Source organism: Arthrobacter sp. W4I7 (assembly GCF_030816215.1).
Classification (GTDB): Bacteria; Actinomycetota; Actinomycetes; order Actinomycetales; family Micrococcaceae; genus Arthrobacter; species Arthrobacter siccitolerans_A.
The window spans coordinates 2,348,668-2,406,338 of record NZ_JAUSXU010000001.1 but is presented as its reverse complement, the minus strand read 5'-3'; the positions used below and the strand labels follow the sequence as shown (position 1 = coordinate 2,406,338).

The window sequence follows — 57,671 nt, the reverse complement described above, 5'->3', positions numbered from 1 at the left end:
AAGGAACATATCAACAAACTCCTGTGTCGGTAGGGCAAAATTGTGGCTGGTTCAGTTAGGCGGCGGTGCCGGTTTGCGGTCGGCCCGAAATGATAGCCATGATGGCATCAAGATCGTCGACAAGACGCTTCAAGGGCGTTCGGTAGGCGAGAGCGCTGATACTGATGGCACCGCTTGGCTTCGTCGGTGACGAAAAATGCGCCGCGAGTGCTATGCAGTTCAGCCCAGGCTCGTTTTCCTGATCATCTACGGCGTAACCCTGGTCACGAATCTGCTTGAAGGCTGCATGCAGTTCCGCCGGCATCGCCAGAGTTTTACGCGTCGGCTTAGTCAGGGGACGGTCACCGATCCAATGTGCAATGGACTCTACGTCAGGAAGGGCATAAGCCAGGAGCAACTTCCCGACCCCGGTAGCATGGGCCGGGTTGCGGCCCCCTACGACTGAAGTCAGTTTCATGGCGCCGCTGGGAGGATCCACCTTCGAGCGGTATACAACGTCCCGTCCTTCCAGAACCGCGTAATGAACCGTCTCGCCGAAGCGGTCCGACAGTTGCTGCAGAATGGGCTGGGCCCGGACATGATCAGGGCGGGCCTCCTGATGAGTGAACGCAATCCGCAGAAACTCGTCGCCCAACAGATAATGGCCGTGGAAGTCCTGCGTGGCCAGGCCACTTCGACGCAGGGACGCGAGGGCCCTGTGAATGGTCGGCTTAGGGCTGTCGATGAGACGCGACAGGTTTTCGAGGCTTATCCCGTTAGGGTGGTTCCCCAGCTCAAGGAGCACAGCTAACACCCTATCGGACCCTACAAGCCGCTTCTCTTCTGCCAAGGCCGCCCTCTCTGCTTTCAGAGACAGGCCGACCCTGGCTCCTATTTCAAAATAGTAGACTGATGATCCATCAATTGGAAAGCTGCGTTATGCGGCTTGCCGTCACGCACGCTAGTCTCTACTATTCAGAATAGTTGAACGCGAATCCATCAAGTGGAAAGTAGGCTCATGGGCGAGCTCCGCAGCTCACAGTGGTACTCCGGCAATGACCGGAATGCCTATATCCACCGCGCCTGGATGCGTAGAGGAACCCCTGAAGACTCGTTTGAGGGCAAGCCTCAAATTGCCATCGCCAACAGCGCGTCGGATCTTACCCCTTGCAATGCACATCTGGATGAAGTGGCAGAGCACGTAAAGATGGGCATATGGGAAGCTGGCGGCGTTCCCCTGAACATGCCCGTCGTGTCCCTGGGCGAAACCCAGGTCCGGCCAACTGCCATGTTATGGCGGAATATGTCAGCCATGGCCACCGAAGAGATGCTTCGGGCCAACCCCGTTGATGGCGTTGTTCTCCTGGGCGGCTGTGACAAGACAATTCCTGCGCTGCTTATGGCAGCCGCCTCAGTAGGCATCCCCGCTGTGGTCGTACCCGGAGGGCCGATGGCCACGGGTACGTTTCGGGGCCAGGCCTTGGGTTGTGGCACGGACGTGTGGCGTCTCAGCGAGGAAGTCCGTGGCGGCGAACTTTCCAACAGGGACTTCATGAAGTCGGAGTCTTCGATGATCAGGAGCCGCGGACACTGCAACACCATGGGTACTGCCTCCACGATGGCGTTAGTGGCTGAGGCGCTGGGAATGGTACTTCCCGGCCTGGCCGGAACCCCGGCCGTGGACAGTAATCTCCTGTCCGGATCTCACGAAACCGGCCGATTGATCGTGGAGATGGTCGCCCAGGGACGCACTCCGCAGGAACTGCTGACGAGGGAGTCATTCCTGAACTCAATCGTGGCACTTGCCGCCATCGGTGGTTCTACTAACGCGGTCGTGCATCTATTGGCGATTGCCGGAAGGCTGGGAGTTGAATTGTCCATTGATGATTTCGACCGCGTCGGCTCCTCGGTTCCTTTGCTGGTTAACCTGCAGCCGTCTGGACGTTATCTGATGGATGACCTGCACCGCGCCGGTGGATTCCTCTCCGTGCTGCGGGAGGTCAAGGACCTGCTGCATCCTGAAGCGCTGACTGTTACTGGAGAACCGCTGGTGAATTACCTTGATGGTGCCAGGATTTGGGACGAAGAGGTTATTCGCCCAAGAGAGAACCCACTGTTGCCGGAGGCCGGCATCGCGATCCTACGCGGCAACCTCGCTCCCGGCGGTGCCCTTATCAAGCCAGCTGCCGCCTCGCCCCATCTGCTTGAGCACCAGGGGCCGGCAGTTGTCTTCGACAGCATAGAAGACATGCACGCCCGCATCGATGACCCGGATCTCGACGTTGACGAAAATTCCGTATTGATCTTGCGCGGTTGCGGTCCTAAGGGTTATCCAGGAATGCCTGAAGTTTCCAACATGCCGCTGCCCAAGAAACTGCTGGCGAAGGGTATCCGGGACATGGTTCGCATCTGTGATGGCCGGATGAGTGGAACCGCCTACGGGACCGTGGTGCTGCACGTGACACCGGAGGCCGCTGCCGGGGGCCCGCTGGCCATCGTGCGGACCGGTGACATAATCCGTCTCGACGTCGTGAACCGGACTTTGGACATTGTAGCCGAGCCGGAAGAACTGGCAGCCCGCCGCCCTAGCGATGCCGCAGCGGCGGGTTACGCCAAACCCGACCGCGGCTGGGAACGGCTCTATGTAGACCACGTTCTCCAGGCTGACACCGGGGTCGACCTTGATTTCCTGACTGGCGCATCTGGCCCTGAGGTGTCCCGTGAATCCCACTAAGTCTGTGCTGGAGCCCCCGTCCAAGGCGGAAAGAGCGCTACTGAAATCATTAGATCGTGCGGTTCAGGGGAAGGTGCGTGCACGGATATCGGACCGGCTCGCGTATGCCCATGATGCGTCGCATTACCTCCTGACACCGCTGGCCGTGGTCACACCTGCATCAGCCCACGAAGTTGGAGACCTGTTCAAGGCCTCGTCGCTCCACGCTGTACCACTGACTTTCAGGTCAGGCGGCACCAGTCTCAGCGGCCAGTCGTCAACCGATGGCGTCCTTGTCGACACCCGGAGTAACTTCCGCGGTCTCACGGTCCTCGAAAGCGGGGCGCGGATAAGGTGCGAACCCGGTGCGACCGTGCGGCAGGTGAATGCCAGGCTAGCCGTCCATGGGCGGAAGCTGGGACCGGACCCCGCCAGCGAGTCTGCCTGCACAGTTGGCGGTATAGTGGCGAACAATTCGAGCGGCATGGCCTGCGGAACCGAGAACAACGCATACCACACGCTGGACTCCGCAATCCTGGTGCTGGCAAGCGGGACCGTAGTCGATACGGCGGCTCCTGACGCCGATAGGGCCCTCCGGAATGCAGAACCTGAACTATACTCCGGCCTTTTGCGCCTCCGGGACCAGATCAGAAGCGACCCTGGCCACGTCAGTCGGATTAAAGAGCTATACGCCATCAAAAACACCATGGGATATGGGATGAACTCATTCCTGGACTTTGATGACCCGGTGGACATCCTCTTGCATCTCGCCGTGGGAAGTGAAGGAACCCTTGCCTTCATCGCACAAGCGACATTTCGCACCATTGCCCTGAAGCCGCACGCAGCCACCGGCCTGCTGTATTTCCGAAGTTTGGCAGACGCTACCGTCTCGCTCCCGGCATTGGTCGAGGCTGGTTTCGCCACCATAGAGTTGCTGGACTCCACATCACTGCTGGTAGCCCAGCAGGACCCGGGAGCAGATGAAGAGCTCCAACAACTCCGGGTACAAGGTCATGCCGCGTTGCTGGTCGAGTTTCAAGAGGAAAGCCAAGCGAATCTCCAAGAGGCAATAGCCGGTAGCGAAGCTTTACTTGCGGCCCTTCCCTTGGAAATCCCGGCCCGGCTGACAACTGACACCCAGCGCCGCGCCGCTCTCTGGAATATCCGAAAAGGCCTGTACGCGAGCGTGGCTGGAAATCGGCCATCAGGAACGACAGCACTGTTGGAGGACATCGCCGTCCCAGTCGCCAAACTTTTGCCCACCTGTCAAGGGCTGGTCGCGCTCTTCGAGAAGTACGGGTATGACAGCGCCGTGATCTTCGGGCACGCAAAGGACGGCAACATTCACTTCCTGCTCAATGAAAGGCTCGAAGAGCACGGCGAAGGTTCAACCCTTCAGCGATACGCCGATTTCACTGAAGAAATGGTTGACCTGGTGCTGTCGAACGGGGGAACCCTAAAGGCCGAACATGGAACGGGCCGGATCATGGCTCCTTTCGTCCGCCGTCAATATGGGGAACAGCTGTATCAATTCATGCGGGACATCAAAACCCTCTTCGACCCAGAAGGCATCCTCAACCCGGGCATCGTTCTTAACGATGACCCAACGTTTCACCTCTCGCATCTCAAGACCTCCCCGCCGGTGGAAAAAGAAGTTGACCGCTGTGTCGAGTGTGGCTACTGCGAGCCCGTCTGTCCCAGCAAAGACATAACCCTCACACCACGACAACGAATAGTTCTACGCCGCGAAATTGCCCGCGCAGAACTACAAGGCCAGAGCCAGCTGAAAGCACAGCTGGAAAAGGAATATCAATACGGCGGGATTGATACCTGCGCTGTGGACGGCATGTGCCAGACCGCCTGCCCCGTCCTGATTGACACGGGCGAGCTGGTTAAACGCCTGCGCTCGGAAGGCCGTTCTCGCGTTGAGCAGACGGCTTGGAAAGCAGCTGCCGGGAATTGGGGAGCTGTTTCCAAACTTGGCGGTTTGGCCCTGACAGCAGTCAAACATCTCCCGCCGCCGCTGGTAACCGGGGCCTCCGAAGCAGCAAGGATTGCCATCGGCCGCGAGCAGATACCGAGATGGGACGCGGACCTGCCCGCCGGGGGGTCTGTTCGCCGCCCTCTGGCTGCAACGGAACCGAAAGCGGTTTACCTTGCCGCATGCATCAGCACGATGTTCGGTCCAGCATCCGGGAGCCAAGGAGTGACACCTGCATTCCTGGAGCTCTGCAGCCGTGCAGGGGTCGAAGTCGCGGTTCCGGTCGCTATCACCGATCTGTGCTGCGGCACGCCCTGGAAGTCGAAGGGCATGACGGACGGATACGACGTAATGCGCGAAAAGGTGGTGCCGGTGCTGCTCGAGGCGACCCGCAACGGTGAGTTGCCTATAGTGTGTGACGCGGCATCCTGTACCGAGGGGCTCGAAAGGCTCCTCGCCGCAATGGGAGAAGAACCCCGCCTCCGCACCCTGGACGCGGTGGCCTTCGTCGATGAACACGTGCTCCCGCATCTGCCGAAGGGCAGCCCATTGTCCAGCCTGTCATTACACCCGACGTGCTCATCGACACGCATGGGCCTTAACCCTGCGTTGGCCCGTGTGGCAGCAGCGGTGGCTGACGAAGTAGTCATTTCAGACGACTGGGGCTGCTGCGCCTTTGCCGGGGACAGGGGCATGCTCCGCCCTGAACTCACCGCCTCCGCTACCGCAAGGCAAGCGCGCTCCATCAATGCGCGCCCTTTCGATGCCTATGCATCTGTCAACAGAACGTGCGAGATCGGCATGACCCGGGCAACCGGGCACGAATACCGCCACATACTCGAACTCTTGGCATCAACAACCTCAAAAACAACAACAAAGTGACCCCTGCCCGGGCAGAGGTTCCAGACAAAGGACGAATCATGGCGCGCAAAGCAGTCATTACAGGAGGCATCAGCGGCCTCGGCGCAGCCTGCGCAGAACGCCTGGCGGCCGACGGCATCGAGATCATCACTGTCGACATCAATAAGGGAGCCGACGTCGTTCTGGACATCGCCGATTCCGCAGCGGTTGGACGTGCCACTGATGCTATCGGACCTGTCGACATACTCATCAACAGCGCCGGCATCGTGGGTCCGAACATGCCCTTCTGGGAAGTGAGCGATGAGGACTGGAAACGCACCTTCGCCGTCAATGTTGATGGCACCTTCAACCTCTGCCGGGCTTTTGCCCCCGCCATGGCCGAGAAGCGATGGGGACGTATCATCAACTTCGCCAGCATGGCAGGAAAGGACGGAAACCCTAATATGGTCGCCTACTCAGCGACCAAGGCCGCGGTCATTGGGCTAACCAAGACTATGGGAAAAGATCTGGCAAGATGCGGAGTACTGGTCAATGCCATCGCTCCGGCTGTTGTGGCCACGCCCATGAACACCTCCACGGACCCTGCAGTTCTGGAGCACATCACCAGTTTGATCCCGATGAGGCGGGTGGGCCGTCCCGAGGAGGTTGCCGAGCTTGTGGCGTGGCTGGCATCAGACAAATGCAGCTTCTCAACAGGTGCCGTTTACGACATCTCTGGTGGTCGCGCCACCTACTAGCCGATAGAGGGACGGCCACTTATCCGCCAGGCCCAGCGGGGGCGGCTGTTAGGCACCTGGATGATCATTTGTAGGCTGCACATCCATCGCTTGAGTTGTGGTTCTGGCGGCGATCAGTCTCCGGCAAAACTGGGGCGTCAGCACGCTCATATCTGGAATAAGTCCTCCAGGGGAGGCGGGGCAGTAGCAACAAAGACGATCTGCGCAAGACGGCAGTGTCGCCGCATTGGAGCCCTGTCCTGGTGATCCAAAACTTCAGGCATTCTGCTTGAAAAACTCGCTTTGCGGGGTAGCCATTTTCAGCTGGTTGGAACTATACTCCAATAAGCGGAATGAACACGATCAGCAGATCGCCTCACAAGCGGCGGTACGGATGACCCGTGGAGCACCGCAGGGCAACACCTGGCAACTGAATAAAACCGACAAGTCCTGTACCAGACGGGATTTACGCCCACTTGAATCCATTTTTTATTTGGACAAAAGATTATTTCATTTATTGATACGTTTCAGCCATTTTTTAGATAACGCAAAACAGAGCTTTTTACGCGATTCGCCTTAGCCAGGCCGAAGCATCCAGTCTCGGCAGCTGCGAAATCACACAGGAGCACGAAGGAGTGTCATGTCGTCCAGTGGTGTCGAGGTTCCCACGCGTAGCGGGGTGCCGCCGGTGGGTAAGGAGCTAGCGAATTCTCCTCGCAAACGCCGCCGTATTCGTTCTGTAGGACGCCAGCTTTGGTGGTTGGTTCTGCCGGGCGCTGCTGTTTACCTCTACGTGGTTGTTGTACCTACCGTTCAGGGTTTGCACGGCGCTTTCACTGATTGGTCGTTCGCTACCGTGGGCGCTCCAAATTTTACGGGACTTGAGAACTTCACCCGCATTTTCACCTCGGACGCCGGCCCCGCAGTGTTCCGTACGCTGCAGTTGGCCTTCGTTGTCGTGGTTCTACAGAACGTCATCGGTTTAGCCCTCGCGCTTTTGTTCAACGGACGAGTGTTCGGACGCAACGTGCTGCGCACTATTGTTTTCGCCCCGATGGTCGTCTCGTCGCTCGTTGTGGGCTACCTGTTCAAGTACATTTTCGGTCCACCCGGTGTAGGTGGAGTCAACCAGGTCCTGGACGCTCTCGGTCAGAAGCCCGTCGATTTTCTAGGCAACCCAACCACGGCGATGGTTATCATCATCGTCACCGTTCTTTGGCAGTCCATCGGTGGAAACATGGTGATCTACCTCGCCGGACTCCAAGGGGTTCCGGTTGAACTCGAGGAGGCAGCTGCCCTTGACGGTGCAGGGTATTGGAAGAGGTTTTGGTTTGTAGTGCGTCCGCTGCTCGCCCCGGCGATCACCATCAACCTCATGCTCGGACTCATCGGCGGACTGAAGATTTTCGACCAGATTTTCTCGCTTACCAACGGCGGGCCGGGCAATCAGACGCAGACTATCGCAACGCTCATTTACGCCTATTTCTCCCAGTACGCCGACTACGGACGTTCGGCCGCTCTCGCACTTCTTCTCGCAGTCGGCATCGCGATCCTCTCTGTCATTCAGTTCTCGGTCCTCCGCCGCCAGGAGCGTAATTCATGAAAACAACAGGCCTCTGGAACCGTTTCGGTGCCAACTTCACCGCCTACGGGGCGACTCTCATTTTCCTTCTCCCGGTCTACATCCTCATCAACCTGTCGATCCGACCCGCTGACGACCTAACATCGCCAATCATCCCGAGTTCACGCCCGACGTTGGATAACTTCGTCACTGCCTGGAACACTTCGTCCCTGCCGGGATCAGTCGTTACCAGCCTGATCGTGACCACGATCTCGTGCCTGGTGGTGCTCGTAATTGGAACAATGGCCTCGTACCCGCTGGCCAGGTCGACCTCGCGTTTGTCCTCCGGCACTTTCTACTTCTTCATGATCGGCTTGCTGCTACCGTTCCAGCTGGCACTCATACCTCTCTATATCCAGATGCGGGACTTGGGTCTTCTTGGCACGGTGTGGGCGCTCGTTATTGTCTACAGCGGCGTGCAGTTGCCGTTTACAGTCTTCCTGATAACCACCTTCTTGAGAGCAAGCATCCCACTCGAATATGAGGAAGCCGCCCAGATCGACGGGTGCGGTCCACTCATGGCCTTCTGGCATGTGGTCGTCCCGCTGCTTCGCCCGGCTCTTGGCACCTGTATCATCCTCAATAGCGTCGGGGTGTGGAACGACTTCTTCACGCCCCTGATCTACCTTGCGGGCAGCGGTCAGGTGACCATCCCCATGGCGATTTTTCAGTTCGTCGGGCAATACACCACGAACTGGCCACTCATTTTCGCGTCCTTGCTGATCTCGATGGTCCCAGTCCTGACGCTCTACCTGCTATTCCAGCGGTACGTAATCCAGGGATTCGCCGGCGGACTGAAGGGATGATCGATGATCCCCACGCCGCCCGCGCATAAGGCCCGGTGCCATCACCGGATAGTTCCACCAATCACTGCACCACTTTTCATTGCACCCACTCCACAGAAAGAGAACGATCGATGAAGATCCACAACCGCGTTACCACGGCCGCCATCGCTACCCTCACGGCAATCGCCCTTGCAGGATGCGCCGGCGGCTCCGGTAACACCGCACCAAATAGCCAGGCCAGCGGCGGCGAGCCCAGCGGCACCCTGACCGGTCTGTTCTTCTCGACCTTCAAGGACACCTATGAGCAGATCGCGGCGGACTTCGAAAAGAAGTACCCGAACGTCGATGTGCAGTTCGACTACCAAGGTGGCGACATCGGCGCTCTGACCATGACGCAGCTGCAGGGCGGCACGGCCCCTGACATCCTGACCTCATTCCCCGGCGGCACGAAAACGGACGCCGGTGACACCGTCGTCTCGCTGGCCGCCTCCGGCCGCATCGCTCCGCTCGACGCGCCCTGGACGAAGGATGTCCCGGAAGCCTGGCAGCCATCGGCGAACTACGAAGACAAAACGTTTGCCTACCCCGGAGCTCTTCAGCCCCTCTCCGGGATCTACAACAAGACCAAACTTGATGAGCTCGGCTTGAAGATTCCGACGACCCTGGACGAGGTCTATCAGCTCTGCACCGCCGCGAAGGACAAGGGCATCTACGCCTATTCACTCGGCCTCGGAGATCCTGCCGGGCCGCAGATGTTGACCTATAGCCAGCTTGGAACTCTGGAACCCGACCCGGCGCAGTTTGACGCCGACCTCGCCGCCGGTAAAAAGACGTACGCTGATTCCAAGTGGGTCGACCAGTTCGAAATTTACAAAAAGATGGGCGACCTCGGCTGCTTCGGTGAGGGCGCGCTCGGCCGATCCCGCGACCAGGCCGGCCAGGAAGTGGCAAAGGGCAGCGCGCTTGGCACCGTAGACGTCGGCGCAGCGCTCGCTCCGATAAAGACAGCCGCACCTGGCACCAGCTTCGAAGTAGCGCCCGTACCGGCGACGAACAATGCGGCAGACACGAAAGTCGTCGCGCTGCCCGGCTTTGTCAATACGATCAACGCGAAGGCGAAAAACCCTACGGCCGCGCAGGCGTTCCTCGCATTCATGGGCGAGGCTGACCCATCAGCAACCTACGCCAAGGGCTTCTCCTCTGTTCCCGTGCTCCCGAACGATGCCTACACGGCTCCGGCGGAACTCGCCACGTTCGCTGATCTTGTTGAACGCGGCGCCTACGCACCGCTCGGCGCCGTACAGGCCGAGGTCCAGGCCCAACTCAATCAGACCATCCAGTCGCTGATCCTCGGAGACACCACGCCTCGCCAAGTCGCCGAAAAGCTGGACTCGGTCTACAAGAAATAAGCGCACACCGCCGATCGGGCCCCGCATATGCGTGGCCCGATCGGTGCTTTCCCAAATCTTACAAGCTCTAATCCCCCGCTTTTAGCGGCATGCAGAAAGTTCCAGCGTGACGCCGAATGGCCCGCACCTGATCGTGGACCAGGAGGATGGCACCGTTCATTCGCGGGTTGGATCTGGTCAGGAAGGGTGATCACGACGGGGAACGGCCAGTGAAAGGATATTCATGACGAAGCGAGCGGGTATTGTGGCTTTGGGCTACGAGGCGGTAGCCGACGCTTTTTTCGCCACGGTACCGGACGACCAGCGAAGCGGTGCCGGACTCTCCGGTTTGGAAAGACGGCCTGCAAGTGATTGAACTTTCGGGTGGAGTTGCTGATTATCGCACCGGTCGCGAATTTGCTCCTGACACACTGTCGGTAGTTTTCTCTTGTACCAAGGGCCTTGCCTCCATCCTCGTCGGAATGCTGACTGAGCGCGGGCAAATTCCTTCGCTTGAGACCCCCGTGGCACAGCTGTGGCCTGAGTTTGCAGTTCATGGCAAAGAGCAAGTAAGCATTGGAGATGCACTGGGGCACCGCGCTGGACTTTCCGCCACGCGCGAGGATGTTCCGCCACATGTGGCCTGGAACAGTCTGGCTCTTGCGGACATCCTGGCAGCCCAGAAGCCGCTTTGGAGCCCGGGCGCAAATCATCAATACCACACCGTGAGCCACGGTGCACTTACCGCGAAGATGGTGCTACTCGGAGCTGGCCGGTCTATAGGAAAGACCTTTGCTGAACTTATCGCCCGGCCATTGCACGCTGATGCCTGGATAGGTCTTCCAGAATCTGAAGAGGCGCGGGTAAGCCATCTCGTTGAAGATCCACAGGAGGAGCCGGACACGTCCACCCTCAGCGATCAACAGCGCCATGACAGGTACTGGATAGAACGCGCGGCGAATCTCAACGGCCCAATAGGCCCGAACGTATACAACCGGCCAGAGGTCCATAAGCTTGAACTGCCGGGAGCCGGCGGCATCTCCACTGTCCGCGGCCTAGCAAAAATCTGGTCCGCGACCGTAACGGAAACAGACGGAGTCCGCCTGATCAGCGACGAAACGGTAAGTCATCTCAGCGCCCCGAGGAGCGGAGGTCCCTCATACTTCTTCGGTGACCCGCCTTATCAGGCGTGGGGGGCAGGCGTCATGATTCCCTCGGATTGGGAAAGATACCTCTCTCCCAAATCATTCGGTCACGACGGAGCAGGCGGTCAAATAGCCTTTGCCGACCCCACGGCAAAAATCGGCTTCGCCTATGTGACAAACCGCATGGGCGACTTCGAACGCGGGCAGTCCGTCATACGGGCCTTGGCAAGGACCCTGGCATAGCCAACCTCCACATGCAATGCTACGAACTAGACAGGGGCGGAATTATGCCACTTGATCCTTACTTCAATTCAGGGGTCGAATTCTTGCGTGGGCTGGCACCTGAGGAATTGACCGATCCCGCCCTGCACTCACGCTTGGCGCAACACTTCGTGGCAGCCGAGCAATGGGCAGTTCCGGACATCGAGGTGGAGGACACCTCTGTGGCTGGCAAGGCAGGGCAAATACCGGTCCGCATCTACCGTCCACTAAGGCCAATTCGTTCTTGTGTGATGTGGTTGCACGGAGGTGGATTCGCTTATGGGGATCTGGACATGCCCGAAGCCCACATGGTCTCTGCCGAAATCTCATATAGAGCCGATGCGTTAGTCGTTTCCGTTGACTACCGCCTGGCCACTAACGGCATCCGCTACCCGGCGCCAGTGGACGACGCTGAAGCGGTATGGTCCTGGCTGACGGCACTACCCGAGGCGGGCCTCGGTCCCATGGCATTGGGCGGTGCGAGCGCTGGAGCGGCCATCGCTCTGTCAACTGCCTTGAGGCTCCGTCGATTCGGTTCGGTGCAGCCGTCTGAGTTGCTGCTCGCATATCCCTGCCTTCATTTCCCCGTCCCCGCTCTCGACATTGTGACAGCCTTGGAAATGCAGAGGCTGCCTGCCTTGATGCGCTTCACTCCTGAATCCATCGCAGGTGTGGTCCGGAACTATGTGGGCCGGATTTCGAATCTGCCGATCGAAGCGATGCCGGGTGCGGCCGATCTCTCTGGTTTGCCTCTGACACGGGTGTTGATTTCAGAACTCGACGATCTGCGGCCGTCCGCCGAGCTCATCGTCACGCAGCTCTCTGAAGTGGGTGTACCGGTTGAAACCTACATGGCGGCAGGAATGCCGCACGGTCATCTCAACCACGGCCCTACCATAAACGAAGTCAGCCGCTCGCTCGATTTTTTCGTGGAAACTCTTAAGGAGGGAAGCCCCGTGGGATGTGCCGAAAAGAGCCATCCTGACCAAGGCGGGAGGGATACGGAATGAAAGTCGAAGCCAGGATGTCCGATGTGGCCTGGGCCGCTGGGGTAGGGATCACGACCGTTTCCAACGTACTGAATCATCCCTACCGAGTTGCCCCCACTACCCGGGAGAGGGTCGAGCAGGCTATCGCTGATTTGAACTTCCAACGTTCTGAAGCAGCGGTTAAGCTCAGGCGTGGAAAGCGCGCAAAATTAAGCAGTTCAGTCCCGGATGGCGTCACGCCGGCTACGGTGCCTGACACTACCGCGACGCGTGTCGAGGCTCCAAGGACGGGGCGCCGTATTGGCCCGTACCTGCCGGGAGATCTGAGCCCTGGAACGCGGGCCGAAATCATGGAGGACGGCTTGGTAGTAGGCAGCGGCGTTGTCGATATGAGCATGCCGGATGGATCCGCTGTTTGGCTTTGGATGGACTGCGGAGGCGGAAGACGACTGATCCACGGTCACGATGGTCTTGAATTACGGGCATTACAAACTCCAGGCAAGTGTGTACCGGAACTTTTTCAGCAGGACCCGCCGCCGGGTCTTTCACCCCCCCTGACCGGTCCCGGATCGTTAGTGGAGCACACCCGTTAATAAGTGCAGACGGCGTCCAGAGTTGAATCGACCTCCTGCACAGGCGGTGGTCAGCTGCAGGCGTACCAAGGCCTAGTCAATCTGTTAGCCACGTGTACTCAGACATTAGGTTGGCTGCACGTGCTGATGGCAGTTTCCCTGTCAGGCTGCAGCGAAGACGGGTGGTTGTTGTAGCAGTCCAACCATGACCTCAGGGCATTTGTTCGGTCTTGGTCCAAGGTGAAGGGTCGCCGGTACGCCAGCCTTCCTAAAGATGCGGTTGCAGCGCTCTGCCTTGCCGTCTTGCCACCGAAGCCGAACGCGTTGTTTGCCATGACCCCGCGTGCGCCATGGGTTGCAGCAGCCGCTGCCGCCCAGGTGAGGAAACCGGCACACAGATCCCCCCTTCTCGTCCGGCGTGACCTCGGCTTAGGCAAAACGGGGGTAACAATCAACTGCTACCTGCACGTTTTGGAAACCGACCCGAAGCAAGCCGTCTGCAACCCCGCCACGGGCCACGCCCGAGACTCTATATGGATTACGTCTCCAAGAGTGTCGTGTTGGTGCCGGTGGACTGTAACCCTGCAAGCAGGGTTCCGTTTTCCCGGTCACTGGATGCAGATTACATAGTCGCGGCATCGCGGCCCCGGCCAGGATCCTGGGCCCCGTTCGGGCGCTCACCCCACCCCTGCGCCAAATCCAGTCGATCTTGCCGATGCTCAACCGGCTGGGCAAGAACATTTTTCTCCCGAGTGCCGGGCCGGCTGCCATGCCGTTGGTCAGGCCGGAGATTTTTAACCGGGACTGTAAGAAAAACGGTGGGAACGGCGTGGCCTGACCGAAAGGCAAGGCTATGACCGAGACCGCAGAGATGATCGATCCCATGACGGGAGAGATCATTGATCAGAAGGAGCTCGCAGAGGCGCTGCTGGAGCAGGCGCGCGAGCAGGGCGTGAGCCTGCTGGGCCCGGGTGGGCTGCTGGCAGGGCTGACGAAGAACGTGCTCGAGACCGCGCTGGAGGCGGAGATTGCCGAGCACCTCGGCCACGAGAGGCACGGGACGGCCGAGAACGGGAATGTGCGCAACGGGACCCGGTCCAAGACCATGTTCACAGAGGTCGGCCCCGTTGAGATCGATGTTCCCAGGGACCGTGAGGGCAGCTTCGAGCCGCAGATCGTAAAGAAGCGCCAGCGCCGCCTGGACGGGATCGACGAGGTCGTCCTGTCCCTGACCGCCCGTGGCCTCACGACCGGAGAGATCGCAGCGCACTTCGATGACGTCTACGGCGCCACCGTCTCCAAGGACACCATCAGCCGGATCACCGAGAAGGTCTCGGAGGAGATGGCCGAATGGACCAACCGGCCCCTGGACCGCGTCTACCCGGTGGTCTTCATCGACGCCATCCACGTCAAGGTCCGAGACGGGCAGGTGCGTAATAAGCCCTTCTACGTCGTCCTGGGCGTCACCGTGAACGGCGAACGCGAGATTCTCGGAATCTGGGCAGGAGACGGCGGTGAAGGCGCGAAGTACTGGCTCGGGGTTCTGACCGAAATCAAGAACCGCGGCGTGGAGGACGTATGCATCGCGGTCTGCGACGGGCTTAAGGGCCTGCCCGAGGCGATCACGACGGTGTGGGAGCAGGCCACCGTCCAGACGTGCGTGATCCATCTGATCCGCAACACTTTCCGCTACGCGCCCCGCCAGCACTGGGACGAGCTCTCCCGGGACCTCAAGCCCGTCTACACCGCCCCGACCGAGGCGGCAGCCCGTGAACGGTTCGGGGAATTCGAGGTCAAATGGGGCACGAAGTACCCGGCGATCGGGCGGCTCTGGCGCAACGCCTGGTCAGAGTTCGCCCCGTTCCTTGACTGGGACGCCGAGATCCGCCGGGTGATCTGCTCGACAAACGCGATCGAATCCCTCAACGCCCGTTACCGCCGCGCGGTACGGGCGAGGGGCCATTTCCCGAACGATGCCGCGGCGCTGAAATGCCTCTACCTCGTGACCCGGTCCCTTGACCCCACAGGGCAGGGCCGGGCACGATGGGCCACGAGGTGGAAGCCGGCATTGAACGCGTTCGCGATCGCATTCGAGGGAAGAATCAACTAACCACAAGCCAGGCCAGACCCACCGTTAATCTGACAGACCCTTTTAACCTCACGAACCAATACTGAAGACCTCTTAGGTTGGCGTGTGTGATAAACACCGACCTAAGAGTAAGAGGTCTTCTTTGAGTCGCTATGCACTAACGCACTGACTCAGTTGAGCTATGAGCCCATATTTAGGGCGTGAAGGCGAACGGTTTTGGCGGGCGTTCGGTCGACCGAACGCCCGCCTCCGGTCAGCGCACGACTACGCGGACGCGGTCGAGGTTTTGCATTGGTGTACTAGTTCCCGAGGTTCCGTTGCGGTCACCTGTGGTGTTCAGGCTGACGACGTATTCTCCCGGCACGGAGAAAACCATTGGCCGGCTAACGGTAACTTTTTCATTGGGAGTGGCTAGGACGGTTGCCGGTTCGTTGATGGCCGGAATGCCTTGGCGCTCAATGGTCCAGTTGTACTGGAGAATTTTTCCTGTCGTCGGCGGCATTTCGATTGTGGCTGAGAGGTTGACCGGTTGGAGGAGACCCGCCTCAGCACGGTCTCCGCCGTTTGCAGAAAGGTTGATCACCGGTTGGAGGCCCTTGCGGTCGACGGCACTGACCGGTTGGACAATCTGATTCATTGGATCGATGGTGTAGTTCGAGGAGGGCTTTGGGGTTATGCCCTTTTCGGCCCAGTCGACAAGGTCGAGGACCATCTGATTGAAGATGCCCTGAACGATGCCGGTGTTCGAATGTCCGCCGTGCTCCTGGTAGTAGACCCGGAACATCTCGTCAGCCTTGCGCTTACCGAGAGTCTTTTGGACCTGCTGGTTGTAGAACCCGGCGACGTAGGGGTAGGAATTGGCGTCCGCCAGGTTCTCCATGACCATGACCTTGGTCTTGATGTTGCCGGTTTCCGTGATCCCGCCCATGGCCCCGGCACTGCTGATGGGTGCGAATTGGACGTCGCGTTGGGGATATATCGGTTTTCCGTTGGTGTCTTTGTACTGGTTGTAGGCTGGGTTGCCGTTGTTCAGTACGGAGTGTCGCGGGTAGTAGACCTGGGAGAGGAAGAACCGGTTGTTTACCCTGATCTTGTCTCCCACATCCAGGGCGTCAAGGAGAACCTTGCTGTTGGGGGTGGTGGCGGTGAAGGCATTGGTGTTCGCCGGAAGCGTCAGGGTGCTGGTAGTGGTGTCCAGGATGCCCGTCAGGTTGAACCTCGGGTTGGCAGGATCGGTGGTGTCGATGGTGCGTGTGGTGCCGTCGGCGTCGTAGACGTAGTACTGCAGGTTGGAAGCGCCGATCGAGCCTAGGGCAGGAACGGTCGCGGGATCAAATTTCAGCGCCGTGGGCACCCCCTGTGCATCACGGATGATTCCGGTGATCGTGGAGTATCCGTCCACTTTTGCGGCTTTGAGGTAGTTCGGCGGGTTGGCGCCTGCGTAGCCGGGCTTTGACCAGAAATCGTCCTCGTAGGTAGGATCGAGGGCTCGGATGTTCTCCGCGCCCGGGCCGAACACCAGGCTGGGGCCAGCCACGCCCGGGAAGGGCCCCACGGCTGAGCCGACGGTGGCGTCACCGACGGGAACTTGATCGCCGGTCACCAGATCAGCGGTCAGCGCGGTTCCCAAACCTGCGCGGGGAAAGCCTCCCTTGAGAAGCTCATCAAGTACCGAGCGCTGCTCGGTGTCGAGTCCGTCGTAGATGCTGCGGCCACTTCCCACTTCAGCGGCTTGACGAACCTCCGAGCGCTTGTCCAAGGGGACTGCCAGCGCATAGAGGGCCTGCCACTGGAAGGAGTGCATGATCAGACCAGTGGTAGCGATAACGCACGGTATCACCCCGGCCCACACCCCGGTTGTGCCCTCAGCGGCGCCCATTGCCTGCACAGATCCGCCGCTTTGCCCCCAAAGGTAGCTATTGATGGGATTGCTGTTTCCGTAGAGCTGGTTGGCATAATTTTTGGCCAGCTTCGTCGCGGCCGCGTTGACGCGATAGCCCCCGTTTGGGTTCCCCGGATTGACTTTCACTGTGAAGGCCCCATGGGTAAAAGCGAAGCCGAGGTCGACTTCGTTAAGGTCAAGGGAAGCGGTGCCTGGAATGGGATAGGTCTGCTGGAAGGAACGGTTCTGCCAAAATTCCTTGGCCGGGAATCTCCATGTGATGTCGTGCTGGTTCAGGGTTGCGCTCTGGTACACACCGGGGGGCAGGGTTTCGCGGGTGTTCGTCGCGGGGAAGTGTCCCTTGACCTCAAGGTACGGAATTGTCTTTCCGCTGGCATCCGTGTGAACAAGTTGCAGCTGGCTATCAATCACCAACGTGTCCACGTTGTAGTCCGGATCCGTACATGTCCCGTCCACCGCCATAGGCGGCTCGACATCGCCCACTGGAGCCGTGCTCAGATACTGGCAATTGTTCGCTGCCGCTGCAACGGGTGCAGCGGTAATCAAACCGCCGCCCAAAGCGATAGCGCCGAGAGCAGCTACAGAGCGCAGCACCTTGGACTTCACCGCCAACTGCCTGCTTGATGAAGCAGGCGGTCCTACCCGTTCAGCCCTAAAAAATAACGACATGGCACCCCTTTGTCCCCTATACGTGGTCGCGTCCCAAGCGCTTATTCTGTCTATTGGAATTCACTTCCAATAATTAACAATAAGTGAGCGGTGGCGCGTGCACAATGCTTTGGGCCTTCTGGGCATAGCGCCGAGGCGGCACACAAAAGAATGGTGCGGGGTCGGAGAGGGCGCGCCATCCATCACATTGGAAGCCACATGAGCGTATCCCCGCGCCGACTCCTCCTGTGTCCGGGGCTATGACATTCCCCGTGGTGCGCAATCCCCACTGCGTGATCATGCTCCCCAGAGTTGGACCTCAGCATGATCAGGTGCCCGTTGTCCAAGCGGAAAAATGACGGTCCATCGGGGACGTAAGCGGGATATATGAAGGTGGGGGAGAGGCCCTCCAAAGCGTGGACCAGTTAGCGTCGTCCGATGCGTTGAACAGGAACACAGGAATACGATCCGCAACGAAGGACACGGCTGAAACGCTGGCGTACATCGCGGCGAAGTTGAATTCGCGGACGGCCGAGAGCCAAACCTAGATAGATGCAGGTCTTCAAGCCCATGCTGTGCCAGCAGTCCAACGAACAAAGGGGCGCCCACCGGATGCACAAGCCATTCGCCCATTGTCAGTAGATACAGCCGCGGTAACTGCCCTGGCCATCGCTGGGGACAGCAGTTACCCTACGGGCCGGCCCACTGTTGGGCGCAGGATTGCCTTACGGACTAGGCAAACTGATTTTTGGGACGCTCAGATAGTTGAGGAGAGGACAGGTGGGGCGTCCTCAAATTCCAATCGGTGGAAGCCCCCGGAGAGTTTGGTCCCCGCGGCTGCCCCGACGCCGATCGTGGCGGTGGCGCCCCATGGAACCGTGACGTCCAGGAGCCAGGTGCCGGCCTCCCGAGTCCAGCTGATAGCTGCTTGCCCGCGTGGTGTGAGGTGCGAAAGTGCCCCCCTCGTTAGCCGGGGATCCGCGACCGGTGCGACATCGAACTCTTCCCACCCCGGCCTTGTGGACCGAAGCCCTCCAACTTTTTGCTGCACCCAGGCCGCAGCACTGCCCAGGAAGTAGTGGTTGTGAGACCTTGCAGAAATGTCCCACGATTCAAGCAGCGTAGTCTCGCCGGCTTCGCGCCAGACTCCCCAGCCTGGCCTGGTGTTTTGAGTGGCGACGCTGAGCGCAAGATCATCCCGTCCCCCACCCGAAAGCACGGGAAGCAGGTACTTCGCCCCAACGGCACCGCAGTCCAGGTGCCCGTCCGTCCGCTCGAGGATATCGGTGACGAGTGAGCGAAAAACGGTATCCCGGAGTTGCTGCGGCACGGCACCGAAGGCCAGCGGTAACACGTTCATGGTCTGGCGGTAGCCAAAGGACTCAGTGCCGTAAGATCCAAGGTTTTTGTTGAAGAAGGATTGATGATACGCCGTTCCGACGAGCGAGGCTCGAGCGCTGAAACTCTCCGCAATCCCATGTTCACCAAGCGCCGTCGAAATATCCGCTGCTGTCGACAAGACTTTCAACAGCATCATTGTGGCAGTTGGCGCTGATCCCTCTGGGGCACGTTCATAACCGGGGGCGAGCCAGTCGCCATAGCTGGGACGCCGCCAAATGCCCTCCTCGGACAGGGCGTACATGGCGTCCGCGTAGCGGATTACCATCTCGTGGTGTCGTTCCAAGAACTTGATGTCGCCGTATTCCCAGTAGAGGTTCCAAGGAATCAAAACAGCGGATGCGCTCCATGCCGGATCCGGGTTCCGCCCCCAGCCTGGAGTGGGAATGATATTTGGCACGACCCCGGCGTCGTCCTGAGCATCGGCGTGGTCATCCAGCCACTTATTGAAGGTCGACTTCAGGTCGAAGTGGTGGATCAGAGCTTCGGCTGCCAGGTGGGCGTCTGCTGTCCAACCGTTTTTTTCGTAAACGGGAGTGTCCGTAGGGATACCGTGCAGGTTATTCAGGAAGGTGTTGGCCAACGCGCGACCAAGCCAACTGAGAGTTTCTTCATTACATTCGAAGGTACCCACGGGTTGAACATCAGTGTGCATGGGAACCGAAACAATGTCGTGCACTGTCACTGATTCAGCAGCTTCGATCGACACGTATCGGTAGCCCTTGTAGCTGAACTTCGGTTCCCAACAGATACGGTCGGCGGAGGAATCAAAAAGCAGGCGGTCCATCTGGATAGGGCCGGCCGCAAGTTGGTTCTCGCAAAATACTGCACCACCGTCATCAAGGGTTTCGCCGTACTTCACCCAGACTTCGGTGGCGCCCGGAACGCTGAGCGTGCATCGGACCCGCCCAGCCACCATTTCGGCGAAATCGTAAACTCTCGCCGTCCCTGCATAGTGCATTGATGCGGGTGGCTTTGCTGATCCTAACGTGACAGGCGGGAGCCCTGCCGGGCGCAGGGTGCCGGTTGGAGGATCAACCAGGACAACGGGTTCCCAAGCAGGTTCCTCTTCAGCCTGCATCTGCCAGACCTCACCTGAATACAGGAGCTCGCTCTTGATCTTCCCTGTTGAGGCTTTCCAGTGTGAATCCGAGGAAATGATGTGCCTCTTCCCTGCCTGATCCACGTACTCCAGCTGAGCGACTGCCATTGGTTCTCGAGACCACGGTGCTACATGCCATCCCCAGATGCTTGCTCCCCTCGCGGAGAAGAACCCACGCCCAAGCTCCACCTCGAGGGTGTTATCGCCACTATGGAGAGCGTCGGTTACGTCATAGGTTCTGTACAGCACCGTCTTTGAAAAGTCTGTCGTAGCGGGTTCCAGTTCGTTCCCGAGGGAGCGGCCATTGATGCTGAACGCGCCGTAGCCAAGTCCTACGGCATAGAGGCGGGCTTTAGTCACCCTTGCAGGGATGCTGAAGCTCGTTCTTAGTACGGGGTTAGGCGCGGGGAGCGTTTCCACGGCCAAGGTGCGGACTCCGGGTGCTAAAACGCCGTTCTCCATTGCTTCGCCCAGAACCGGGAGAGGTGCCACTCCATCATCGTCATAAGGGCTCACTGCTGCTGTTGCTCTACGCCAGCCAAGCCGTCCTTGATCGCATGTGATCGACAACGTGTACGTGCCAGGAGGCGAGGGCGGGCTTACTTCGAGGTAACACATGAACCGCGCCCAGATGTTCCAGCTTCCATCCAGCTCTCGCTGGGCAACTACATTACCTGCGCTGTCCCGCAGTTGCATGCGGGCAATGACATCTGAGGGGATTTCACCGTCAAGATCGACGCGCTTACTGCTGCGACAGGACCGGTGGCGTGAAATGACTGACCCAGGGTGCTCCCCGGTCCCATCCAGTCGACCGTGTCAGAGTGAATCGACGTGATGACACGCGTTTCCCCCGGCGTCCAACGCGAAACCCACTTCGCCTGCCAGTCCGAATCGTCAAGCAGCGGCGTTTCCCAGAATGCCCACAAGCTCCACGGAGACCAGTGGCCATCCGCATCGGCAATGCGGACCCTCCATTTGTAGCTGGCCCGGCTCCGCAGCAGCAGGTCAACGCGCAGGTGCGGCGTTCTTGAAACCACGGTTCCCGAATCGCTGACGACTGTTTCCGTTTCGTCCATCACGACGATTCTGACTTGTTCCTGACCAGAAACTGGAGCCCATGAAAGCAACGGAACTTCCCCAATACCCAGGGGAAAGAATTCCCCGTCGGTTCGGAGGTCCTGCGGGCTGGAAAGAGGCGGCAAGAAAATCTCCGGAATCCTGAGACTATGTAGGGAGACGGCGCCACCTATGACGCCGACGGTACCGCCCTTGGGCATCTATTCGTTCAATCTATTGAAATGCCATTGCAATAGTTGTTGCATCGAGCCTAGGATTGATGGACCCGGTTCGTCAACAAGGCTCAAGAAGGTCGTTGACGGCCGACGTGGTGCACGAAGTTGAACAGACAGCGTGCAGTGCGACACTCGAAGTCCGGCGCCCTGTCGTCCGGCGCGGCGGTACGCCCGCCGTTCCAGCCCGCGGCGCAAGCGTTCTCCGCAGGGCATGACCACTGGTAAACGGAGGACCTAGGCATGAGCATGAGCACGTACGCAACGAAGCCATGGATGGACGAGCGGTTGACCGCAGGCGACCGGGCTGACCTGCTGCTGAGAAAGCTCAGCCTTGACGAGAAGATGGCACAGGTCTCCTGCTACTTCCCGATGGACATCACGCAGACAGAAGAGTTCCCTGAACGATTCCCCAATGGCATCGGCGAGGTGTCGTGCCTGGAGGCAAGATCCGCGCTCACCCTGGATGAGGTCACCGCGTTCCAGCGAAGCGTCCAGACGAAAGCCATGGAGGGCTCGGGGCACGGGATCCCGGCGATTTTTCACATGGAAGGGCTCTGCGGTGCGTATCTTCCGGGAGCAACCAGCTTCCCCTCCGGCCTCGGACGGGCCGCTGGCTGGAATATTGGCCTGGAGCGGGAGATTGGTAACATTGTCGGCCGGCAGGAACGGGCAGTTGGCATCACGCATACCTTGGCGCCTGTCCTGGACGTCTCCCGGGATCCGAGGATGGGGAGACAGGGTGAAACATATGGTGAGGACCCTACCCTTGCAGCCGCTCTGGGCGTAGCTCACACCAAAGGGCTCCAGGGAGAAGACGCGTCAGGTCGTCGTACTGACGCGGTGGCCAAGCACTTTGTTGGATCGCACCACACTGAGGGTGGCATCCACGGGGCGCACTGCAACGTCCCCGACCGTCTCCTCATGGAGCTGTACGGCAAACCCTTCCAGGCAGCGATTACCCTCGCCGGACTCCGGGGTGTCATGCCTTCCTACAATTCTGTCAGCGGTGAGCCGGTGTCTGCCTCCGCCCGGCTTCTCAAGACGGTGCTGCGGGAACAGATGGGTTTTGACGGCTTGCTGGTCTCTGACTACGGCGCCGTTGGAAACCTTCACACGGTTCAGCGTGTTGCGCAATCCCCGGCACATGCCGGTCTGGCTGCCCTGCGCGCGGGGATGGACGTTGAGCTCCACGTGCCCCAGGGCTTCGGTCCCGAACTGCGGGAGTGGTTCGAGGACGGACGCGCCGACGTTGCGCTCCTCGACCGGGCAGTTCACCGCGTTCTCTCCGCGAAGTTTCGAATGGGGCTCTTTGAGCAACCCTTCGCTCCGTACCCCGCCGAGCGGGACGCTTCATTCCAGTTGCCCGCGGACAAGGCTGTGGCTGTCCAGTCTGCACGGGAATCTCTGGTCCTCTTGCAGAATGATGGCACACTGCCGTTGCGGCGGGACGTGCGGACTCTTGCCGTCATCGGCTGCCATGCGGCAACTGCCCGATACTTTTTCGGTGGCTACACCCACTACTCCATGGCTGAGGGAAAACTCGCCGTCAACTCCTCGATGGCCGGTCTCACCACCAGCAGCGAAGATTATCAGACCGTTACCAACGCCGTTCCAGGCACCACCATCGAGGCGTCCGAGGGCCCGGCGTTCGAGGAACTGCTGCTGCAGCAGCAACCCGGCATCCGCAGCCTCCTCGACGAGCTTCGCGTCCGGCTACCCGAGACGGAAGTGAGTTGGGCGTACGGGTACCCAATTGCCGGCGGCGACGACTCCGGACACGACGAAGCCATCGCCCTTGCCGAGGGGGCCGACGTCGTGCTCGTAACACTCGGAGGCAAACACGGCACGGCCTCCATCGCGTCGACGGGTGAAGGCATTGATGCAACGGACATCAATCTGCCGCGCTGTCAGGACGACCTGATCGTCAAGCTCGCCAAGCTCGGCAAGCCGATAATCGGCGTCCACCTCGACGGTCGGCCGGTGTCCAGCGACGCGGCAGACACTCATTTGGCTGCCCTCCTCGAAGCCTGGAGTCCGGCCGAAGGCGGCGCCGAGGCGATAGTGGATGTCCTCACCGGCGCTTATAATCCCAGCGGGCGGCTCCCGGTCAGCATCGCACGCAACGCCGGCCAGGTCCCGGTCTACTACAACCACCCTCACGGGTCGGCTTGGAACCAAGGAGAGAGCGTTGGGTTTCCTGGTTACGTCGATGCGCCCCATGAGCCGCGATTCTTCTTTGGCCACGGGCTCTCCTACACCACCTTTGACTACTCGTCCCTGACCCTGTCGAAGCATGAGGTCGAAAGCGGCGATACGGTTAACATCTCTCTTACAGTGACGAACAGCGGCGACCGGTCCGGGACCGAGGTCGTACAGCTGTACGTCAGTGACCGGTTCGCCACGGTTTCGAGGCCCGTCCTGGAACTCGCCGGCTTCCGCCGCCTCCACCTCGAGCCGGGGCAGACTGCCCAGGTTGAATTCCATCTCGATATCAGCCAACTGGCCTTTCTCGACGTCGACATGCAGTGGCGGGTGGAAGCCGGAGAAGTAGACATCATGGTGGGAAGCTCCTCTGACGACATACGGGTAACCGACACACTGGCCATTATGTCCGACGCTCTCATTGACGGACGCAGCCGCGGGTTTTTTGCATAGTCCTACAGGACCGCCATCGGTACTGCCACGTGCCGCTTCGATTTTGACCTCTGATCACATCAACAACGAAAAGACTGATGACCGCGACATATAACAGCATTAGGCCGGGTCAGGCTTGGCTGGACACGAACGGGAACCGGATCCAGGCACACGGCGGGTCGATGCACATTGAGGACGGGGTCTTCTATTGGTACGGCGAAAACAAAGAGCGCACACTGCCAGGAAGCGGCATCTGGCATTGGGGCGTTCGTGCCTACTCCTCAACGGATCTTTATAACTGGGAAGACAGGGGCCTGATCATCCCGCCCGTCGAGGACGATAAGGAGTCGCCCCTGCATCCCGCCCGCTACATGGACCGCCCGCACATCATCTTCAACCGGCAATCCCAGAAGTACGTCTGCTGGCTGAAAATTATGGGAGACGACGCCCAGCGGTCCACCATCCTGACCGCCGATTCCTTCATGGGACCATACAAAATTGTGGAAAGCGGTGTCCGGCCCCTCGGGATGAACGCCGGCGACTTCGACCTGGTCATTGGGCCAAGCGATGGGAAAGGCTACTACTACTTTGAGCGCGTACACAGCGAGATGATATGTGCCGACCTCACCGAGGATTACACCGGAGTCACGGGGTATTACTCGACGCATTTCCACCACCCGGCGCCACCGTCTGTTCGGGAAGCGCCGGCGCACTTCAAGCGTGGGAGCACGCACTATCTGGTCACCTCAGGAACAACGGGGTATTTCCCAAACCCCTCGGAGCTCGCTTCCGCGCCCTCTTATCACGGCCCCTGGACGGTTCTTGGCAACCCCCACGTTGAGGATACGAGCGAAACGTCCTTCCGGAGCCAGATCAGCTGTGTCTTCAAGCACCCCACCAAGTCGGACCTTTACATTGCCATGGCCGACAGGTGGCGTCCGGATCTCAGTCCCGAAGATTCTGATGCGCGCGGCATGTTTGAACGTCGATTTGCCGGTACTCCACTTCCTGATGACGTACCTGAAGATTTCAATGCCATCGACACTTCCCAAGCCGACTACGTGTGGCTGCCCTTTACGTTCGACGGAGATTTTCCTGAGCTGAGATGGCAGGACGAGTGGCGGACAGAGGATTTCGACTCTGTTGACCAATGACGGTGACGGCGGGATAGAATTTAAACATTCTAATTATTGACAGCCTCTTCAAATTAATGAAATTACTGCAAGGAAGTCATGGCAATCGATACGAACTACGTAGCGCCCGGTTTCGAGGGCGTTGCTTCAGCGTTTTTTGCGACTATTCCGGACGGGCGACGTGCGGGCGCGGCCCTCTCAGTCTGGAAGGAGGGAGCCCCGGTCGTCTCCCTGGCGTCCGGCACGGCCGACGAAAGCATGCGTCCGTTCTCAAGCGAAACGCTTATTCCTGTTGCCTCGGTTACTAAAGGCCTGGCTTCTCTAGTGATTGCTCGACTGGTAGAGCTCGGGATCATGCCTGGGTACGATACGGAGATCGGCGAATTCTGGCCGGAGTTCGCCGCCCACGGCAAGGGAAAACTATCTATCGGCAACGTTTTAGCTCACAGGGCAGGCCTTTCTGCCCCACGGGAGACCTTGCCGAAGGCTGTCTACCTGGACTCAATTGCAACCGCGGATGTTCTTGCCGCGCAGGAACCACTATGGACACCCGGCCAAGGCTATCAATACCACAACATCACCCACGGCGCCCTGACCGCAAAGCTCGCGTTCCTTGCAACGGGACGATCTCTTGGCAGCCTATTCGCCCAAGACATGGCGCGGCCTCTATCCGCCGACGCCTGGATCGGGCTTCCTGAAGAATATGACGACAGGGTCGCTTCAATTGTGCCGGAGGCATGCCCCGCTGCCCCCGTTACTTCCAACCCCAATACCTATTGGTTGGAGCGGGCTGTGAATCTTGGCTCGGGAGTTGGTTTTCCTGAACTGGTGGAGTCCGCCGAGAGCCGGCGCGCGGAGATGCCTGGCGTCAATGGTTTCGCTTCCGCTGATGCTGTGGCGAAGATCTATTCTGCCTCCGTTGTGGAAACCGAGGGGGTTCGCTTACTTTCGGATGCGTCCGTAGACGAGTTGCGCAAGCCGCGTAGCATGGGCGCGCCAGTCTTCGGAGGACCGCCGCCGTATCAGAGCTTTGGCGCCGGAGTCATGATCCCCTCGCATTGGGCCCCTTATCTGACGGAGTACTCCTTTGGCCACGACGGCGCCCTGGGACAGGTGGCGTTCGCGGACCCATACTTCAAGGTCGGCTTCGCTTACTTCACCAATCAGGCTGGGGACTGGGAGCGAGGTCGGTCCGTGACGCAAGCGTTGTCGCGCGCGCTGAGCTGAGTGCCCGGGGCAGTGCTTCCTGCTTCTTACGCGTTTACGGGCGATGCGCAGTCAAGGGCGGGCCTAAAACTGAGGGCAACCAGATTGGTTTGCACTAAAACAACCAAGCACGACACCGACTTGAGCATCGAAAGAGGTACTGATGGCCAACGAAGCCTTAGCCCAGCCCCCAATCAGCAGTGTTGCGGTGATCGGTGCGGGGACCATGGGCCTCGCCATCGCCCGGCTCTTCGCGGGCATGGGGCGCTCCGTACGGATCTACGATGAGCGGGTTTCCAATCTGCCAGAACTTCCGGGCATTGAAGTCTGCTTAGACCTGTCTTCCTGTCTCATGGGTGCAGAAATCGTTTTCGAGGCCATTTCTGAGCAATTGAGCGCCAAGCAGGCGCTTCTCCGTCAAATTCAGGATTTGGCGGGTGCAGTTCCCGTGGCATCCAACACTTCCACCTTCCGTCCCGGTCAGCTGGCCGAGGGATTGGTTCACCCGGAGGCCATACTCGTAGCGCATTTCTTCCACCCGGCAGACGTCGTTCCGCTCGTGGAGTTGGTGCCACACGCAACGACTGCTGCATCTGCAGTGACAATAACCAGGGCGCTTCTTGAAGAGGCAGGCAAGGTAGTCGTGCCCCTGAGCCGGGAAGTTGACGGTTTTATCGCTAATCGGTTGCAGGCGGCACTTGTTCGTGAAGCTGTGTGGCTACTTCGAAACGGCATAGCGTCCGCTGAAGAGATTGATGCAGCAGTTGTCCATGGCATCGGACCCCGGTGGGCGCTTGCCGGTCCCTTTGAGGTCATGGACCGCGGAGGACTCGACATATGGCAGGCGGTAACAGGGCGTCTCTTTCCGCTGCTCAGCGTGGAGGCGTCCGCTCCGGAGGAAATTTCGTCCCGGGTTGTGCAAGGGGAGTTGGGTGCGAAATCCGGTCAGGGCTTTTACTCATATGACACGCACTCGACATCGCCGATGAACCGTTTGGATGCCGTTCTGCGCGCTGCCTCAACACCTGCCGCTTCTTGAGGCTCCCGATCAAAGAATCAACCGGCGGCCGGCACTTAGCCACTTGAGCAACTTATAGAGAGAATCAGATGTACAAGTACCCCGAAAGGGAATGGAGCCGACTCATTGGTGCTCCGGTGGAGATAAGAATCAACGGCACGACTGTCCGCTCTGGAACCGTCGAAGAAGCCATGCCAGACTCAAGCCTGCTCTGGATAGCGTCCGACGGAGCGCATGAGCGGGAATTGTATTCGTCAGCAGAAAATTACGAAGTCTGGATTGAGCCCAAGCTCCTGGACGCAGGTATGCGCTACCGGATGGCCAACAGCCAATTACATCCGGATAACTCCTCGGTTCCGCCCAGCTTTTAGTTCCAGGCTATCAATGTGGAACCTTTGACACAGAAGGTCCGCAACCAAAAACAACCCCTAATGGAGACTTCATGGCAATGGCTGCCGCTCCCGAGGCCCCCCGCTTTGAGCACCGCACCGACACGGGTCCCGTACTCGGAATTGGAACGGGGACTCCCCGACTCTCATGGTCGGTGCCGGACGCCGACGCCAACTATTCACAGACTGCCTATGAGGTTGAGATCAGCCGTGAAGGCAAGGCGGAGGTCTACCGAATCGTAAGCCACGATCAGGTTCTGGTTCCGTGGCCGGCGCCGGCGCTGGTATCGCGTGAAGAAGCGCGCGTGCGTGTTCGGGTTGCGCACGGCCAAGACTGGAGCGCATGGAGCGGGCCGTCTGTTGTCGAAGCCGGACTCCTCGATGCCGGGGACTGGACGGCGAGTTTCGTCAGCCCCGTTGGCATAGGAGGGGAGGATATGCCCGCGCCCATTTTGTCGGGTTCAATGGAGGTGCCCGCCGACATCAGCAAGGCCCGCCTCTATGCAACCGCCCACGGAATTTACACCGCAACCCTAAATGGTCACCGGATCGACGACAGCGTCCTGGCTCCCGGCTGGACCTCCTACGAACACCGCCTTCGCTACCACGCCTACGACGTCACGGCGTTGATGCGGACTGGTACCAATACTTTGGAAATGCTGCTCGGGAACGGCTGGTATCGCGGGCGGCTCGGCTTTGAAAACAAGCGCGCCCTCTACGGGAACCGGCTTGCAGTACTGGCCCAACTGGAGGTCACCACAGCCGACGGCGGCATCTATGTCCTGCTGTCCGACGGCTCCTGGACCGCCCGGGAGAGCAACATCCTGGCCGACGACCTGTATGACGGACAGCGCACCGACCTCCGAACCACCAACGATAAAGCCTCAGCAGTCCGATCGGTCGAGGTGATCAAAGCCGACCTTTCGCGGCTCGTAGCCCAAGAAGGGCCCGCTGTGCGGCCCACGGAAGTGTTGCCGGCGCTATCAGTCTTCATCTCTCCCTCCGGGCGAACGCTGGTGGACTTTGGCCAGAACCTTGTCGGCTGGATCCGGCTTCGGGTACACAGCCTTCCGGCAGGAAGTGAAGTTGTTATCCGCCATGCGGAGATACTGGAAAACGGCGAACTATGCACCGAACCACTGCGTTCAGCCAAAGCAACAGACTCCTACATCGTTTCCGGCGCGTCCCAGGAAACACTCGAGCCTTCTCTCACCTTTCACGGCTTCCGATATGCGGAGGTCACGGGCGTACCCGGCCTCAACGCAGAAGACATCGAGGCCGTTGTTATTGGATCGGATCTGAGACGCGCCGGGTGGTTCTCCTCGTCCAATGAACTGCTTAACAGGCTCCACGAGAATGTCGTGTGGAGCATCCGGGGCAACTTTCTCGATGTGCCCACTGACTGCCCCCAGCGTGACGAGCGCCTCGGCTGGACGGGAGATATCCAGATCTTCGCTCCCACAGCCTCGTTCCTTTTCGATACCGCAGGTTTCCTGAACTCCTGGCTCGCCGATCTTGCCGCTGAGCAGTTGCCTGACGGATCAGTTCCACATGTCATCCCCGACGTCGTCCATTCGGATTTCACCAATGCCCCCACTGCGGCATGGGGTGACGCGGCGGTACTTATTCCCTGGACGCTTTACCAGCGGAAGGGGGACCCGCAGATCCTTGAACAGCAGTTTGCGAGCATGTGCGGATGGGTGGAGAAGGTTGCCACGTTGGCAGGCCCCAGCCGGTTGTGGGCCGGGGGATACCAGTACGGGGACTGGCTGGACCCCAGCGCGCCGCCGGAAGATGCCGCTCGCGCCCAAACAGATCCCGACGTTGTTGCAACGGCTCACTTTGCGCGCTCCGCGGAAGTGCTGAGTAAGGCAGCGGCAGTGCTCGGACGAGACCAAGAAGCGGCAAGGTACGCCAAACTGGCCGACGAAGTGCGTGCCACCTTTGCCCGGAATTTCGTGACCCCCGCCGGCAGGATCCTCTCGGACACTCAGACCGCTTACGCCATGGCTTTGGAGTGGGCGCTACTGCCGAATGAAGACCAACGGGAGGAGGCGGGCCGGCAGCTGGCTGACCTGGTGCGCATGAGCGGATTCCGTATCAGCACAGGGTTCGTCGGCACCCCCCTCGTATGCGACGCCCTGACGTCGACGGGACACGTGGAGACTGCGTACAGGCTTTTGTTGCAGACGGGCTGCCCATCATGGCTCTACCCGGTCACCATGGGGGCGACCACCATCTGGGAACGCTGGGACAGCATGCGGCCTGATGGCAGCGTCAACCCGGGGGGAATGACATCTTTCAACCACTATGCCTTAGGCGCGGTCGCCGACTGGATGCACCGCAGCCTGGCCGGACTGGCACCTGCCGCACCCGGCTACCGTGAACTGGTCGTTCGTCCGTACCCCACGGCTGCCCTTACCTCGGCGTCCGCCCGCCACCTGACCCCTTATGGGGAAGCCGCTGTTCGGTGGGAGCGCGCCGGCGGCCGACTGAAGCTGGACGTGAAGGTCCCGGTGGGCGGGACAGCGCAGGTTCATGTCCCAGGCACTACGGAGCCGCAGACGGTTGGACACGGCGGGCACACCTGGGACGTAGCTGATCCCACGCCAAGCCCGGAGAGCCAGGCAGTCGAGACCATCCGCGACGTGCTTGACTACATGCCAGCCGCGTGGTCGGCTGTGGTCGATGCAGCCGTCGAAACTGGCGTTACCCCCGAAGGTGAAGCCCAGGTTGCAGACAAAATCAGCCGGTACCTCAATCAACCGGCCAATACACTCGGGACCGCGCTGGTCCCGGAACCGTGGGTCAACGCAAGGGTGCCCTTGCGGAAGCGTGTAGCCGAAATCCTCGCTGAGCCGCGTTCATGACGGCGCAGCACGGGGCCGGAAACTGCGCGCTGCAGCCGGTCCTTCCCGGCCTCCACACCCTGTCGGCTGGGCGAAGATCGGCAATATCGCGATACCCTCGCGACGGGAAATGTCTGCAGCTCACCACTTCCGATCCACTGCCGTGGCATCAATGCCACTGATCCGCAGTCATCGCGGCAGGTTGCTTCAATCTTGTGAGGAAACAGGATGACGTCTTCCGCGAAGCCGGACCAGGCAAAGCAACCCGCCGCCCGAGGGTCCCAGGAAAAGTTCCCCCTTTATGGGCTGCTTGCACTTTCGGCGGCGATTTTCATCTCGATGGCCACGGAGTTCCTTCCAGGCGGCCTTATCCCGCTGATTGCTGAAGAGTTTGGCCGTCCCCCCTCCGAACTTGGAAGTCTGATCACCGTCTTCGCGCTGACGGTGATGCTCAGCACGGTTCCCTTGGCCATACTCACCCGACGGGTCCCACGCAAAACAATGGTTCTGATCGCCTTCGCCTTCATCGGGATCGGCAATCTAGCAACCTTCCTCTCGCCAACCTTTGAATTTCTTCTTGCCGCCCGCGTTTTGGGAGCGTTGGCGCACGGCGCCTTCTGGTCGGTGGTCGCAGCTTACCCAGCGCATTTGGTCGGTCATTTACAGCTTGGAAAGGCTACCGCCATCACTGCAGCGGGCGGCTCTGTTTCCGGTGTGCTGGGCATTCCGTTGGGAAACGCGTTGGGCCAGGCCTTCGGGTGGCGGACCTCCTTCGCAGTGTTAGCCGCGTTCGTCCTGGTGGTCTGTCTGCTGATGGCCTGGAAGTTGCCGGCTATAGCAAAACCAGCAGCAAGATCCGAAAGGGAGGCCCTACCTCCGGTACGTCAGGATCCCACTCTGCTGGCTGTGCTGGTTGTGTGCCTCCTTATCCTCCTGGTAGTCGCTGCACAGGTTAGTTTTGGCACATTCAGCGTCGTATGGCTGCTGGACGTAGTCCATATCCCCCCTGCCGTTGTCCCGGTCATGCTCTTCTGCGGGGGTGTGGCGAGCGCCCTTGGAGTCGCGCTGACCGGTGCCCTATATAGCAGGTTCCCCGTACGCCTGTTCCTCGGTGCCCTCGTGGTGCTGGTCGGCCTGCTATGTGCCATGCCGGTGGCCGCCGGATTCCAGCCAGCCGTTTGGATTCTTTCGGCCGCGATGGGGGCGGTATTTGGCGGGGTACCTGTCATGCTGCAGACACGGATGATGTGGACGGCTTCGCCGCGCGCCCGGAACGTTGCCGCCGCCTTGCAGACAACGGCTTTTAACGTTGGCATTGCAGGTGGGGCCTTCATGGGCGGAATCGCAATCGAACAATCAAGCATTGAAGCGCTGCCGTTTTGGGGCGCAACCGCGATGTTCGTTGCCCTGGCCGTAGCAGTTCTCTGGGAACTTCGGACCAGGCAGACACGTGACACGAAGCGGTCGACCGCGGTTCAGTAGCTACCCCAGTTCAGTGATAATGGCAGGCCGCACGCGAGCCCGTAAAGCGATCAGCACCAGGTGCCGTCTGCTCAGTCTGGCGCAACCGGTTCCATTAGATTGAAAAGCTCGTTAGTATTTGGAAGAGTCGCCGGAGCTTCCAAAGCAAGCCTTCATCGCCGCAGCAGAGATTACTGCCCACGTCGTTGCTCCGGCTGCTACGAAACTGTCATCTATCGTCGACATTAATTGCCGTGGAGCGTAACTCAACGGACGAAGAACGCTGCCCATATATGGACCATCAATGCATAGGAGTTTCAGTGCTGAAACGCAGATTGATCATCAACACCGACGCCAAGAATGAGGCGGACGATCAGTTCGCGATCGTCCAAGGACTGCTTTCTCCAAGTCTGGACATCCGGGGAGTGATTCCAGCGCATTTTGGAACGTCCCGAACACACACGAGCCGGGCTCAATCGCGCGAAGAAGTAGACCTGCTCCTGGACTACCTCCGCCTAAGAGATACGATCGTAGTCGCCGACGGCGCAGATACTGCGCTCCCGGACGAGTTCACCGCCGTACCCTCCGCGGGCTCCCGATTGATCATCGACGAGGCGTTTGAGAGCGACGAACGCTTATTTGTGGCCTTTCTGGGTCCGCTGACGGACATGGCATCGGCAATCCTCGAAGAACCATCCATTCAGGATCGTGACGTCGTCGTCGTGTGGATCGGCGGTCCCCCCTATGGTGGGACAGTCCACGAGTACTCCAACGAGTTCAACCTCAGCAATGACGTCAATGCAGCGAACGTGGTCTTCAGTTCCAGGCTCACGATCTGGCAGATTCCCATGAGCGTGTACACCATGGTTAGTGTCGGCTACGCGGAGCTCGAAGGCAGAGTACGGCCCTGCGGGCCGCTCGGAGATTACCTCGCGCAGCAACTTATCGATTTCAACGCGGCGCATGGGCTCAACATGGAATACCGCACGCTTGGCGACAGCCCGGCGATCGGCGTCGTGATGAACCCCTCAGGTGCGATGTGGAGGGACTGGCCGCGTCGTCGTTTCACGGCAGATTGCCAGATGATTCCGTCGGACGGCACCTCTGTCTTGGAAGGCCCGCTTAAGCCCTACCGCACTGTTGACGCTGATTTTGTCAATAGAACGGTGCGGGTGGCTGAGTCCATTGATTCGCGGTGGCTCCTCGAAGACTTCTTTCACAAGCTGGATCAGTTCGCCAAGAAGGTTTGATAATGCTTGCCGAGAACAAGTCCCGGCTTTTCGAACGGAACCGGTCATTTGGCCACGGACCCTGGCAGCTTCAACTACGTGGGGACGAAATTGCTGATATTGAATACCTGGGGCATCCAGTCCTGAGAGGCATCCGGGCAGTGGTCCGGGACTATGACTGGAGAACTTTAACCCCCTGTATTGAATCTGCCACCGGCTCCCATGACGGAGCAACTTCCACCCAAACACTCCGCATACGGTTCGCCAGCTTCGGCTGCGAATACGCCGCCGCACTGACTCTTCAGGCTTCCGACGATGATCTGCTTGTGACCTTCGTCGGCACTGCGACCCAACATTTCAGCAGTAACCGCGTGGGTCTTGTCGTCCTGCACAGGTCCGATGACGCTGGCCGTGACATCATCGTCACGTCACCGGACGGCACTCTGACCAAGGGCGCCTTTCCCACGGACATCAGCCCGCATCAACCGCTAACCGATATCGCCGCCATGAGCTGGGAACGGGACGGCACAGCGTTCCGGTTGGAGTTCACCGGCGACGTGTTCGAAACTGAAGACCAGAGAAACTGGACGGATGCTTCCTTCAAGACCTACAGTCCTCCCTTGTCCCGGCCCTTCCCGGTCAGCGTGCACACCGGCGACCAAACCCACCAGGCCATCCGCCTCAGCGCTAAACCCCGCACGGGAATAACTACCTGCCCTGCCCCACGGTACGTAACGGGCATACCGACAGTGCGAAGGGAAGCGCGGGCGCGCGTGCCGGCTCTCGGTACGTCCGCTTCCACAGCGGCGATTGAACTAGCCCCCGTGCCCGGCCTTGCAGCCCTGATCGTTGAAGTGCCTGGCGGCGATTTCGCCGTAGCTGCAGAGCTGCTGGTTCAGGCCAGACATCAGGCCATGATGCTTGGGACCGCGCTGGACGTGCGGATCATCGCGGACGGCCCCGGGGACATACCCCCGCTCGTGGACCTGCTGCCCCTGGATAGCGCAGCACGGATCAGCGTGTTCAGCTCCCATGGGCACGTCACGGAACCAGATCTTTGGGAGCAGTTGCTTGTTGCAGTGAAAAGACGCGGACTTTCCAGTGCAGTGCTGTCCGGCACCCGCGCCCACTTTACCGAGCTCAACCGTAGCCGGTACTCCATCCGGCCGGACGCCGAAGCAATCACGTACAGCCTCACACCCCAGATGCACGCCACCGAAGTACCGCACATCATTGAAAGCCTCCCCATGCAGCGCGAGACGGCATTGAACGCCCTCCGGCTCGGGTCCGGCCAACCGCTGCACATCGGCCCCGTAACGCTGAAAGCACGCTTCAACGCAGTCTCCACCCGCGGCGCCTACGATCCCGCTACCTTGGAGGCCATGACCGCCGACCCGCTTCAAGCAGAGGAGTTCACCGCCGCCTGGCTCCTGGGCAGCATCAATGCCCTGACGCTGCCCGGCGTTGAATCCATTAGTTACTTCGAAGCCAGTGGACCGAGAGGTCTCGTCACCGAAGGAGGAGCCGCAACCCCTGCGTTCGCAATCCTGTCGCAACTGGCCACCCTCCGTGGTGCGGACGTGCTGCACGTCGAAGGAGACGTTGCCGGCCTTGTGCTTTACCCAGTGGTATCGGGAAGCAAGGTGCTGCTCTTCGCGGCCAACCTGACTCCGCGACCACTCAGTACAGCCGTAAAACTTGAAGACGGGTACCCACACGGCCTTCATCTCCCAGCTTGGTCTGCCCTTACCCGGCCGCTCAGCTGACCCAACACGAAAAGAGGAACACGATGTCCAACAGGCTCGAAGGCAAGACCGCTCTCGTTACCGGTGCCGGATCCGGTATCGGCTTGGCAGTGGCGCAGCGCTTTACCGCTGAAGGTGCCCGCGTCTACTTCGCTGACATCAATGTCGATGCCGCAAAGAAGGCAGCCTCAGCCAGCGGCAGCGACCGGGCGACCGCTCTGGCCGTTGATATCTCCGATGAGCAGAGTGTCGAAGCTGCCTACGCAGCCATTACAGCCGACGGTGAGTTGCACATAGTTGTGGCTAATGCTGGCGTCCAGCTTTTCGGGCAGGATGCCAAGGTGGGCGAGCTGGCCTTGGAAGTCTGGGAAAAGACCGTAGCCATCAACCATCGCGGAACGTTCCTTACCCTAAAGCACGCAGTACGGGCCCTTCAGGGCAGGGGAGGATCGATCATCTGCACGGGCAGCCCGACCGCCGTCGTGGCCTGCGGTCAAACCTTCACCGCTTATTCGAGCTCAAAGGCCGGCGTTCACGGCCTGGCACGGGTCGTCGCGGCCGACTACGCCCAAGAAGGAATCCGGGTAAACACGGTCGTCCCTGGATACACCGAAACCCCCCTCGTGCAAACCATCGCCGACGACCCTACCCTCCGTGCCGGGCTCGTTAACTCGACCATGCTCGGCCGGGCAGGGACCGCTGCCGACGTCGAAGGCATCATGGTCTACCTCGCCAGCGACGAATCAGCATATGCCACAGGGGGTCTCTTCACTGTTGACGGCGGCCTCACGGCGCTGTGACAGCACCAGCAGCGCCCTTAACTGCGCAAGATGAACTCGAAGTACCGCGGACAGACGCGCCTGTAGTTTAGAAGGAGCCCGGAGTTCAGGACCACGATCAAGCACGGACGGAAGAACTATCAAAGTCTGAAAAACTGCGCGCGAATCTGGCTGGGAAGCAGGTCCGCTGGTGCGGGCGGGACTATCGGCAGGAGTACTTCGCCCCATCCTCGCAGGTAGCTCCGACGGTCGAGTTAACAGGGATTGAACGGCGCAGTGTGGCCGCTCACCCGCCGGTCAAGTCGATGGTGGTCACTGTCGAAGCATCGATCAGCCGACGGCCCATTCCGTTGTCTGCCCGGACCCAGAAGTACGAGTTGTCTGGCATTACTGCATCCACCAGGCCCGAAAGTACTTCGGGTCCCACTTGTACGGTGACATGTTCGCCGGGCCTAACGTCGACCGGTAGGCGGATTTTCTCCTGGCCAGGTATAACTCTGCCCTCCGGCGCGCCTTCTTGCTGGCATGTTCCCTCGTTGTAGCTCAGCTGTCCTTCTAACTTTTTCCAGTTGGGCCTGCGCCGAGCGCGCGGCTGACGGGCGTACTCATCCGGCTGGAAGTTCACTTCGCGGATGGCTCGTTCAATGCGAAATCTCGTCGTCGCCGCCACCACATGGGGTTTGTTGAGGAAATTTGAAACGGTGGCACGGGACACACCGGCGGCCATGGCGACGTCCCGCATCTTCGCAGCCGGGTTCGGCAGTTCCCTGCCCGAGGGCGAACTGTCAGCTGACAGGACGACCTCATTACGTCCACTGCTCATGGTTAGACTTCTCCCCTAGGTCCTAGTTGTCGGCACATTCGATGAGTTGGGGTCTGTTGAAATTGGGATTGCAGGGCCGGTGCTGTGGATTCAGCAATTCCCTCCCGGCTCGGCCCACTTGCCGGCACTTGACCGGCGACCTTTGCTGGACTGCCAGGCTACTTTGCAGGAAACTGGTCGGCTTGAGAGGTCACTTTCGAGCCTACGAAGGCTGCCAGCTGGTAAAGGTTGGCAGCCTTCCATGGGCATGGAGGGGGCAAAGGGGTGAAGGAGTTCAATTGCACACGCCGGGGCTACTGCTCGTTCCCGTTTCACGGCCTCGAGCTTGGGCAGTATTCCGCTACTTGAGTCCCGTCGTCGCAACGCCCTGCAGGATCTGGCGTTGGAACACGATGAAGGCAACGACGGGCGGCAGCACGTACAGCAGCACTGCGGCAAGAGTTGGACCGGTGAGAACGGCGTTGCCCTGAGTGTTGAGCACCCCGGTCGCCAGCCGGACAGAGAGTGTTTGCGCAGGTTGGCTGTAGAGCAGAATGCTCTGTACGAGCACCTCGCCCCAAATATAGGTAATTGCAAGGATCGTCACAGTGGCGATGGCCGTCCGGGAATTTGGCACCACGATCTTCGTAATGATTCCCCATCGGCCCAAACCATCGATCATCGCAGCCTCCTCGAGTTCTAGAGGGAATGAGTCGAAGAACTGCCTAAAGAGGAAAATGTAGAAGGCGTTTCCCGCCACTCCCCAAAGCAGCCAGGGAACGACCGTATTGGTCAAGCCTAGGCGGGAGTACAGCACAAACAACGGGATGAGGTACACAAAGATTGGTACGAGCATCGTTGCCACGATGACCCCGAAGAGCGTCCTGGAGCCGCGGGCCTTCAACCGAGCGAACGCGTAACCTGCGCAGAAGCTGGACGCTACCACGGGGACCGTATACACCACAGCAACCACTACAGAGTTCCACGCGTACCGGAGCAGGTCCATCCGTGCGAACGCGGTCGCGAAGTTGTCGATCGATACCAGGGTCGAACGAATTGACCCGTCAGGCGAGAAACTGATGAACGCGAGCACCGCAATCGGAGCCACGAGAACGACGCCGATCACCACCAGGGGTAGGATCAACGACCGCCGACGTGCCCCCGGCATGTATCGGGCACGGCCAATTCGAAGTCCGCTCATCACAGGTTCCCACTTTCGCTGTGAACCCAAAATCGTCGAGTCGCGAAAAGCAGAAGGGTGATGGCGACGGACCCCGCGAAAGTGATCCAGAGCAAAGCAGACGCGTACCCGAAGCGCTGCTCGGTGAACATCTGTTGGTACGTGTATACCGGAAGCAGCAGATTGTCGTTCGGCACGCTGGCTGGAGCGATTGGCGACGACGTAGCTAGCAGGATAGGCTCCACCACCACGCCGAGGGCGTAGATCAACGCCAACAAGATCTGGAAGAACGCGACTGGCGAGATGAGCGGAAATACGATGTGCCGCAGCCTCGAGAAGTAGCCTGCTCCGTCCACCAGCGCGGCCTGCTCGAGCTCAACCGGCACGTTCTGCAACGCAGCAAGGTACATGACGGTGCCGAGCCCGAGCCCCAGCCACAAGGACATGGAGACGAGGGACGAGGTTGCGAAATCGCTGAACCAAGCCACGCCCCAGGAAGGGTTAATTGCACGGAGCGCGGTGTTGATCACTCCCGTGTCCTGGTTGAACAGCGCACGCCAAATGTAGGCGGCTCCTACCACCGGAATCACGCTCGGCAGGTAGTAAAGGGACCTGAACAAGCCGCGAACGTGGGGTCCTGCGTTGATGAGCAAGGCCAGTGAGAGTGCTACGAGGAAATTCAGTGGAACGTAGCTGAGCACAAAAACTGCGGTGCGCGCCGCAGCCTCACCGACATTCGGGTCGCTGAAAGCCCGGATGTAGTTGTTGAACCCGACAAAACGTGCAAGGTCGGGGCTGATGCCGTTGTAGTTCGTCAACGAGATCACGAGACCGACGACCAGCGGCGCTACCCCCAGCAATACGAACCCCGCCAGCCAAGGAAGAGTAAGGATACGGAACCACTTGGCGTCATCACGTCGCCGGTAATCCGTCAGCGCGTGCGGCGCGCGGGTTCTAAGTGGCCTCCGAGGCCGCTCAAGTGGTGGACGAGGCCTAAGTAACGTCATTTTAATCGTGTCCTGTCGTGTGGGTTGCCGGATGGAGGGGCGGACACGGCCTCGCGTGTCCGCCCCGCCGATGCTCATTCGACCGCTGATACGCCGTCGGCGATCGTCGTGTTCACGTCCTTTTCGATCTGGCTCGCGAACTCGTTGATGTCGATCTGCCCCTTGATGTAGTCCTGCAGGTGCTTGCTGTAGCTGTTGGTGAATGCTCCGTCGTCGTAGTAACGGTTGAAGCTGAGCGACGGAGACACCTTGGCCTCGGAATTGGCCACCTCTAGCACCTTCTTGTCGATGGGGGTGTCTTGTGGAAGGTGCTCGCTATAAGCTTTCAGGGCTGGGAATCCCCAGCCGGCCTGTGCTCGCTCGACCGCCTGCGGGCCGGCTATGTACCACTTCAGGAGTTCCAGTGCCGCTTGCGCGTTCTTTGACTTGGAGGAAATTACCCACCCGGTGGCGCTGACGGTGGGGTTGATTCGTGCGTTCGCATCGCTCCAGTAAGGCGCAGGCAGCAGGGTGTAGTCGGTTCCCACGGCTGTCTTGCCGGAGTTGATTTGCGCGTTGAACCAGTAGCCGAAGTTGACCATGGCTACCTTGCCCTTCATGAACTCATCGCCGCCCCACGTCGCCGAAGGATTGAGTGGGCTGTGTGTTGCGCCGTCCTTTGCCAGATCGGCTATGAATTTCAAAGCATTTACGGCACGCGGGTTTGAAGTTAGGACGATCGACTTGTCGTCGTCCGAGTAGAGCGACTCACCCCCCTCTGCCAGCGCGACCTGGATGGTTCGCGCCGGGCCAAGCAACTCCCAGGACCCGGTGAGCCCCAATTGCGACGTCGCTTCGCCGGCCTTGACGGTGAGCTTGCGGGCAAGCTCACCGATCTGTGTCCATGACAGCGGCACCTTTGGGTCAGGAATCGGTATCCCGGCTTCCTGAAAGAGCTTGTTGTTGACGAAGATTGTGAAATCGGGGGACCAGTCCTTGGGCGCCCCGTACTGCCTATCGTTCACGGTGTAGAGCTGTGCGGCAGGGTAGGTGGATGCGTCGTCCATCCCGGAGGCGCGGAGCGCGTCGGTCAGGTCGAGCAACTGCCCCTGCGCGACCAAGGCAGGGATTTGCGGGCCCGTGGGGCGCCAGATGTCCGGCGGGTCCCCGGCGGCCTGCAAAGCCTTCAGTTTGACCGGGTCCTCATCGACCTGCTCGACCTTGATGTTGGGATATTGCTCGTTAAAATCGGCGATGTTCTGCGCCGTGAGTTCGTCCGGAGGAACCATGACGGTGACGGTGCCGGTGACCGACTTCGGGTCGGCGTTCAGGTCAAGGTTTGATCCAGTCTCCGGTTGCGCGGAGCAGGATGACAGGGCGAGAACAGTGGCGCCCAGCAGCGCGGTAATCGCGAGACGAGTTCGCCGCCCCTCAAAGTTACGGCGAGTGAGATTTAGCATCCGATACCTCTCTGTAAGGACGCACATTATTTCCAATATTTGGAATGTGTTGTCAATAATTGCAACGCTAGTCCGATGGTAGCGAAAGGGTTACCGCAAAAACAAGACCCGGCACTCAGAGGCAACTCGAGCTTGACCTCCTTCGGCCCTCGCTTGGTCGCTCAGTATGGGCTAGGCCGGATCGTAGGCCATCCTGCGCTTCGGGCGCCTCGTCATCCCGGGGGGGGTGCCTCTATGGTTTTCGTCAAGCCGCTGATGGCAGATTTCGTGGTTCCGGTTCCTGGTAGAGAGTTCCGTCTCGGAGCATGGCGAAGAGGACGTCTGACCGTCGGCGTGCGAGGGCGATGAGGGCCTGGTTGTGGCGTTTGCCTTCGGCCCGTTTGCGGTCGTAGTAGGCGCGCGACGGCGGGTGGTGCAGGGCTGCGAAGGCGGAGAGGAACAGGGCGCGTTTGAGTTTCTTGTTCCCGCGTCGGCTGGTGTGTTCGCCTCTGATCGATGTCCCAGAGCGCCTGGTGACAGGTGCAATGCCGGCGTAAGAGGCCAGATGTGCGGCGCTGGCGAAGTGCTTGCCGGTGACTTCGGTGAGGATGCGGGCGCAGGTCCTGACGCCGATGCCGGGCATCGAGGTCAGGACCTTGTGAAGAGGGTGGGCCTCCACGAGGGCTTCAACCTGGGCCGCGATGTCGTCCCGCTGATGGCGAAGGGAGAGCAGCTGTTCGGCCAGTTTCGGCAGCACGATCCCTGCGGCACCGGTGCCCACGACCACTACGGTTTGTTGGCCCAATGCCGTGAAGATCGCATCGGTGAGCCGTTCGGCGGCCCGCGGCGCGTGCTTCTTCAGCCTGGCTTTGACGTGTCCGCGGCCGGCCGTCTTCAGTGCCGCGGGTGTGGGATGGCGGGTAAGCAGGTCCGCCACCGCTGGGTGATCAAGGTGCGGCCCCAGGGCCCGTTCCAGGGCCGGGTGGATCTGGGTAAGGAGTCCGCGGATCCGGTTGGACGTCGCGGTGATCTGGGCCGCGAGGTCGTCGTCGAAGCCGCAGAGCACGCCGAGCTCGGCCAGCGTCTCATCATCCAGGGCGATGGACCGCAGCGTGTGTGGCATGCTGCGTGCCGCTTCAGCGATGATCGCCGCATCTCTGGCATCGGTCTTCGCCTGGCCTGGGTGCAGGTCCGCGATCCGCCGCATCGCCAGGCCCGGCAGGTAGCCGACTGCTGCGCCGGAAGCTTGGGCGACTGCGACGGGCAGTGCCCCGATAGTGGCAGGCTGGTCCACCACCAGCAGGATTTTCCCGTGCCCGGACAGCCCGTCGAGGATCTCCCGCAGCCGGACTTCGTCGTTGGGAAGGGCTTTGTCGAAGAGCTTCTTGCCGGCCTTGTCCAGGGCCACGGCATGGTGGCCGGATTTCCCGACGTCCAAGCCGATGAATACGTCTATGTGCTGCTGATCCAGAATCACCGCCACACTCGCTCCCTTGTTCGCGCGTCAAAATCCTGTGCTGGCTGGTCAACGGCGGCAGGTGTCGGCATCCACGTTACGAAGGACCCGTCGTCGTGCCTCTATCAGCGATCAGCTGCCGCCAAGCCGGTCCCGGTGACAACACCCCCCGGATCATGAACGACTGGGGGCAGAAACCATGCCGGGACCGACCGGCCAACACACCCTCATCCTGCAACAGGACCGGGGGCTACGAAAAAGGTAACGGGGGGGAACAGCTTCCACGGCGGCGATGATCAGGGCATTAAGGTGAGCCAGGAAGCCTTCCTGGACTGCATGGTGAGCCGGTTGAGGGCCTGGCGGGCAGCGTCAAGTTGGAGCAACAGGCCTGAGGGTTGGTGTTCCGTGGCGTCCTCGACGGCCTTCGGCTGTCGGGCATGGTCGCCGCGAAGGATGGCTTCCATCCGCTGGGGCATTGGGGGCCATGCCCGGGTCCGCCCTGCGTAGCGCAGTGCGGCTTCATCATGCGGATGTGACGTCGGGCAGCCCCGCTAGGGGTGGGTACGGTGCGCAGGAGTTCTTGGTTTCGGTGCGAATGATCCCGTTCTGCCATGCCGCCACGACGTCCAAGTACAGGGTGCAATAGACGTAACACTAAGCGAAGCTCGTTGACCATCTGCTGCCGCGACCAGAGGGCGTCCTGCTAGGTGCGGGCCGGGACGGTGACCGTCCTGGCCTGGTCGGTATCCGCCAGCAGGGGACGGTGACCGCGGGCATCGGTGCCAAAAATATTTGCCAGCACCAGCGCATCCCCCCGGGTCGGACTTATTTCCTCGCGACCCGACGCCGGTCGCGATAACGGGCTGCCGCGGGCGGAATCCCTGCAGAGATCTTCCTGGCTTCCGTGCATAGTGACGACGTCCCCTCGAACATGCCAGTAATGTGTGGTGGCATGCCCGATGCAGCGTCGGCCTTGTCCGCGGAGCGATTCCCACTTTCGGTGCAGCTACGCGCGCGATAAAAGGCGGGCAATCCCGACAGGGAGCGAATCACCCCCAGTCGTCCGGTTGTCGTGCCTTGGTTGCAGTGACGACCGGGGGAGGACCCGCCGTCCTCACTGCCTCCTGGCGGCTGTGCGCTGCAGAAGTGTCCTTCTAGTGCTTGACTGCTTCGAGCCTGAGCATTTTGGCGATGACGCTGTCCAATTCGGAGTCGTCGAAAATTTTCTTCCAGTCGTCCTTGATGATGGTATCTCTGCCGTACTGAATGGCGATTTCGCAGGCCTCCGAGAACGGATTGGAGCCGCGCAGCGCGTTGGTGAGGGCGATCTGGACGTGGCCGAACAGCATCGCCTTGGCTGCTTCCTCGGGAACGCCGGCGGTGTGGACTGTCTCGTGCAGGGCCTCGTTAAGCAGGGTGCCGATCATGCAGGCCACGGTTTCGACCAGTGTGGGTTCGAGGATGGCCAGCTGCTTGACGGTGACCCAGTGGACGTCGATGACGGGGGCGTAGATGACGCGGATGATGGCCTCGGCGGCAGCCTTGGTCTCGTCAGAGGCGTTGTCGTCGATGGCAGCAACAACGTTTTGAGGCGCGCCTTCGCCGCCGAAGGTGTCGGCCCATTCTTCCTTGGTGGTGCGCTCCAAAAACACGGACGGGTGGCAAGGGTGAGCGACTGCCTGAACGACGTCCTCGCGCTTTGCCAGCAAGCCTGCGTAGGCGGCTGCGGGGTCCAGGGTAAGCAGGATCGCGCCGGCCTTCATCTGGGGGACCACGCCCTCGGACACGACGCCAAGGACAGTGTCCGGGACGGCGAGGATGACCACATCGGCGCCCCTGACAGCGTCATCAGTGGAGCTAATGTCTCGGCCTTCTGCCCTTATGCGTTCCTGGCCGGCGGGGGAGTTCTCACTGTAGTAGACGGTGTGGGCGCTCTTTTGGAGGTTCCGGGAAACACGCATACCCATTTTTCCTCCGGCTCCGATGACGGCGACGGTCAATTTTTCTGCAGACATTTCACTTGCTCCTTAGGAAATCGAGGCTTTGCTGGGTCCACTGGTTTTCAAGGCGGACGGTGTCCGCTTCGGTGTCCTGCCAGGGCAGCCAGTGTTCGATGATTTGGTTGATGTTTCTTTCTTTGGGCTGGACCTTCGCGACGAGGTAGTCGTAGTCGAGGAGGCCTTCGCCCAGGGGTGCGCCGGAGTAGGTGAATCCGACCCATCCCTGCTTGCGGCTGAACGCAAAGTCTTTGATGTGCATGTTCAGCACATAGGGTGCGACGGCGTTTATCACCGCGCGGGGCATTTCCAGCGCAGCGACGGTGTTGGCGGGGTCGCTGCAGATGCCCAGGTAAGGGCTGTTCACACCGCGGATCACGTCCAGGATCCGGGAGGTGGGTACCTGTTCGTAGGTTTCCACTGCGATCTTCACTCCCGCCGCTGCGAACTCCGGCAGCACCTCATGGAAGATGGATACTGCTTCCTCCGCTGTCGGGGCGTGGCCAGGGACGTTGAACATGGTGCGCAGCAGGGGCGAGCCCAGAATCCCGGCGATGTAGAGGAATTTGCGCAGGTGCTCCGGGCGGATGCCCTTAGTCCCCACCTCCAGGGTTACGCCCAGGGAATCCGCGGTGGCGCGGACCGCGGCGAGGTCACCGTCGGACATTGCTTCTAGCGGGCCGTAGTCGCAGATCTGGAACAGGTCCACCCCAAGGTCCGCGGTTTTCTGCAGTGCCTCGTGGATGGTGATCGGCTCGGCGACCTGGTCCGAGAGCTGCCAGAAGAATGCGTAGCTGCTCAGGCCGATTCGTGAAGTCATACCGTCACCTCCGCGCCGAGCCTGGCGGCGGTCTCATCGAGGATGGATTGCAGCGCTTTCGGGTCGTGGGCGAAGCGGCCCAGGAACAGGCCGGTGACGGCGGGCTCGAGCTTGGTAATCAGTCCAGGGCCGGCGCTGCCGCCGTAGATCACGCGGCTGTCCGCCTGGCCTGGCAGTGCACGCAGGTGCGCGTCGAGTCCGGTGATGACGGCGCTGATGTATTCCGGCGTCGCGGGTTCCGGGGCGCCGATGGCCCATTGCGGCTCGTAGGCCACGATGGTCCGGCCTGTCGGCGCAACGGAGCGCGCCCGGTTGAGTGCGGCGTCAATCTCGGCGGAGCACCGGGCGATAGCTTCCTTCGCCGATCCCTGCTGCAGCTCTCCGACGCACAGGACAGGGGTGAGGCCATTGCGGTAGGCTGCGGCGGTCTTCAATCCGATGATTTCGTCGTCCTCGCCGAAGATCCGGCGGCGTTCTGCATGGCCCACTTCGGCGTAGAGTCCGCCGAGTTCAGCTACGGTTTTGCCGCCGACCTCGCCGGTGAAGGCACCCTCGTCTTCCCAGAAGATGTCCTGGACCCCGGCGGCGGCGCCCGCGGGGCCTAGGATTCGGCCGGCCTCGGGAAGCACCGGGAGGGTGGGCAGGACGAAGAGTTCGATCTGACCGCTCTGGACCGCCGGGTGCGTGGACGCGATGGCAGCTATGTCCCGGCAGTAGTCCACTGAGCGCTGGTAGCCGAAGTACATCTTCAGGCTGACGCCGATGATGGCCTTCGGCGTGATTCCTCCGGCGCTGGCCAAAGGGTTCTTAGCAAGAAGTGACACCTTCGTAGTCCTTAATCAGGGTGACTTTTTCCGCAGAAGCGGAAGTTTCGTCGAAGGTGTAGGTGAGCCATTCCCTGGCAAGCCTGCGGGCAAGTTCCAGGCCGACGACGCGCTGGCCGAAGGTGAGTACTTGGGCGTTGTTACTCAGGACTGAGCGTTCCACGGAGAAGCTGTCGTGGGCGGTGACGGCGCGGATGCCGGGGACCTTGTTGGCGGCGATGGCGACCCCGAGGCCGGTGCCGCAGACCAGCAGGGCCCGGTCGGCCTTGCCGGCCGCGATGAGCTCGGCCGCGGCGATCGCCACGGACGGGTAGGGCGTGTGGCTGGTGGCGTCCACTCCGACGTCGGTGACGGAATCAACCAGTTCACTGGCTATGAGATCCGCTTTCAGGGCTTCCTTGTATTCGAGGCCGGCGTCGTCGGCTCCGATGACCAGGCGCAGTTTGGCGCTCATGCTTTCTCCTTCATGGTGGTGTTCTCGACGAGGGTGGTGTGGATGGCCCGGATGATCAGTGCCATGGATACGGCTCCCGCGTCAGGGGTGCCGAGGCTTTTTTCGGCGTGCGGCCGTGCCCGGCCCATCAGGGGGAGCTGGTTGGCGGTTGCATCGGCGGCCTCATGGGCGGTGGCGGCTGCGGTTCCCCAGGCTTCGGTGAGGGACTTCCCGGCTACGACCTCGAAGGTGAGGGCGTCGCGGAACGGGACCAGGACGTCTACCAGGGTTTTGTCCCCGGGTTTGGCTTTACCGAACTCCATAATCGCAGCGGCCGCCTGCGCAACACCGGTGGCAACAGCATTGGCGTCGGGCTTATAGGTGTTGCCCACCGCGTCCCCGATGGCCCGTAGGGCCATGCCCCAGAGGGCACCGGAGGTGCCGCCAGCCTTGTCTGCCCAGGCGTCGCCCGCGATGTAGAGGGTGGTGGCGGCCCCTGCACCCCGTCCGACGGCGTCTGTTGCTGCTTCGACGGCGGCGCGGACGCCCCGTTCCATACCAATGCCGTGGTCACCGTCGCCGGCGATAGCGTCGATCCGGCCCAGCTCGTCGGCGTTGGCGTCCACTACTGCCTTCGCTGCTTCGAGTGCGGCGAGGATACGGGCTGCCCCGGCGCGGGACTCTGCCGTGGCGTCCGGAATGGTAACTTCGACGTCGGCAAAGTCGCCCGCATCATCTGGTTCCAGGGCCGCAGCGGTGACGGCGCCGCGGCGGAAGGCCGGGGCGTCGGCTGGGGCGTTCCAAAGGGCTTCGAGTTCGTCGTCGAGCCAGAACAGGGTCAGGGAGGTCCCTGCCATGTCGAAGCTGGTGACGAGTTCGCCCACCTGCGGGTCGACAGCTTCCAAGCCGGTTTCGGTCAGTAGCTGGGCTACGCGGCGGTAGACGACGAAGAGTTCCTCGTATTTGACGCTGCCCAGCCCGTTGAGGATGGGAACCACGCGGGCACCAGTTGGCTCGGCGCCGTCGGGGATTTCGGTGAGGAGTTTGGCGACGAGCAGTTCGGCGAGTTCGTCCGCTGTCGGGATGTCCGTTTCGTCAATGCCGGGCTCGCCGTGGATGCCCATACCTACGGCCATCCGGCCTTCCGGGACAGTGAACAGGGGACGGTCAGCCCCTGGGAGGGTGCAGCCGGTAAAGGCGACTCCGAAGGAGCGGGTGCGGTGGTTGGCGCGCTCGGCGATTTCGACCGTTGCGTCCATTGTGTAGCCGGCTTCCGCGGCAGCGGCGGCGACCTTGAAGACGGTCAGGTCCCCGGCGATGCCGCGGCGCTTGGCGCGTTCGGCCAGCGGGGCGGAGGAGACGTCGTCGGTAACAGCGATGCTCCGGCAGTCGATGCCTTCCTTGCGGAGGCGTTCCTGGGCCTGGTTGAAGTGCAGAACGTCGCCGGCGTAGTTGCCGTAGCCCAGGAGCACCCCTGCCCCGTTGTTCGCTGCCTTAGCCACGTTGTACACCTGCTGGGCGGAGGGGGAGGCGAATAGGTTACCCATAGCCGCACCGTGGGCCAGGCCCTGGCCTACGAGGCCAGCAAAAGCCGGGTAGTGCCCGGAACCGCCGCCAATCACGAGCGCCACCGTCTTCGGTGTGCTCTTGGTGTTCCGAACCACCCCGCCGGAGACAGGCTTCACCCAGCGGCCGTGGCAGGCGACAAAGCCCTCGATCATTTCGTCAGCAAAGGCTGTGGGTTCATTGAACAGGCGGGTCATGGGAGAGCTCCTGGGCCTAATTTAGGGGAATGTCGTGACGTAAAGCTGCTCCACGTTGCCCACCCAAGTGAACAGCAGGGAGACAATGCCCCAGCTGCCCATGATGCGGGCGAGCCAGCGGCGGGCGCCGAACTTGTGCAGAGCAAGGTTGCTGGGAACCTCGAGGAGGATGTGGCCGATAAAGAAGACGCCGGACGCGAAGCAAAACTGGGCCGCCGAAAGGGCCAGGTCCTCGTTCATGCCGTTCGGACCGGCAAAGGAAATCGCGGTCCGGTCCAAACAGTTGATGAAAAACATCAGGGCAACGAACGGAACAAGCCGGATCACCACTTTCCTGATTGCGGATTTTTCGACCACCGATTGTGCGGTGTCCACGTTGACTCCTAGATAGTGAAATCCCCCACCGTCCGTCTCCGGAGGCTGGGGTCTGTATCAAGGCCGGGAAGGGTCTGCTGACCGAACCGGCGGCTAAAGCACGCGAGTTCCACCATAAGCGTCAGAAAGAAATTGGTCAACCGGTTGATCGATTTGTCTACGTCCAGTCCCGGTGGTCCTCGTTGCTAGGCTGGGGTCGTGTCCATAAATCCGTCACCCCTGTCCACGTCCAAGATCAGCGAAGCCTTGGGCTCCCTGGGCCCGCAATCAGTGGTGTCGGAAGTTGCTGAGCGCCTGCTTGCCTACTTCACCAGCGGAGATATCGCTCCGGGAACGAGGTTGCCGGCAGAGCGCCAGCTTGCCGCCTCCCTCGGAGTTGGACGCTCTGCGGTGCGGGAGGCGTTGGCCGCGCTGGAGATCTTGGGCATTGTTGTTGTCCGTCCGGGTTCCGGGACTTATTTGCGCGACGGGATCTCGGAACTCCTGCCCCGAACCCTTAGCTGGGGCATGATGCTCGGCGCGCCCAGAACCCGCGAGCTGGTTGAATTACGCAGCGGCCTGGAGGTTCAGGCCGCGCAACTTGCGGCGGAGCGCATCACCAGCGAAGCCCTCGAAAGAATGAAGGGCAACCTGGAGGTTATGGCGGCCAATGTCAACGACCTGGCCGCATTCGTGGAAGCGGATGCTGCTTTTCACCGCGAAATTGCCGAAGGTTCGGGAAACCAGGTGCTTCAGGAGTTGCTGCAGAGCATCCGTTCGCTTCTCAGGATTTGGGTAGACCGGGCGCTAACGGACGAGGGACACGCCGCCGCCGCCCTGAAGGAACACACGGAAATTCACGCGGCATTAGAGGCCCGGGATCCTGCCGCAGTGTCAGCCACGATGCGCTCTCATATGGAGACCGCATCACGTCGACTGCTCCTTGGATTCAACGCCTCCCAGTAACCCTTTCTTCAGTCCACACTGGTCAACCGGTTGACTTGCGTTCCCTACCGCTTGCATAATCAACTCTGGCCAAGGTAACAGGCTCCTATTTACGCGAGCCACACCAGATTCCGGGCCAAGTCGGACTCGGACAAGGCAGAGAGCAGTGACGTCGACCCAGGTTTGCCCGTAGCTGAACCAGGTCCGGTGTCTCTGAACACACCGCTTGCGGACATTATGGACGATCCGCCGGCCTACGCTGCCGCCTGGCAGGCCATTGAAGCTCACGACCCCGCCGCTGCAGTGGCGTTCCGGAAGGACACCATCTGGTACCGCAGACGAGTCTGGACCAAAGCCTTTTTTCACACCTCCTGCGGTCAAGGAAGACATCGCCGGTGCTTTGGCCGCGCTCACTGACCGCCGTTCCGGGCGAAGCCCCGAAAACTCTTGATATCCGGCTGATAGCTTCTAGCCAAAGAAGGTACCGATGACAACTTTCACCGCCCAGAGCCCGCTGTATTTTGTGATGGGGCACACCGAGGGTAACCGCATCCTGAGCGAGCGTGTCCCCACGCTGACCAATGACCCGCCAATTTTGGGAAGGAGCCGTACGCGGCGGCTACGTCGGCCACGGTGAGACCTACTAATAGTAGCGCGGCGACCATGTGCCAACCCATTGGAGAGTACCTGCTGCTCGGATGGGGGGTCATTTTTCGTGCCGCAGATAAGGATGCCGACGGTTTCGTGTGGCGTTCTCGCCGGAGCACGTCGTCGACGAGGGCCACGTGAACGTTGAGTTTGCTGGCGTAGTCACGCGGACACGCCTGTTTAGAGTTCGCTGACTAATTGGGAATGGCAGCGATAAGTGGCCGCATTCTCGCGGAGCTATTCGCCACCCCGCGGCATGTACGCCGTTGGGTGCCGAGGGACAACGAATCGGCTCGAGCTGGCTATCGCCTTTGTGGACCGCGCTGCCGAAATGCTTCGGCTTTTCTACGACCCCATGAATCGCAATTGTTTACGTTTTTCTGGTGGATGCTCGGTACAGAACAGCGAAGGGCGAGACGGCCTTGACCGTCTCGCCCTTCGTTCGTGTGCGGGTGATTACTCCCACTCGGATCGCATGCCCTTGGGGTAGCGGGCGCCGAAGCCTCCGGTGGGGAGGATCTCCTTGATGCGGTCGAGGTCCGCTGGGTGAGGGTGAGGTCGGCGGCGCCGATGTTCTCCTCTACCCGCTTGGCGCTGCGGGTGCCGGGGCGCCCTGGGCGAGAAGCCAGGCGAGAGCAAGCTGCGACACCGTGGCATCCTTGGACGCGGCCAGCTCGGTCAGCTGACGGGTGGCTTCAAGATTCTTCTCGAAGTTGCCGGGCTGCCAGCGGGCATCGCGGCTGCGCATGTCGGTCTCATCGTATTCGGACGCCGGTTTCGCGGTGCCGGTTAGGAATCCGCGTCCGAGGGGCGAGTACGGGACGAATCCGATGCCCAGTTCATTCAGGACGGGGAAGAGGGCTTCGACCTGACGCTCGAAGAGGGAGTACTCGGTCTGCAGGACCGAGACTGGCTGCACGGCGTGGGCGCGGCGGATGGTGTCGGGGCCGGCTTCGCTGAGGCCGAAGTACTTGACTTTGCCGGCGTCGATGAGTTCCTTCACGGTCCCGGCGACGTCCTCGATGGGGACGTTGGGGTCGGGGCGGTGCTGGTAGAGGACGTCGATGTGGTCGGTGGCGAGGTAGCGGAGGCTGTTCTCGGTGACCTCACGGATGTTGTCGGGCCGGCTGTCGTACCCGAAGTCACGGGTCCAACCGAATTTCGTGGCAATCACGACGTCATCTCGGAAGCTTTTCACGGCGGCGCCGACGATCTTCTCGTTCTCGCCCCACCCGTAGAGCTCGGCGGTGTCGAAGTGCGTTACGCCGAGGTCGTAGGCGCGCTGGATGGCGGCGGTGCCGCCCTCAGCGTCGGCTGAGCCGTACGCGATCGAGATGCCCATCGAGCCGTAGCCGATGGTGGAGGATGTGAGGCCCTGCTGGCCCAGTGTGCGGTCTGCATGAGATGTCCTTCTATCAGCGGGCGATGGCCTGGTAGCGGTCCCACCAGGAAGCGATGGACCCGAGCGCGGCATTGTTTTCCGCGCGGAACTTCTCGCTGAGGGGCCCCACGAAACGAATGTCGGTCAATTCGGTGGACCCGCCCCACATCTTCTGGCCGTCGGCGGTCCTGTCAAGGTGCCGTGCGATCGCTTCCTCGTTCTCGTAGCGCGCTCGTGTTGCAGGATCGTCGTCCCGTCAGCGCTGCGAGCCAGCGGCATGGATCTCATCGATGGTGATAACGAAATTTCCCTCAAGCTGGCGTGGTTGCTGTTGCGTCAGCGACTGGCGGCAGGGAGGGCATACTCCGGCTTGGCTTGGCGGAGATACTGGTATACCGTTTCCCGGCTGATGCCGTAGTCACTGGCGACGACGGATTTGGGGATTCCATTTGCTGCCCGTTGGACGAGCTCGGCCACCCGTTCCGGTTTCAAGGGCGACGTCAACAAGGTCTATTGGATTTTTTGGAGTGGGCTTATCCCATGACATTGCTCCCACGGGTTCGAGATGGGACGAGGTCCTGGTGGGCTTATCCGTGCGCGCGGGCCATTAGGGCTTCAGCCCCTCAGTGGGCGGTCTGGCCACCATCGATGACGATGACCTGTCCGGTTACGAAGGAAGCGGCCGGGGATGCCAGGTACAGCACGGTGCCGGCGATTTCCTCGGGTTGAGCGGGGCGGCCGATGGGGCTGTTGTTCATCAGGTTTTTGGCGAACTCCGGGTCCTGAAGCCACTGCTCGGTCATGGGGGTAGCCACGAGCCCTGGGGCAATGGCGTTGACGCGCAGGCCGCGGGCAGCGTATTCGATGCCGGCGGCCTTGGTCAGCCCCACCACACCGTGTTTGGCAGCGACGTAGGGGGACATCCCGGGATCAGCTACGATACCGGCGACAGAGGCGGTATTTATGATCGATCCCCCGCCGTTAGTCAGCATCTGGGCGATCTCGTACTTCATTGCCAGGAAGACGCCGCGTAAATCTACGGCTATAGTGCGGTCGAAGTCCTCAGGCTCCATGTCCGCCAGATCCGCGGTGCGCGGAAGCAGACCAGCATTGTTGAAGGCCACGTCGAGGCGCCCATAAGTGTCCACTGCGGTTTTCACCAGCGCCTGCATCGAGGCTGCGTCGCTGACGTCGGTCTTGACGAAAATTGCCTCCGCGCCGGCTTGAGCGGCTTCCTCGACCGTGGCCGCCGTATTGTCGTTGATGTCACCGAGAATGAGCTTGGCTCCTTCGCGAGCGAAGGCCAAAGCAGCGGCACGGCCAATGCCAGTGCTGGCCCCGGTTATGATGACGACCTTGTCGGTGAACTGCCCCATTAAAAACAGCCTTTCCTAATATCAGTGGGTCTGGCAGCGCATGTGTGCCGCAGGTATTCAAATCCGTACAAACCAACCTGTCGTGACCAGCCGAAAATCCATGGCTGACTGCTCAGTAACCTGAGTGTTGCGCTGTCCGCAGCCGGCCATGTTGTCTACTGGCGGTGTGATGACGTGTAGAGCCGTGCCTGGTCGATGAACCAGTCGACTGCTTCCGGGTTGGCGAGCGACCCGCGGTTGATAGTCGTGTCGGGGCTGTGTCCGGTGAAAAGTTTCTTGATGGGTATCTCGATTTTTTTCAGGGCGTGAGTTACGGGTATGGCGGGGACGACGATGACGTCGTCCGGAACGTGCCTTGCTGAGGTCAGCCGGCGGATGGTGCCGTTGATCTTGTCCTTGAGTTCTTCGCTCAGTTGGCAGCCGGGCTCGAGGGTGATGAAGAGCGGCATGTAGTAGCCGCCGCCTGTTTGCTCGAGACCGATGACCATGGATTCGGTAACCTCGTGCACGTGTTGTAGGGCGGCATAGATGTCGGCGCTGCCGAGGCGGACTCCGGCCCTGTTGAGTGTGGCGTCGGAGCGGCCGTGCACAACGAAGCCGCCGTTAGGAGTTTCGGTGATCCAATCACCTTGGGTCCAGACACCGGGAAACTTTTCGAAGTAGGAGCTCCGGTATCTGGCCCCGTTTTTGTCTCCCCAGAAGAACACCGGCATGGAGGGCATGGGACGGGTGATCACCATTTCCCCAACTTCACCGATGACCCGTTGCCCGGGCTCTGACCAGGCCTGGACGGCCACGCCGAGCAGAGGCCCTTGGAGTTCGCCGAGATGGACCGGTTCCAGGGGGTTGGATCCGATGAAGCCGCTGCAGATGTCGGTGCCTCCGGTGTCGGAACCCAGATGCACATCGTGTTTCACGTGCTCGTGGACCCACAGCCAGGTTGAATCAGGCAGCGGGGAGCCTGTGGAGAGGATGGAGCGCAGCTTCGAAAGATCCCAGGACCGGCCAGGTTCCAAACCTGATTTTTCGACAAGGGAAAGATAGGCGGCACCCGTGGCGAACATCGTGGTTCCGGTCCGGGCGATGATGTCGAATTGCCGGTCTTTCCGCCCGTACATGGGGGAGCCGGCATAAGTGACCACGGAGGCTCCCGACATTAAGTTGTTAACCAAGGTGTTCCAGACCATCCATGAGGTGTTGGCAGCGACGTAGTAGCGTTCCTCGGGTCCCATGTCCTGATTGAGACCTGTTCCCTTGAGCGCTTCAAGGGTCATCCCGCCATGGCCGTGGACGATCCCTTTTGGGGAGCCCGTGGTGCCGGAGGAAAAGAGGATCCAGAGCGGGTGATCGAAGCTTTCCCGAGCGTAGTTGGGTTCGACCGGATCGGTGAGCAGGGACGTGAAGTCGAGCCGGTCTGCAGCTACCCCGGCGTCCTGGCCGGTGCTGCGAAGGAGGATAGTGTGCTCCAGTCCGGGCAGCCCGGCTTCAACGTCCGCGAGGTGCTGGAGGCGGTCGAAGTCCTTTCCGTTGAACCGGTAGCCGTCCACGCCGATGAGCAGCTTGGGTTCGAGCTGGCGCAGGCGCTCAAGGGTCGCTGCAGCGGAGAGATCGGGTGAGTTGATCGTCCAGACGGCTCCGATGGCAGCGGTTGCCAGCAGCCCGATAATCGCTTCCGGAACGTTTGGGAGGACAGCGGCGACGCGGTCTCCGGACCTGATTCCGAGGCGCTTGAGGTGCGCGGCCAGGGATGAAACCTGAGACTGCAGTTGGCGCCAGGTCAGTTCCCTGACTGAGTCGTCTTCCTTTATTGTCAGAATTGCTGTGGAGTCGGCCAGTTCCGGGTTAAGTGCGTGGCGCAGCACGTTTTCGGCGAAGTTCAGCTTCGCGTTCGGGTACCAAACCGCTCCGGGCATCCGCTCTTCAGCCAATGCTGGCCCCTCCAAGCCTTCACCGAGGACGTTGAAGTACTCCCGGACGGAGTCCCAGAACCCGGAGAGGTCATCAACCGACCATTGCCAGGTGGTCCGGTAATCGGTGAGGCGGATGTTTCGGTTGTCGGCAACCCAGCCCATAAAGTCCCAGAGCCGTGAAGTGCGCTGCTGCTCGGCTGTGGGTCTCCAGGTCACCTGGCGGTGCTCGGCCGTCGAGTTTTGAACTGACATCTTTGTCCTTTTCTTTCCATCAATGGATCAGCGTCAGGTCTGCTGCTCCATGCGCTGTCAGCCCAGCCGGGCGGTTGTATCTTCAGAGGCGAGGGCGAAGAGTTCCACCAGGTCGGACAGGCTGTCCACGATGTAGTCCGGTTGTTGGTCCTGTGGGGCAATTGCGGCGTCAGCAGCGGAGTGCGTACCGGTCGTCACCAGTACGCCCAGGGCGTCGGCCCTGCGCGCCATTTTGCCCTCGAGGGTGAGATCGTCGCCAACGATGAGCATCTGGGACGGTAGGACTTGCAGGCGGTGGGCTAGAACGTCAATGGCCTCCTGTGAGGGTTTTCCGAGGACCCGGTAGGCACGGCCGGTGACGTGGCTGAGACCGGCTGCGATGAAGCCGGAAACGCCCACGTTCAGGCGCTGTTTAGAGGCGAACGAGGGTGCGTCCGAGGTGCAGTAGATCTCTGCTCCTGCCAGCACGGCCTCTGCGGCCGCCTGAATTTTGTCCTTCCCGAAGGCGGTGTCCCATCCGATAACGACGGCAGCGGCTTCCGTGGGTTCACCGGCCAGTGCCTGATCAATGTCAATCAGGTTCAGGCCCCGGCGTTCGAAATCGTCCCGGACGCCGTTGCCGCCGAATACCAGGAGCGGTTTGTCCTGGTAGAGGGCCTGCATCGTTTCGGCGGCCACAACGGCAGGCGTGAGCACTTCCTCGTCACGGACGTCCAGGCCGTGGGAGCGAAGGGACGCGCCGATCTGTGCCGGTGTCTGCATGGAACCGTTGGTGAAGACGGCCATGGTGCGGCCGGTGCTGCGCACGAGTTCGATCGCTTCCCGGGCTCCGGGCAGGGCATTGCCGCCGTGGCCGCTGGGCCCGTCTGAAAGGACCAGGCAACCGTCGATATCAAACATGACGCCGCGGACGTCCGCCAGCCGGGCCTGGAATTCGGTCAGGTTCATGGGGTTTCTCCGCTTTGAGCACGGCGCAGTTCGACTTTTTCGGTGCCGCGGCTGACGGCCAGGTATTTCCACTTGGGAAGTTGGTGTGCTGCCTTGATGAATTCCGCGATATTGGATACCGGGCTAACGGCCCGATGACCGCCGGCTGGTGTCCATTGGGGTGCGGGCCCGGCGGCGAGCATGGAGTCGACCTGATCTGCCGGGAGTACCATGCGCAGCAGCAGCTCCTCTTCGGTGAGCTGCCGGCCGAATGTCTGGCCGTACTCTTCGTGGAGGTCGGCCAGGGACCGCTCAGCCGTAGGTTCGGCCAATTCCTTGGCCCGCGGTAGCTGGGACACTTTCTCCATCACCTCGGGGGCAATCTCGCCTTCTGGAGCCCCGAAGTTGCCCAGGACGAACCTGACCACTTCATCGGGAATTCGGCTGTAGCGGTCCTGACCCGACTTGTTGGCAAGGACGTTCATCAATGCCTGGCTGCCCACGAACTGGCTGAACGGGGTGACCATGATGGGGTAGCCGAGGTCGGCCCGGACACGTCCGGCCTCCTCGATGACCGCCGGCAGCTCATCGAGCATGCGCAGTTCACCGAGCTGGCGCTTGAGGGTGGACATCATGCCGCCGGGGACCTGGTGCACGTGGGGACTGAGGTCATACTCGGTGGGAACACCGGACGGCAGGCCCTGGGATTTGGCGACGGAGTAGAGGATGTTCGCAGCTGCGGCGGCCGCTTCGCGGTTTACCTGAACGGGGATGCCGAGGGCGTCCAGGTTACCTACGAGATTTTCGAGGCTGGGCTGGGCGGTGCCGTTGGCGAGGGGACCCAGTCCGGTGTGGAGCACGTCAACGCCCAGTTCGGCGGCAACGAGGTACAGCTGAGAGGCGGCCCCTGTCGTGCAGTGGCTGTGCAGCTCCAGGGTTTTGGCCCCTGCCGCAGCGCGGATGCCGGGAATGAGTTGGCGGGTTCGGTCGACGGTGAGCAGTCCGCCCGGGTCCTTGATATAGACGGCGTCAACATATTTACTTGCGCTGCAAAGCCTGGCGTTTCTGCCGTAGCTTTCGTCGGTGTGGACGGGGCTTTCGGTGAAGGTCACCGCCGCGACGACCTGTTCGATTCCTTCCTCTTTCGCCCATTGAGCCACGCGCAGGAGGGACTCGACGTCGTTCATGGGTTCGGCGATTTGGAGCCGGCGCAGTCCGTGGGAGGCCATCAGACGCAACGCCATGCGCATCACGGTCTCGGAGGCTTTGTCCCAGGACATGAAACGCATGCCGGTGGTGATGGCGGAGAGCGGCGTGTCGGGCATGACTGCACGCATGCGCGAGATGCGTTCCCAGGGGTTTTCCCGGTGCCACTTTACGCCCATGGACAGGTTCGTTGAGCTGGTGAAGTCGATGGCTTCGTAGCCCACCTGGTCCAGCAGAGGGCCGACTGCCTCGACCATTCCGGTGGTCAGTCCCGTGGCCCCCCAAAGGCTTTGGTTTCCGTCGCGCAGACTGGTATCTACCAAACGGATGGTCTTTTGCTGTTTTGAGGGCTGCTCCCTGGTCTCGGCGCGGGCCTGCGGGGTTGCGGTTGCGGTCATTTGACGGCCTCCTTGAGCTGGGCGCTTCGCTGTTCCCAGGCGGGGGCGAACCATGAGGTACTGACCCCGCCGTGGATGAAGTCAGGGTGGGACAGGACAAATTCGTGCAGGGGGAGGGTGGTCTTGACCCCTTCCAGGACCACTGCTCCGGCCGCGGAGCGCAGGGCTTCGACGGCGGCGCTGCGGCTGTGGGCGCGGACTATCAGCTTCGCCATCAGGCTGTCGTAGAACGGCGGGAACGCGTACCCATCCCGTACGTGGGTATCGACCCGGATTCCGGGGCCGTCGGGCCAGTGCACGTCGGTGATCAGGCCCGGATTGGGACGGAAATCATTGTCGGGGTCCTCGGCGTTGATCCGCACTTCGATGGCTACCGCCGGCGGGACGGGGGGCACGTCCGGGAGCTGGGGGTCTTGGCCGAGGGCGAGGCGCAGCTGGGCGGCGACGAGGTCGACGCCGAAGGCTTCTTCGGTGACGGGGTGTTCGACTTGGATGCGGGCGTTCATCTCCAGGAACACCACATCTTCGGATTCGGTGTCGACGAGGAATTCGACGGTTCCGGCGCCGCGGTACTGCAGGGCCTGAACGAGCGCGCGGGACGCCTCGTGCAGCACCGACCGGCGGGACTCGGAAAGTCCGGGGGCGGGGCATTCCTCGATAAGTTTTTGGTGTCTGCGTTGTACTGAGC

General features: G+C 60.8%; 44 protein-coding genes and 2 pseudogenes (2 of these 46 only partly in view). 22 read left to right on the top strand and 24 right to left on the bottom strand.

Annotation, left to right across the window (positions count from 1 at the left end; genetic code table 11):
* On the bottom strand, positions 1-9 hold the start of the coding sequence (locus QF047_RS11050; RefSeq protein ID WP_307276787.1) for a fumarylacetoacetate hydrolase family protein. It extends 852 nt beyond the left edge of the window; only the first 9 of its 861 coding nucleotides appear in the window; it begins with the start codon at positions 7-9; its stop codon lies beyond the left edge, outside the window.
* Between the two features lie 46 nt (positions 10-55).
* On the bottom strand, positions 56-793 hold the full coding sequence (locus tag QF047_RS11045) for an IclR family transcriptional regulator (RefSeq protein WP_307281897.1): 738 nt from the start codon (positions 791-793) through the stop codon (positions 56-58).
* A gap of 204 nt (positions 794-997) precedes the next feature.
* Between QF047_RS11045 and QF047_RS11040 the strand changes: the two genes are divergently transcribed.
* From QF047_RS11040 to QF047_RS10990, 11 genes are all read left to right on the top strand, one after another.
* Positions 998-2,713, top strand: a complete 1,716-nt coding sequence (locus QF047_RS11040; protein WP_307276785.1) for an IlvD/Edd family dehydratase — start codon at positions 998-1,000, stop codon at positions 2,711-2,713.
* A 40-nt stretch (positions 2,714-2,753) separates the two neighbouring features.
* A complete protein-coding gene (locus QF047_RS11035) occupies positions 2,754-5,555 on the top strand; it encodes an FAD-binding and (Fe-S)-binding domain-containing protein (RefSeq protein WP_373427805.1) in 2,802 nt (933 codons plus the stop codon).
* A 38-nt stretch (positions 5,556-5,593) separates the two neighbouring features.
* Positions 5,594-6,271: an SDR family NAD(P)-dependent oxidoreductase gene (locus QF047_RS11030; RefSeq protein ID WP_307276782.1), complete on the top strand. Its 678-nt coding sequence runs from the start codon at positions 5,594-5,596 to the stop codon at positions 6,269-6,271.
* A 268-nt stretch (positions 6,272-6,539) separates the two neighbouring features.
* Complete coding sequence (locus QF047_RS11025) at positions 6,540-6,830, top strand: hypothetical protein (RefSeq protein WP_307276780.1); 291 nt, start codon at positions 6,540-6,542, stop codon at positions 6,828-6,830.
* Between the two features lie 60 nt (positions 6,831-6,890).
* Entirely contained in the window at positions 6,891-7,853 is a 963-nt protein-coding gene (locus tag QF047_RS11020; protein ID WP_307276778.1) for a carbohydrate ABC transporter permease, read from the top strand.
* Positions 7,850-8,677 carry a carbohydrate ABC transporter permease gene (locus tag QF047_RS11015; protein WP_307276775.1) on the top strand — a complete coding sequence of 276 codons (828 nt, stop codon included), beginning with the start codon at positions 7,850-7,852 and terminating at the stop codon, positions 8,675-8,677. Before QF047_RS11020 ends, QF047_RS11015 begins: the two co-directional genes overlap by 4 nt.
* 110 nt (positions 8,678-8,787) lie before the next feature.
* Positions 8,788-10,065: an ABC transporter substrate-binding protein gene (locus QF047_RS11010; RefSeq protein WP_307276772.1), complete on the top strand. Its 1,278-nt coding sequence runs from the start codon at positions 8,788-8,790 to the stop codon at positions 10,063-10,065.
* A gap of 311 nt (positions 10,066-10,376) precedes the next feature.
* Positions 10,377-11,432 carry a serine hydrolase domain-containing protein gene (locus tag QF047_RS11005; RefSeq protein ID WP_307276768.1) on the top strand — a complete coding sequence of 352 codons (1,056 nt, stop codon included), beginning with the start codon at positions 10,377-10,379 and terminating at the stop codon, positions 11,430-11,432.
* A gap of 44 nt (positions 11,433-11,476) precedes the next feature.
* The gene (locus QF047_RS11000) at positions 11,477-12,460 is read left to right on the top strand and encodes an alpha/beta hydrolase fold domain-containing protein (protein WP_307276767.1); all 984 of its coding nucleotides are present in this window, start codon (positions 11,477-11,479) and stop codon (positions 12,458-12,460) included.
* Entirely contained in the window at positions 12,457-13,032 is a 576-nt protein-coding gene (locus QF047_RS10995; RefSeq protein WP_307276765.1) for a LacI family DNA-binding transcriptional regulator, read from the top strand. Before QF047_RS11000 ends, QF047_RS10995 begins: the two co-directional genes overlap by 4 nt.
* Positions 13,033-13,864: 832 nt before the next feature.
* On the top strand, positions 13,865-15,121 hold the full coding sequence (locus QF047_RS10990; protein ID WP_373427762.1) for an IS256 family transposase: 1,257 nt from the start codon (positions 13,865-13,867) through the stop codon (positions 15,119-15,121).
* 232 nt (positions 15,122-15,353) lie between these two features.
* On the opposite strand, the gene QF047_RS10985 is transcribed toward QF047_RS10990, so the two are convergent.
* The 3 genes from QF047_RS10985 to QF047_RS10975 all read right to left on the bottom strand — a co-directional run bounded on the left by QF047_RS10985 (position 15,354) and on the right by QF047_RS10975 (position 21,227).
* On the bottom strand, positions 15,354-17,609 hold the full coding sequence (locus QF047_RS10985; RefSeq protein ID WP_307276762.1) for a hypothetical protein: 2,256 nt from the start codon (positions 17,607-17,609) through the stop codon (positions 15,354-15,356).
* 799 nt (positions 17,610-18,408) lie between these two features.
* A complete protein-coding gene (locus tag QF047_RS10980) occupies positions 18,409-20,613 on the bottom strand; it encodes a family 78 glycoside hydrolase catalytic domain (protein ID WP_307276759.1) in 2,205 nt (734 codons plus the stop codon).
* A gap of 203 nt (positions 20,614-20,816) precedes the next feature.
* Positions 20,817-21,227: a hypothetical protein gene (locus tag QF047_RS10975; protein WP_307276756.1), complete on the bottom strand. Its 411-nt coding sequence runs from the start codon at positions 21,225-21,227 to the stop codon at positions 20,817-20,819.
* A gap of 462 nt (positions 21,228-21,689) precedes the next feature.
* Here QF047_RS10975 and QF047_RS10970 point away from each other — a divergent pair, with 462 nt between their 5' ends.
* From QF047_RS10970 to QF047_RS10925, 10 genes are all read left to right on the top strand, one after another.
* The gene (locus QF047_RS10970; RefSeq protein WP_307276753.1) at positions 21,690-24,098 is read left to right on the top strand and encodes a glycoside hydrolase family 3 N-terminal domain-containing protein; all 2,409 of its coding nucleotides are present in this window, start codon (positions 21,690-21,692) and stop codon (positions 24,096-24,098) included.
* A 161-nt stretch (positions 24,099-24,259) separates the two neighbouring features.
* A complete protein-coding gene (locus QF047_RS10965) occupies positions 24,260-25,231 on the top strand; it encodes a family 43 glycosylhydrolase (protein ID WP_307276750.1) in 972 nt (323 codons plus the stop codon).
* Between the two features lie 78 nt (positions 25,232-25,309).
* Positions 25,310-26,437: a serine hydrolase domain-containing protein gene (locus QF047_RS10960; protein ID WP_307276748.1), complete on the top strand. Its 1,128-nt coding sequence runs from the start codon at positions 25,310-25,312 to the stop codon at positions 26,435-26,437.
* Between the two features lie 142 nt (positions 26,438-26,579).
* Positions 26,580-27,455 (top strand): 3-hydroxyacyl-CoA dehydrogenase family protein, encoded by an 876-nt coding sequence (locus QF047_RS10955; RefSeq protein ID WP_307276745.1) that lies wholly within the window; start codon positions 26,580-26,582, stop codon positions 27,453-27,455.
* Between the two features lie 68 nt (positions 27,456-27,523).
* Positions 27,524-27,805: a hypothetical protein gene (locus tag QF047_RS10950; protein WP_307276742.1), complete on the top strand. Its 282-nt coding sequence runs from the start codon at positions 27,524-27,526 to the stop codon at positions 27,803-27,805.
* 71 nt (positions 27,806-27,876) lie between these two features.
* Positions 27,877-30,693: a family 78 glycoside hydrolase catalytic domain gene (locus QF047_RS10945; RefSeq protein WP_307276741.1), complete on the top strand. Its 2,817-nt coding sequence runs from the start codon at positions 27,877-27,879 to the stop codon at positions 30,691-30,693.
* Positions 30,694-30,900: 207 nt separating this feature from the next.
* Complete coding sequence (locus QF047_RS10940) at positions 30,901-32,154, top strand: MFS transporter (RefSeq protein ID WP_307276738.1); 1,254 nt, start codon at positions 30,901-30,903, stop codon at positions 32,152-32,154.
* Positions 32,155-32,453: 299 nt separating this feature from the next.
* Positions 32,454-33,383, top strand: a complete 930-nt coding sequence (locus tag QF047_RS10935; RefSeq protein WP_307276735.1) for a nucleoside hydrolase — start codon at positions 32,454-32,456, stop codon at positions 33,381-33,383.
* Positions 33,384-33,733: 350 nt separating this feature from the next.
* Positions 33,734-35,128: a hypothetical protein gene (locus QF047_RS10930; RefSeq protein ID WP_307276733.1), complete on the top strand. Its 1,395-nt coding sequence runs from the start codon at positions 33,734-33,736 to the stop codon at positions 35,126-35,128.
* Positions 35,129-35,151: 23 nt separating this feature from the next.
* Complete coding sequence (locus QF047_RS10925) at positions 35,152-35,907, top strand: SDR family NAD(P)-dependent oxidoreductase (RefSeq protein WP_307276730.1); 756 nt, start codon at positions 35,152-35,154, stop codon at positions 35,905-35,907.
* 265 nt (positions 35,908-36,172) lie between these two features.
* On the opposite strand, the gene QF047_RS10920 is transcribed toward QF047_RS10925, so the two are convergent.
* From QF047_RS10920 to QF047_RS10865, 12 genes and pseudogenes are all read right to left on the bottom strand, one after another.
* Positions 36,173-36,709 (bottom strand): LacI family DNA-binding transcriptional regulator, encoded by a 537-nt coding sequence (locus tag QF047_RS10920; protein ID WP_307276727.1) that lies wholly within the window; start codon positions 36,707-36,709, stop codon positions 36,173-36,175.
* Between the two features lie 340 nt (positions 36,710-37,049).
* Positions 37,050-37,817 (bottom strand): carbohydrate ABC transporter permease, encoded by a 768-nt coding sequence (locus QF047_RS10915; RefSeq protein WP_307276724.1) that lies wholly within the window; start codon positions 37,815-37,817, stop codon positions 37,050-37,052.
* Positions 37,818-37,888: 71 nt separating this feature from the next.
* Positions 37,889-38,686 (bottom strand): carbohydrate ABC transporter permease, encoded by a 798-nt coding sequence (locus QF047_RS10910; protein ID WP_307276721.1) that lies wholly within the window; start codon positions 38,684-38,686, stop codon positions 37,889-37,891.
* A gap of 263 nt (positions 38,687-38,949) precedes the next feature.
* Complete coding sequence (locus tag QF047_RS10905) at positions 38,950-40,314, bottom strand: ABC transporter substrate-binding protein (RefSeq protein ID WP_307276718.1); 1,365 nt, start codon at positions 40,312-40,314, stop codon at positions 38,950-38,952.
* Positions 40,315-40,558: 244 nt separating this feature from the next.
* Positions 40,559-41,767, bottom strand: coding sequence for an IS110 family transposase (locus QF047_RS10900; RefSeq protein WP_307281890.1), 1,209 nt, complete (start codon positions 41,765-41,767; stop codon positions 40,559-40,561).
* A 278-nt stretch (positions 41,768-42,045) separates the two neighbouring features.
* Positions 42,046-42,213: a hypothetical protein gene (locus tag QF047_RS10895; RefSeq protein ID WP_307276716.1), complete on the bottom strand. Its 168-nt coding sequence runs from the start codon at positions 42,211-42,213 to the stop codon at positions 42,046-42,048.
* Between the two features lie 690 nt (positions 42,214-42,903).
* Positions 42,904-43,764: a phosphogluconate dehydrogenase C-terminal domain-containing protein gene (locus QF047_RS10890; protein WP_307276713.1), complete on the bottom strand. Its 861-nt coding sequence runs from the start codon at positions 43,762-43,764 to the stop codon at positions 42,904-42,906.
* A gap of 1 nt (position 43,765) precedes the next feature.
* Positions 43,766-44,566, bottom strand: coding sequence for a sugar phosphate isomerase/epimerase (locus tag QF047_RS10885; protein WP_307276710.1), 801 nt, complete (start codon positions 44,564-44,566; stop codon positions 43,766-43,768).
* A complete protein-coding gene (locus tag QF047_RS10880) occupies positions 44,563-45,390 on the bottom strand; it encodes a triose-phosphate isomerase family protein (RefSeq protein ID WP_307276707.1) in 828 nt (275 codons plus the stop codon). The genes QF047_RS10885 and QF047_RS10880 overlap by 4 nt, the downstream gene beginning before the upstream one ends.
* Positions 45,374-45,844, bottom strand: coding sequence for a ribose-5-phosphate isomerase (locus QF047_RS10875; RefSeq protein WP_307276704.1), 471 nt, complete (start codon positions 45,842-45,844; stop codon positions 45,374-45,376). The genes QF047_RS10880 and QF047_RS10875 overlap by 17 nt, the downstream gene beginning before the upstream one ends.
* Positions 45,841-47,586: a dihydroxyacetone kinase family protein gene (locus QF047_RS10870; RefSeq protein ID WP_307276701.1), complete on the bottom strand. Its 1,746-nt coding sequence runs from the start codon at positions 47,584-47,586 to the stop codon at positions 45,841-45,843. The genes QF047_RS10875 and QF047_RS10870 overlap by 4 nt, the downstream gene beginning before the upstream one ends.
* A gap of 27 nt (positions 47,587-47,613) precedes the next feature.
* A pseudogene (locus tag QF047_RS10865) lies at positions 47,614-47,961 on the bottom strand (MFS transporter); the annotation flags it as partial.
* Positions 47,962-48,165: 204 nt separating this feature from the next.
* Here QF047_RS10865 and QF047_RS10860 point away from each other — a divergent pair.
* Entirely contained in the window at positions 48,166-48,906 is a 741-nt protein-coding gene (locus tag QF047_RS10860; RefSeq protein ID WP_373427804.1) for a FadR/GntR family transcriptional regulator, read from the top strand.
* 1,207 nt (positions 48,907-50,113) lie between these two features.
* Here QF047_RS10860 and QF047_RS10855 read toward each other — a convergent pair.
* The 7 genes and pseudogenes from QF047_RS10855 to QF047_RS10825 all read right to left on the bottom strand — a co-directional run.
* On the bottom strand, positions 50,114-50,875 hold the full coding sequence (locus QF047_RS10855; RefSeq protein ID WP_307276694.1) for an aldo/keto reductase: 762 nt from the start codon (positions 50,873-50,875) through the stop codon (positions 50,114-50,116).
* A gap of 375 nt (positions 50,876-51,250) precedes the next feature.
* Positions 51,251-51,406: pseudogene (locus tag QF047_RS10850) on the bottom strand (helix-turn-helix domain-containing protein); the annotation flags it as partial.
* 131 nt (positions 51,407-51,537) lie between these two features.
* Positions 51,538-52,290, bottom strand: coding sequence for an SDR family NAD(P)-dependent oxidoreductase (locus tag QF047_RS10845; RefSeq protein ID WP_307276691.1), 753 nt, complete (start codon positions 52,288-52,290; stop codon positions 51,538-51,540).
* A 155-nt stretch (positions 52,291-52,445) separates the two neighbouring features.
* Positions 52,446-54,452: an acetoacetate--CoA ligase gene (locus tag QF047_RS10840; protein WP_307276689.1), complete on the bottom strand. Its 2,007-nt coding sequence runs from the start codon at positions 54,450-54,452 to the stop codon at positions 52,446-52,448.
* Positions 54,453-54,509: 57 nt separating this feature from the next.
* Entirely contained in the window at positions 54,510-55,400 is an 891-nt protein-coding gene (locus tag QF047_RS10835) for an HAD-IIA family hydrolase (protein ID WP_307276687.1), read from the bottom strand.
* Complete coding sequence (locus tag QF047_RS10830) at positions 55,397-56,983, bottom strand: pyruvate/oxaloacetate carboxyltransferase (RefSeq protein WP_307276684.1); 1,587 nt, start codon at positions 56,981-56,983, stop codon at positions 55,397-55,399. The genes QF047_RS10835 and QF047_RS10830 overlap by 4 nt, the downstream gene beginning before the upstream one ends.
* Positions 56,980-57,671: the final stretch of an acetyl/propionyl/methylcrotonyl-CoA carboxylase subunit alpha gene (locus tag QF047_RS10825; protein ID WP_307276681.1), read on the bottom strand. It continues 700 nt past the right edge of the window; only the last 692 of its 1,392 coding nucleotides appear in the window; its start codon lies off the right edge, out of view — the gene reads right to left on this strand; its stop codon occupies positions 56,980-56,982. Before QF047_RS10825 ends, QF047_RS10830 begins: the two co-directional genes overlap by 4 nt.

Coding starts and splice junctions, on each gene's coding strand:
- QF047_RS11040 (WP_307276785.1), top strand. CDS start 998: ATGGGCGAGCTCCGCAGCTCACAGTGGTACTCCGGCAATGACCGGAAT.
- QF047_RS11030 (WP_307276782.1), top strand. CDS start 5,594: ATGGCGCGCAAAGCAGTCATTACAGGAGGCATCAGCGGCCTCGGCGCA.
- QF047_RS11020 (WP_307276778.1), top strand. CDS start 6,891: ATGTCGTCCAGTGGTGTCGAGGTTCCCACGCGTAGCGGGGTGCCGCCG.
- QF047_RS11015 (WP_307276775.1), top strand. CDS start 7,850: ATGAAAACAACAGGCCTCTGGAACCGTTTCGGTGCCAACTTCACCGCC.
- QF047_RS11010 (WP_307276772.1), top strand. CDS start 8,788: ATGAAGATCCACAACCGCGTTACCACGGCCGCCATCGCTACCCTCACG.
- QF047_RS11000 (WP_307276767.1), top strand. CDS start 11,477: ATGCCACTTGATCCTTACTTCAATTCAGGGGTCGAATTCTTGCGTGGG.
- QF047_RS10995 (WP_307276765.1), top strand. CDS start 12,457: ATGAAAGTCGAAGCCAGGATGTCCGATGTGGCCTGGGCCGCTGGGGTA.
- QF047_RS10990 (WP_373427762.1), top strand. CDS start 13,865: ATGACCGAGACCGCAGAGATGATCGATCCCATGACGGGAGAGATCATT.
- QF047_RS10980 (WP_307276759.1), bottom strand. CDS start 20,613: ATGGAGAACGGCGTTTTAGCACCCGGAGTCCGCACCTTGGCCGTGGAA.
- QF047_RS10975 (WP_307276756.1), bottom strand. CDS start 21,227: ATGGACGAAACGGAAACAGTCGTCAGCGATTCGGGAACCGTGGTTTCA.
- QF047_RS10970 (WP_307276753.1), top strand. CDS start 21,690: ATGAGCACGTACGCAACGAAGCCATGGATGGACGAGCGGTTGACCGCA.
- QF047_RS10965 (WP_307276750.1), top strand. CDS start 24,260: ATGCACATTGAGGACGGGGTCTTCTATTGGTACGGCGAAAACAAAGAG.
- QF047_RS10960 (WP_307276748.1), top strand. CDS start 25,310: ATGGCAATCGATACGAACTACGTAGCGCCCGGTTTCGAGGGCGTTGCT.
- QF047_RS10955 (WP_307276745.1), top strand. CDS start 26,580: ATGGCCAACGAAGCCTTAGCCCAGCCCCCAATCAGCAGTGTTGCGGTG.
- QF047_RS10950 (WP_307276742.1), top strand. CDS start 27,524: ATGTACAAGTACCCCGAAAGGGAATGGAGCCGACTCATTGGTGCTCCG.
- QF047_RS10945 (WP_307276741.1), top strand. CDS start 27,877: ATGGCAATGGCTGCCGCTCCCGAGGCCCCCCGCTTTGAGCACCGCACC.
- QF047_RS10940 (WP_307276738.1), top strand. CDS start 30,901: ATGACGTCTTCCGCGAAGCCGGACCAGGCAAAGCAACCCGCCGCCCGA.
- QF047_RS10925 (WP_307276730.1), top strand. CDS start 35,152: ATGTCCAACAGGCTCGAAGGCAAGACCGCTCTCGTTACCGGTGCCGGA.
- QF047_RS10920 (WP_307276727.1), bottom strand. CDS start 36,709: ATGAGCAGTGGACGTAATGAGGTCGTCCTGTCAGCTGACAGTTCGCCC.
- QF047_RS10905 (WP_307276718.1), bottom strand. CDS start 40,314: ATGCTAAATCTCACTCGCCGTAACTTTGAGGGGCGGCGAACTCGTCTC.
- QF047_RS10895 (WP_307276716.1), bottom strand. CDS start 42,213: ATGGAAGCCATCCTTCGCGGCGACCATGCCCGACAGCCGAAGGCCGTC.
- QF047_RS10890 (WP_307276713.1), bottom strand. CDS start 43,764: ATGTCTGCAGAAAAATTGACCGTCGCCGTCATCGGAGCCGGAGGAAAA.
- QF047_RS10885 (WP_307276710.1), bottom strand. CDS start 44,566: ATGACTTCACGAATCGGCCTGAGCAGCTACGCATTCTTCTGGCAGCTC.
- QF047_RS10875 (WP_307276704.1), bottom strand. CDS start 45,844: ATGAGCGCCAAACTGCGCCTGGTCATCGGAGCCGACGACGCCGGCCTC.
- QF047_RS10870 (WP_307276701.1), bottom strand. CDS start 47,586: ATGACCCGCCTGTTCAATGAACCCACAGCCTTTGCTGACGAAATGATC.
- QF047_RS10855 (WP_307276694.1), bottom strand. CDS start 50,875: ATGGGCATCTCGATCGCGTACGGCTCAGCCGACGCTGAGGGCGGCACC.
- QF047_RS10845 (WP_307276691.1), bottom strand. CDS start 52,290: ATGGGGCAGTTCACCGACAAGGTCGTCATCATAACCGGGGCCAGCACT.
- QF047_RS10840 (WP_307276689.1), bottom strand. CDS start 54,452: ATGTCAGTTCAAAACTCGACGGCCGAGCACCGCCAGGTGACCTGGAGA.
- QF047_RS10835 (WP_307276687.1), bottom strand. CDS start 55,400: ATGAACCTGACCGAATTCCAGGCCCGGCTGGCGGACGTCCGCGGCGTC.
- QF047_RS10830 (WP_307276684.1), bottom strand. CDS start 56,983: ATGACCGCAACCGCAACCCCGCAGGCCCGCGCCGAGACCAGGGAGCAG.